We start from the raw sequence: 52,084 nt of genomic DNA on the forward strand, positions 1-52,084 counted from the left end.
ATCATCTTGAACAACCAGAAGAGTATGGTATTGGAGTTGCGTACAATATGGGTGCTATGACATATACTATGGATGTAAAAGAGATTAAATGGTCTGATGCAAAAGGGTATAAAGATTTTGGTTGGGATGATCAAACGGTGTACGCTCTGGGTGTGAAATACAGTGCAGATGATTTTTGGTTGGGTGCCGGTTTTAACTATGGGAAAAATCCTATTCCAAACAATACAAATGCTACTAATGTTACAGGAGGTTTTGCTCCAAATACAGATGGTGACACTATGAATCTTTTCAACTATGCAATGTTCCCTGCAACGGTTGAGTCTGCGTATACGATAGGTGGAGGATATTCATTGGATAAGACTATGTCGATTGACGCAGCATTTACATACACTCCGGAAGTAACTGATACTGTAAGTGCAGCAACTGTTGGAGCAGGTAATGTAACTACTAAACATTCTCAAAACGCGTTAACATTAGCGCTTAATTTCGATTTCTAGGAAATTATCTTTCTCTCCCCTCGGGAGAGGTTCACAATCCATTCACTTTTCCCAGCGATAATAAGAGTTCAAAAATCTTGTGCTGTTATTATCGTTTATTTGATGTCTTTGTGATAAAATATAACCCGAACAAAAAAGGGCGCATGGCTCAAAAGCGATTACTTAGAGGAGAATCATATGTTTAATAGACTATTAATGGGTGCAGCTGCACTTTCATTGGCCGCTTCAATGGCATTTGGTGCCCAAGGGGCTAAATTCTATATCGGCGATGGCGATAAAGAAAAAGTATTTATGAGTATGGTTAATGAAAAGATCAATACGATCGGTTTTGTTCTTTCTGACCCGCATGAGCGTATTAATGATGCCTATAAAACTAAATGGGGCACAGAGTTTAAGACGGAAAAAGGGGTAGAAGTTAAACACCCTGATTTTGATCCAACGTTTAAAGAGACATTGGATAACCTCGGATTTTTCTCAATCACTAATGATGCAGTTGTAGGACCGTTGTTGATGAAAGAACCTGCATTGGGTGGTTTTTCACCGTTTAACCTTCATGTATGGAAAACAAAGGGTGAAGATAAAACTTACGTAGGTCACGTTGATCCAGAAACTATGCTTAATATCACAGGCGTTAAAGATGCAGACGTTCGTGCCAAATTTATCGCTTCATTCGTTCCATTGGATAAGATGGTAGAACAAGAGATCGGCAGCAAAGTCAAAGTTGTTGATTATACAGCTCTTCCGGCTAAGCCGATGATGACGTTTGAAGTCCCGTTTGAGCGTGGAGAAAGTTTGGACAGTTTTATCGCTGATTTCCAAGGGAAATTTGAAGAAGCATTTGAAGCCAATAAATATATTATCGCCGGATACAAAGACATCAAAGCGTCAATGACGGATTCTAATATCGAATTCGGCCGTTATGATGCATACTGGGTCTATTCACTGTGTCATTTCCGCTTCTCTGAGGGAATTTTCAACAATGGCCGTCCTGATGCGGGTGCATTCGCACCATGTTCAATGTACATGTATGTTGAAAAAGGATCCAACAAGCTGATGATCGGTATGCCTCGCCTAGAAAACTGGAGTGCCGTTATGGGGATCACTGATCCGAAAATGGTTGACTCAATCCATAATCTTGACAAAGAGATTATCGGTATTATGACGGAACTTGGAGCAAAAGAACTATGAAGAAAATCTACACACTTATCGCTACGGCGTTTATGATCGCATTTTGCGGATGTGCCGGGACAACTCCTGCTGCAGAAGCAGGGATGAAAGTAGAAAAAGAAGTAGCGACCTATAAAATCGCCGCTTACAGTGATTTGGAAAGTACCAAATCAAAGCTGACCGGTGCTGGATTTGAGATTGTCGGGACTTATAAAACAGATTCCGGTACTTCCGTACTTTATACCAATGCGCAAATGAAAGCAATGGCTAATAAAGAGAACCGTGGTCTTGCGGCAGTAGGACGTTTGTTGGTTGATGATGAGCGTAAGCAAATCAGCATTGCAAACCCTATTTATTTCGGAAAAGCATTTATGCAAAAAGAGTACAACCACGCGACTTCTGCAGCTTCATTGTCTGCTTTAGAAAAAGCTTTTGGTCCGTCTAAAGATTCTGCTGATAAATGGGAATTTGATGGTTTGGCAGGGTATCACTTTATGGTTGGAATGCCATATTATGAAGATATGACTGTTGTAGGTGAAGGCGCAACTGCTGATTTGGTTGCAAAAGCAAAAGCCGCAAAAGGTACAACTGCCGTCGTCAAACTCTCAGATGACCGTTATGTGGCATTTGTAAGTTTGGATCGCCGTACAAATGGTTTTGTTAAGAAAATCGGAACTCAAAATGGGGAAATTCTTCCATGGGCAGTATTGATCGAAGGTGGCAAGGCTAAGGCACTAAGTGCTAAGTATTTCATCGCGATCAGCTATCCGTTGCTCACAATGTCAGAATTTATGACGATTGCAACTGTACCGGGTGCTGTCGAGAACGATCTCAAAAAGATTTTCAAATAATTTTGCATGCCGAGGGAGTTAAACTCCATTCGGTTGCTCTAATGCTGGGTTCTACCCATAAGAGGTACAATCCAGCAGAGGACAAAAACGCGGAAATCGCGTTATTTCCCCTTTTAGATTTTAAACTTCACCGCTTTTAGCATTTCTTCTACAATTTCTTTATAATAACTTTTCAGGGTATCTGATCCCAAGACAACCGGCGGTTCACCGTTATCTGAACCTTCTCGTATGTCCATATTAAGAGGGATTTGACCGAGCAGCGGAATATTGTAGCGCGCTGCAAGACGTGCTCCGCCGCCACTGCCGAAAATGTCGTAACGGGTTCCGGTATCGGGAGCGACAAAATAACTCATGTTTTCAACTAATCCAGCCATGGGAACATGGATGTCTTGAAACATACGGATAGCGCGACTGACATCATCAGAAGCGACCAATTGAGGCGTTGTGACGATAACACCCGCTGTAATCGGAAGTTCTTGAGCCATCGTTAATTGGATATCACCGGTTCCCGGAGGCATATCGATAACCATAAAATCCAGTTCTCCCCATGCAACATCTTCAAGGAACTGAATCAGCGCTGAAACCGCAACGGATGAACGCCATACTAGCGGAGTGTCGGAGGTCGGTGTTGTGAGAGCAACACTCATGATTTTAATCCCATAGTTTTCGCAGGGGATAATTTGATTATCATCATTCCATCGGATTTTTTCTAAATCGGTATTGGTAAGACGGGGAACATTCGGACCGTAAACATCGGCATCGAGAATTCCAACTTTGTACCCTTTTTGGGCAAGGGCTATCGCGAGGTTGACGCTTACAGTACTTTTGCCGACGCCCCCTTTACCGCTGGTTACGGCAATAACGTTTGCGGCATAAGGTGCACGATTATTTGGGGAGGCACTGTTGCCGTAGTTTGTGTCTTTTTGAACGGCTGCTTTTTTTGTGATGTTGAGGGAAGAGAAGTCATTACGAAAAGTGGCCTCAATGGCTGCTTTTACGGTAAGGTACGAATCATCGCTCACCGTGAGGAGTTCGATAAGAGCATTCCCGTCACTTACTTTAACATCAGAGATAAGTTTAAGATCCCCAAGTGTTCGGGAAAGCCCTGGATAGGAGAGCGCGGATAGAGCATCGTTTAATTCTTTAGTGTTCATAGGGATTTCCTCTTGCTTCACGGGCTAGTAGAGCTTTAGTACCATTGGCTTTTTGCGCTAATTTTGCGAGTGGAACACGGGCCGCAGGATATTCGAGACTGAGACGATGGCAGGTGCTGATTCGTTCGTCGATAAGCGCATTCAAAGAGGCGATGACACCGCTGATTGTATCGATTTTATTCGATTCATTCAGTAAATCCTTGATCAGCATTTCACGTGAATGCATTTTGAGATCGAGTCCGTTTGCGCGGCCGACGGAGATAAAATCACTTGCACTGAGATAAAGACCCGAAAAGAAGGTGTTAAGAAAGTGATTTTCCAGTGCAGCAAACTGGCTTCTCTCCTCATGGTGATGTTTTTTCATCCGCGTTCTCCCAAATTAGCCTTGGCAGCCTTGCTAACATCCGGATCGTTGTCATTTACCAGTTTATTGAGTATATCAGAAGGTGCGGCGCGATTTTCAGCCAATCGCATACGAACCATCTTGTCATTGTCATCGGTAAGAATTTTTAGCAGTTTTACCGGTGTATTTGGATTGCCGGAAAGGCCGTCGCGTACGATTTTTTCATCGCTGAAAAATTTTTCCAATACATCACTCGGAGTCGATGGATTGGCAGCAACAAGTGCACGTACAAGATTGATAGAATCATTTGAAAGGTGACGCAACACTTCTGTCGGAGTATGTGGATTTTTGGCAACTGCCCAACGGGCACCCATATCAATAGGGTTGCTGGCAATATCGATCAGAAGAGAGACCATAATTGGGCTATATTCTTTATCACGCTCATATACGGATGTACGCAATGAAAGATTCATCGCAACTTGGCCGACCAAGAGTTTATCAGATTTAAAAGCGTTGTATATGGATTGTACCTCTTCGATTGGAAGGGTTTTATCTTCTAATAGTTCAATCAGTGCGGAAGTATCAGATTGTGCAAGAGCATTTTGTATCATTTCGGCGCTCATAGGCTCCCTTTTTACTTTGTGATATTAATATTCGTCATACTAGCAAAAAGTGATTAAATTGTAAGAATTAATACACAATTGTAAGTGTAAAAAAAGGGTTGGCTGTATAAGAAAACGTAAAATAACGTCTAATCATGTTTTATTCCAATTTTGTGATAATAATGTAACATTTTGTAATCTTTAAGTGTATCAAAAAAAGTAATTTACCGTTTATTAAGAGACCTGCACCTATAATGGAAACGGTAATTCCATAAATAAACGCACCACTGTGTGCACATCTATAAATAAAAGGAGCACGGATGAACAGACTGCTAAAAACACTATGTGTTGTAGCATCACTTTCAGCATCAGCTGCTTTGGCAGCAGATGGGTATGTGAACAACAATATCCTTATTTCAGCTGACGAAGCAGTCAAGTTGATTGGTAATCCAAAAGTGATGTTCGTATCGGGTGATAGCGAAGACATTTATAAACTCGGTCATATTAAAGGGTCGGTAGAGATGTACGCTCACCACCTTCATCATTCAGAGATCACAGGAGAGATGCATTGTGCACCATTGTATCGCTGCCCGGATGATGCAGAAAAATACATCGGCGGCAAAGGTATCACTAATGATATGACAATCATCGCATATGATGATTTTAAAGGACCGAATGCTACCGGTGTTTATTCTTTTTTCAAAAGTTTCGGTCATAAAAATGTCAAAGTTTTAAATGGCGGACGTTCAGCTATGATGGCGGTTGACCCTGCTCAAAAAGAGTATGATGCTTTGAATAAAGAGTTCAAAGAGTTGAAAAAAACTCAAAAAGCAGATAAAGAAGCTCTGAAAAAAGAGGGAGCCGATACTGCTGCTCTTACGGCGTCTATTGCTAAAGCTGATGCCGGAATGAAAGATCTTAAAGCGAAGATGGATGCTGTTGAAAAACGACTCCTCGTTATAAAAGGTGATGAAGTAGATAGTCCTAAAAAGTATAAAATTGATCCTAAGAAAATCGATTATACGGCTATTGCTGACAAAATCGAAGTCAAACATGCGATGGACGATATTCTCAAAAAAGGTAAAGACTCCAAATATGTCATCATCGATTCTCGCGGTACTGCAGAAATTATTGGTGAACGTAAAATGGATAATGTCGCACGAGGCGGGCACATTCCAGGTTCAACATTTATCGAATGGAGCCATATTTCGGATGCAGACAACAAGCTCTCGTTTAAATCAGCGGATGAGTTGAAAAAAGTATATGCGTCTTATGGCGTAACTCCGGAAAAAACGATTTATGCGTACTGTCAAGTAGGTGCGGGTCGCGGATCTGAACACATCACAGCGCTTCAGCTTCTTGGTTACAAAAATGTCAAAGTCTTCACAGGAAGCTGGGATGTTTGGGGTAACGACATGAACCTTCCGATTAAACGATAAGGGAGAGGGGAAAATATGACAAAAGTAATGAATAATAATCGCCGTGACTTCCTGAAAGTATCAGGGATGACGGCAGCACTAGTGGCTTCACAAGGGTCACTTTTTGCTAAAACAAATGTAATGTCGGTTGAAAACGGTAAAGAGAATTATCCGAACACCAACTACAGTGAAGATATGTACCGCAATGAATTTGCGTTTACATACGGTAAAAAAGAAGAGCACGGTTTCGCATACCACTGTGTTAACTGTCAAGGTAACTGTGCTTGGGAAGTTTGGTCTCACAACGGTGTTGTAACCCGTGAAAATCAATCAGCCCGTTATCCGATCATCAATGCAAAAATCCCTGACTTTAATCCTCGCGGATGTAATAAAGGGGTTCAGCACTCTCAAGTAATGTACCAAAAAGACCGTATCCTTTATCCGATGCAGCGTGTCGGTGAACGCGGTGAAGGTAAATGGAAACGTATCAGTTGGGATGAAGCTGCTGAGCACGTATGTCAGCAAATTTTTGACTGTATGACGGATCCTGAACGCGGACCGGATAAATTGATGGTTCATGCGGGTACCGGTCTTCTTACTGAAGGTCGTCGTGGTGCACCTCTACGTTTCTCTACTCAGCTTGGCGCAATCCGTATTTATCCGTCATCTTATCTCGGAGATATGTTCTCGGGTGCGGCGATCGCATACGGTGAGGGTAACGTCGGCTGTACATGGGATTTCATGTATAACGTCGATACTGCCGTTATGTGGGGCGGAAATCCGTCAGTTTCACGTATCCCGGATGCTCACTTCGTATGGGAAGGTAAATATAACGGTGCAAAAATCATCGTTATTACTCCTGAATTCAATGCAACGGCAAAATCTGCTGACCTTTGGATCCCGGTAAAAGCAGGTTCGGACAATATTTTGGCGATGAGCGTCATCAATATCATTTTGAACGAAAAACTTTACAAACCTGAATTTATGAAAACATTTACCGATCTTCCGTTCCTGGTAGATACAAAAACTCAAAAAATGATTCGTCGTTCCGATATGGAGCACGCAGCGAATGAAGAAGAGCATATCAAGTTTGAAGAGCAATTCTATAGCATGAATAAAGCGACGGGCAAACCGGCGTTAATGCCGGCTACCGAAGGTAGTGCGATCAAATCTCTTCGTCTTGATGAACAAGGAATTGAGCCTGAGCTTGAAGGTACATGGACGATTACGGATATACATGGCGACAAGCGTGAAGTGACGACTGTATTCGAAATGCTTAAAAAGTCAGCGGCCAAATTCGCTCCTGAAGCGACTAAGGATATTACTGGAGTTCATCCGGATACCGTTCGTCAGCTTGCACGTGACATCGCATTGCCTAAAGTTGTTGAGATTACAACCGGCTTTTCGTTGAATAAATATTTCAATGGGGTTATGTCGATCTGGAATATCTCATCTATCTGCGGTCTTACTGGACGTATGGGACCATACGGCGGGCTCAATACTGAAAATGAGTTTACTCTCTCCGGTCTTGGCGCACTTTCTGGATTTTCTGGAAAATACAATGCCCGTTTCGGTTCAGGTTTTGTCGGTGAGTTCGTATTCGGTGACGGTATGAAAACATTTGATCAATACTTCGATGATGAAGATGTCAAACGTGCACAAAACGGAATGTCTAAAAAAGAATATATGGCAGTCGTCTCTGAGATGCTCGGACAAGGAAAAAACAATACGGTTAACCTGGACCAACACCACGGAAACGTGAATAAACCATGGTGGCAGCCTGATTGTGCATTGATCGTTGCTGACTCTAAGTTCCGTCGTAACAAAGGCACTGAATACCGTAAAGCGTTTTTGAGTAAAACTAAATTCTTCGGATATGTCGATTTCCGTATGTCTGAAGCGGCACAATATGCCGACATTTTGCTTCCGGCAAAATCACACTATGAAGTTTATGACCTTCGTACAAGTCCGGGTTACCACCGTTTTACAAATCTTGCACAACCGGTAGCTAATATTAAAAATGTCGGTGAAGCGATGGATGAGTGGTCAATGTTTACGTTCCTTGCCAAAAAAATGGAAGAGATCGCTAACCGACCGCAAAATATCGATAAAGCAAAAGTCAAAGATCATCCGAAATATGCGAAACCGGGTTTCCATGATTTGACGATTTTCCACAAAGAGTATACGAATACCGATGCCGAGTCTGAAGGTGCGGGTGAAGTGTATCTCGGTACTGACAAAATGGCGGTACAGGCTGCATTGGAAAAATGTGAGCAATATGAGCCGTGGACAATGGAAAAAATGTACAAAGTGGGCGGATTCTTGCTGATCAATGAAAAAGCGGCAAAATCTTCACCATTGTACTCTGACCGTCCGTACAGTTCTATGGAGTTCCATCTTTATAAATTTGAGCGTCTTGAGACACTATCCGGTCGTCAGACATTCTATGTCGACCATGATATGTATATCAAAATGGGTGCTGCGACGAATACAGGTATGGAAGGAATTCGCCCAAAAAGCAAAGACTATCCGTATGTGTTCATGACTCCGCATGCCCGCTGGTCAATTCACTCGAACTATAAAACATCTCGTACGTTGTTGAGACTTCAACGTGGTGTTCCGGCAATTCAAGTGAATCGCGTAGTTGCAGAAAGCAAAGGGATCAAAGACGGCGATAATATCCGTATTTTCAATGCCCTCGGTGAGTTCTATGCTATGGCGAAACTATCTTCTTCTGCACCGGCTGATGGCCTGGTTATGGAACACGGATGGGAGCCATATATGTACAAAATGAACAAAGGTCACAATGAAGTTGTACCAACTGCATTGAACCTTCTTGAAATGGCTGATGGCTGGGGTCACCTGAAATTTGGTGGTCTTTGGGACGGTAACCAATACGCATATGATGGTGCTGTTAACTACGAAAAAGCAAAGCTGTAAGGGGTATAGATGTCTAAACGACAATTAGCAATGGTAATGGACCTGAACAAATGTATCGGGTGCCAAACATGTACCGTAGCATGTAAAACACAATGGACGAACCGTAACGGTCGTGAATATATGTATTGGAATAACGTCGAAACCTATCCGGGTACGGGTTATCCAAAAAACTGGATGGAGCTTGGTGGCGGATTTGACGCTGCAGGAGATCTTCAGCCAGGTGTGATTCCTAATCTTGAAGCCGACTACGGAGTACCTTGGGATTATAACTATGAGTCACTAATGGGCGGAGCAAGTTTTCAGCCGAATGTAGAACCGACATGGGGACCGAACTGGGATGAAGACGAAGGTGCCGGTGTATTCCCACAAGACAACTATTTTTTCTATCTTCCGCGTATTTGTAACCACTGTACAAATCCGGGCTGTTTGAGCGCATGTCCTCGTGACGCGATCTTCAAACGTGAAGAAGACGGTGTTGTTTTGGTCGATTTGGATCGTTGTCAAGGGTACCGCTACTGTATCGCGGGATGTCCTTACAAAAAAATCTATTTCAATCCGAAAATCTCTAAATCAGAGAAATGTATCCTTTGTTTCCCACGTATTGAGCAGGGCTTGCCGCCGGCATGTGCGCAACAATGTGTCGGACGTATCCGTTTCGTTGGATTCTTGGATGATGAAGAATCACAAGTCTACAAATTGGTACATAAATATAAAGTAGCACTAGGACTTCGTAGCGACTACGGTACGATCCCGAATGTATACTATATCCCTCCGACCGAATCTCCTGCTAAATTTGATGCAGAAGGAAAAATCATTGAGGGTTCAACGCGTCTTCCGATCGAAGAGCTTGAAAAATTATTTGGACCGGAAGTACACAATTCAATCAAAACGCTAAAAGCTGAGATGAAAAAACGTAAAGAGACCGGTGAGAGCGAATTGATGGATTTACTCATTGCTTACCAACACTCTGATATGTTCCGTTTAGATAATAACTACTATCAGCAAGTAGCAAAAGATAACAAACGCAGTCCATTGGCTCCGGTCGATACGCGTTATGTTGCCGGTAAGTTTACAAAAGCTGGAGGACACCACTAATGAAAAAGCTATTGACTACTATTCTTTCATTGGGTATTGCCGCTTCTGCGGCACTTGCAGGTGATTTGAGTCTGACAGCCGCTAAAGTAAGCGATAAACTTGATGCTGTGAATGTTGATTCTGCAGTATGGAGCAAAGCTAAATTTGCAACGGTAGTGCTTTATCCTCAAACGGCGATTGAGTTCAATGACAAAGAGGCCATTGAAGCAAACAAAGATAACAAAGGGAAAAAAGCACAAGTAGCTGCGGTCCATAACGGTAAAGAGATCGCAATTCTCGTTAAATGGGCTGATGGAACAAAAAACGTTCAGGGGATCAAATGTACTGATACCTACAGCGACGGTTTTGCCGTACAGTTTGCCGGAGCAACTAAAAAAGCTCAGCCTCTTCCGTATATCGGAATGGGTTCTGATGGACGTCCTGTAGTGGTACATCTCCAAAAAGCGACCGAAAAAGTATATGAGCCAAACGGGAACAAAGATGTTTCAACTCAGATCAACCGCCAGCAGACGGGAGTATTCGAGAAAGAATTGGCTGATTTCGATGCAAAAGTAGCTTCTTTGGCGAATACCGATTTTGAGCGCGTATTTGTTGGAGAAGGATTTCGCTCTTTGACAGAGATTAAAGATAAATCGGTCAAATCAAATGCTTCAATGAAATACAATGACAAAGCGTGGAGTGGAGCGTTATCACGTTCTCTCAAAGATGATTACATGAACGCTTCAGGAACCGTACCGGTTGCTATCGCAGTATGGGATGGTACAAAACACGGACGTAACGGATTGAAACTCCTTTCTTCATGGGTTGCTATTAATCTTGAGGGGCAAAAAGCAAATGCTGCTATCGTAGCAGAAGCGACTGAAGCAACCAAAGGGGATGCCGCAAAAGGTAAAGAGGCTGCAGAAGCTAACGGATGTAACGGTTGTCACCAGTTGGATAAATCTGTACCTGCCGGAACAATGGCGCCATCACTTGTAAATATTGGTGGTTATTCAACTGCAGCGTATCTACGTGAATCACTCTTAAAACCGTCTGCGGTTGTTGTACCAGGTTTTAATCGTAATGCGCATTCAAACACACCGTGGTACAATTTAGAAAAAGGTAAGCGTATTTCTACAATGACGGATTACAGTTTCTTGGATAAGAAAACGGTTGAAGACATTGTTGCATACCTCAAAACCTTGAAAGCGGAGGTAGAATAATGAAAAAGATTGTAATGCTTTGTGCCGCACTGGTTTTCAGTGCGTTTGCATCTGAGCCTGAAGGACAAGAATATGAAGGTATTCTGACAACTCCTGAATGTGCCGCTCAAGGCGCATTTGCGGATTGTTATTTAGAAAACTATGCATGTGGTTCAGACGGTTGTTTTAAAAAAATTGATGCAGGAGAAAGAGGGAAACCGAATATTGCTCTTTTCCAACATGCAACGGGTAAAACCTATAAAGTGGATGTATCAAAACTCAAAGTCTCTGAACTTGGTGAAGGGATGAATAAAAACGGTGTTGTCATCATTGGTACACTCGATGACGCAACCAATACCATTCTTGCAAGCGAGTTCAAAGCTCCACCACCACCGAAAAAGTCATTTTTCAAAGGGTGTTTATAACATCCTTTTAACCCTTACGGGGGTTAAAACCATCTTAGTTCTCTTAGCTTTGCTGTCTCAAAGCCCTCATATGACACAATCCAATACTTTTTTTAGGAACAAATAATGAATAATGAATATCGACTTTATATCTATGCATTTTTATCCCGTGTGATGAGTAATATCCCGGATCGTCGTTTTATCCATGACCTCAAAAATAATCATGATTTACTTGAGATTATCGGTGAAGAGACGAAAAACTGGATGGAAAACAGCGATGAAGAGGAGTTGTATGAAGCTCTAAATATCGATTATTCTTCAATGTATATCCTTAATACACAACCGGTAGAGTCGTTTGTTTTGGATGCGAAAAATGAGACCCTTGTCGGATTGCAAAATCCGGTTATGGCATTTTATTTTATGCACGGATTTGAGCTGAACATGGATCAGACAGAATTAATGGCTCCGGATCATCTCTCCATCGAATTAGCCTTTATGCAGACACTGGTCTATCGCAATGAAATGAAAGGGCAATTAGAGTTTTTAGATCAGCATTTGATCCCATGGGTTGTCCCGTATATGATGGGGATGAAAAGTATGGCCGGAACGCCGTTTTACCGTGATATCAGTGATTTCATGATTGAGTTTTTATGTGCCGACTACGAATATTGTGTTGGGGGTCAAAAGAGTGAGTAATATCAATTTTATTCAAAAAAGCGATCTTTTTAGCTACACAGCGACACGCTGCCTTCGCAATGAATATTTCCATAACGATTGTCATATCTGTATCGATCTTTGCCCTAAAGGGGCTTTTCATATCGTACGCAACAAACTGACGTTGTTTGAGAACGAGTGTGTCGGGTGTGCCGGATGTATCGGAAGCTGTCCTACGGAAGCGTTCGAGATTGAAAGTTTTGATCCTAACGGTTTTGCAGCATCGTATCAACATCAGAACGAGAGTACCATTTCATGTAAGACATCAACTCCTTGTTTAGGTATTTTTGATGTCGAGCACTACACCGTGATGGCATTACGCGGTGAAAAAAGCGTTGTATGTGATTTGAGTCATTGCGAAGGTTGTGTTTTAAATGAAAACGGAAAACTAGGGGAGTCAATTCGTGAAAAAATCGATGCGACAAACCGATTTTTAGAGATGATACAAACGCCTCAGCGTATCGAAACGATTGATGTCAAAGTCGAAGAGAATGATCGTCGTGCCCTCTTTAGAAAAGGGTTTGAGAAAGTCAAAGAGTCTATCACAGAAGAGTCGGTTGCTCATATTTCTATGACAGCAGCTCATCACAAGCGTCCGGATGTGAAAATGCCGCTGAAGCGGATATTGCTCAAAAACTCTCTGAAAGAGATTATTCCGGGATTAGAAACGACGGAATTTACCCAAAGCAGCCCTCTGTTTTTTAACAAACAGATTGACTTTCAAAGCTGTACGAACTGTGGAGACTGTACCCAGTTTTGTCCGACTGATGCCCTTTTTACGACTTCGGATAAACAGGGGATCGTTTTTGCTCAGGGAAAATGTATTGGATGTGGTATTTGTGAAGATATCTGCAAGCCGAATGCGATCAGTAAGAAAGAGGGATTCAGTTTGGTGAGTGTTGCGTTTGAGAGGGCAGAACAGCTTGTTCACTATGAGATGGTGACCTGTCACGAATGCCGCTGCCCGTTCCCGTATAAAGGAGGCGATCCAATCTGTGACCGCTGTTCGAGCTATATTAAAGAGTTCAGCAACATGTTTACTCTGGCCAAAGATATGTAATCCCTCTTCATAGTGAGCTTGTCGAAGCATCAATGTCTTTCGACTAGCTCAGGGGAAAAGTTATTTTTTATCCATTGCCTCTTTAGCCCCTTTAATCGCACCTTCCATAGTCGATTTGGCGACACTCCATGCTCGTACACCCATTGCTTTAGCTTCTTGTGCTGATTTGAATTTAAGAAGCTTGCTCCCTTGCTCCGATACACCGCGTTTGAGTTGAGAGAGGCGACTGCGTAGAAGTTCTACCGTCTCTTTTGAAAGATCTTTGATCTCTTCGGTATCAAACCGAATCTCATGGCTGATTGACTCTAATCTTTGGATTAAAGAATGATTATTATGCGGTTGAAGCGATTGAACCACTTGTGTGAAAAGGGTGTCTACATGCTCTAATTCTTCTTCAATCGTTTTATACTCTTCTCGGTAGAGGGCTTTGACCTCTTCGGGGACATAGAGGAGGTATTGACGGAATTTTTCAATTGATTTGATTAGTGCGGTACGGATACCCAGCATCGTTCCCCGTAAAATAACTTCGGCTTGATTAGGGGTGGCTTCGGCGACATTCATGGCACTTTGGAGTATACTAGCCAAAATACGGCGAATACGTACGGCATTTAGAACGTTGGCATTCAAGGTCTCATAAGAGATATCTTTGATAATTTCATGAAGAGTATCTTCAACTTCTGAGCCTTTTTCCAGTGTTGTAATGATGGCACTTTCAATCATCTCTTCGAGGATATCGAGCAAATCGACCGACTGTACTTTAATCTGATGAAGTTTTTCCAAGGTGCTCTCTTCATCCCCCATTGTTTTTTCAAAAGTATCGAAAAGGGTGTATTTGAAATGCTGGAGCTCATCACTTTTTCGGGAAATCTGACGTTCGATACGCTCTTTTTGCGCTATTAAATCTTCAAGATCGTTGTGAAGTGACACGGTCTCTTCTTTTAAAATCGACGTCGTGAGAACCTTTAGTTCCGGCAAAGAGAGTTCTGACGGCTTTAGAGACCATTCTGTATGAACGGCATCGATCATGGCAACAATTTTGGATTCCAGATCGTTACCATCGAGGGATTTATAGCGAGTCTTAATGTCACGTTTAAAGGTTTCGAGATTCATGAAATTTCTCCTACAAGTTATTTTAGACGACATTTCTGCCTCGAAAGAGGCAAGCTTCAGTGCCTTAGCGGCTAGCGTAGCCAAAGGGATGTATTCCTTTGGCGTTCCAAAATTTATAGCACCATTTTAATGTGAGGGTGCGCTTTGAGCGTTTCGTAAAAATAGGTTCGTTCGTCTTCATTATGGACTAACAATTCTAAGTTCATGCTGATGTATTTTCCGCCTTTGCTGACATTGGAAGGGTTTAAAGAATATTCTCGTGCACTAAATATCTCCATAGCTGCGATTTCGATGCCCGCACGTTCGTAGGCAACTACTTTATAGCACCATTTGCAAGGATAGACGAGCTCTAGTTTTTGGGTTTCATCGTTGATAATTACCACTTTTTCCTCCTGATTTGGTTTCAAGCTGGATGGGACCGATGACCATCCCTTTATCAATCGCTTTGAGCATATCGTAAATGGTGAGCAACCCGATGCTGGTTCCTGTGAGGGCTTCCATCTCAACACCTGTCTGGCCGCTCAGTTTCGCGGTGACAGTGAGCCGGAACCCCGGTAATTCAGGGAGTTCATCAATATCGCAGTTGACTCCGCTGAGGTTGAGCGGATGGCACATCGGGATGAGGTCAGAGGTTTTTTTAGTCCCCATGATTGCGGCGATGACGGCAGTTTGGAGTACTGGCCCCTTTTTGGCCGTTTGGTTGACGACGGCATCATAGGCGTTTTGACTCATCGTTATAAGTCCGCTGGCGACGGCGACACGCGATGTGGTAGTTTTATCGGACACATCGACCATTTTAGGCCGGTCACGTTCATCTAAATGGGTTAGGTTCATAAGTTATCTCTTTAGTCTATTTTCATTATTATAGCAAGCGGGGGTAAATTCTCAGGTGGTTAAAAAATAATCATACTTGAAATAAAAAATGAGCTATAGTTTTGCCATGAGACTTTGGGGCCGCTAAAGAGCGGGTAAGTCCAAGGTGCTCGTGTTTTGTTTCGTCAATGCCCGCGAAAGCGGGATATTCAATAAAAAATAAAAAGAGGGGGAAAATATGCAAGATTTAGTACGCAGTTACAATGCGAATGCCCCGCTAATTCAAAAATTTATTCTAACTACTTTGGGAAATGTGAGTCTAAAAACCCTCAACGTTCAGTTGGTCGAGCGTCTGTATAAGACTTTTCCGAGTCTCGAACTTCTTTATAAATGCGATGCGGGATTTGTCCAAAATTCGCCCAATATCTATATCAATCGGGAAGAGCAGCATCATATCGGAGTGGACCGATCGTATCTGATCGATGAAATCGCGATTGAGAAAGGGTATTACATCAGTGATCCCTACATTTCAACCGCAACGCGTTATCTGTGCATTACCGTGGTTTATGCCGTCGGAGACGGATATCTCTTTTTGGATTTTCGCCTTCGTAAACTACTGGAGCGGTTTGATCTGATCGAAAAAAATAATTTATTCAAATATATGAACCGATCTTCGTATGCGATTATAGGCGGCGGGTTGCTTTTTTTCGGTGTTTTTGTCGTTTTGTACGGATTTTACACCTTTGCAGGATATTTGGTTGCGGAAGAGCCTCTGAATATCGATGCGGTCTTTAAGCCGATCATCGCGCTGACACTCGGGCTTTCCGTCTATGATTTGGGTAAAACGATTTTTGAGCAGGAAGTTCTTCCGCGTACGCAGCATGTAAGTGATACCTTCAACGCGAAGACATTGCTCAATTTCTCCGTATCGATCATTATCGCATTGCTCATCGAAGCGTTGCTGGTCGTCTTTAAAATTTCGATTCACAACTACAAAGATTTGCCTTATGCATCGACATTGATCGCCGCATTGGCCTTTTTGTTGCTGGTATTTGCGGTCTTTATTTATCTTGTCCGTAAAAGCGAGAAAGAGCCTCTTGATATTCGTGTGGATGATTGAGATTGGTAAAAAGCTCTTCGTCCTCAAATTCGATGTATCGGGTTTTACTTGATCCGAGGAGTTTGCCGAGCCGGTGATCTCCCTCGCGCAACATCCTCTCGAACTCTTCCAGTAGCGACCGGTGATAGATTCCGCATAAGGGATGTGAACCTGTTGCCGTTCGGGCAATGACCGCATCCAGTCCTTTTTCATCCGCATCAATTAAGGATTGAAAAACCGTATCATTGACAAATGGGGTATCCACACTGAGTACGATGATCCGCTCTGCGCCAATACTTCTAAAAGCACTCACGAACCCTGCCGTAGGGGCATAATCGACCTCTTTTGGATCCAGCAGAAAATCAGCCTCGAAATCAAATTTTTCGGCAGATTTGGTTGAGACGGATACATGGGTGAAAAGTTTAGTCAGGCGGTTGTATTGGAACTGTGCGAGGGTTGAACAGCCGCCGAAAGGGAGGAGGGACTTATCCTCTCCCATCCGTGAACTTTTGCCTCCGGCAAAGATAACACAGTGCATATCAAACAAAATCAACTCCTAAAATAAAATAGTATTGTATCATGACCATGTGATGCAGGTGATTTCGGCGTGTGAGCCGAGCCGCATCGGAGGCCCCCAAAAACCGATACCGCTGTTGACATAAATATGGCGGTCGTTGCCCAATGAATGGAGCCCTTTGACATAAGGCTGTGCCAGAGAGACCAGATACCCAAAAGGCCAAATCTGTCCGCCGTGGGTATGACCGCTGAGGATGAGCGAGGGGGTGTAGTCTTGAAGGTATTGAATATACTTGGGCTGATGGGCCAGCAGAAGGGTCGGTGCATCGGATGGAATATCGCGCATGGCTTGATCAATATCGGGAATATGGGTTTTGGCACGGTATCCGAAGAGGTCATAGACTCCGGCGATATAAAAATCGTCGATTTTTATCGAACTGTTTTCCAACACATGGACGCCGATTTTTTTCATATAGGCGATGGTATCTTCTATCGAGTGAAAATATTCATGGTTCCCCACAATATAATAGGTCCCGTAACGGCTTTTAAGATGCTGCAGCTCATCGATCGCTTCTTTGAGACTATCAACATGGGCATCGGACAAATCACCTGTAATGACAATCAGGTCAGGGTTGAGACGGTTGATCGCCGCCACACTTTCGGTGACAAACTCTTTATCGATCAATCCTCCGATATGAATATCGCTGATTTGGGCGATCGTGTAATGATTCCCGTTAAACCGGTTTTGTTTGACATCAATATAGTTGACGACAGGTTTTTTCGCCCCCTCAACCACTCCAGCCCCCACAAAAGCACTGCCCAGCGCTAAAAATCCCAGATCGCTAGAGCGTTTAAAAAAGATCCGTTTCTCCTCTTTAAACGGAGCAATCCGCTGCAGGAGATGAAGCAGCTCATAGAGGATGATTCCCATAAACAGGACAAAGCCGATGCCGATACTGAGCGAGAGGAAGAAATAGAGAAGTTTGGGGGTATTGAGAAAATAGCGGCTTGCGAGGTAGCCCAAAACGGCGGCCATATTGGCGATTAAGAGATATTTTAAAAATTGGCGGGTTGAGGATTTGATGTGTAAATGTTTGACTACTCGGGTGTAGGCCAGAAAATGAATCATCCCAAAAAGTGTTGTCAGGATTAACGGAAATAAAATTATCGTACTCATAAAACTATTGTAACGAAATATGGCCAATAGTGTAGGCTGGAAGGGCTAAGACAATCTCCTCTTGGGTAGAAGAGGGAGATCAAAAATCGACAGAATTATTGGGCGAATGCCGCAGAGAGAATTTGGTCCATTCCCGGCGTGGCACCGTCTTGGAGATACTGAAGGACCAGAGGTGAAAATTTATCAACCATTGAAGCATCCATCCCTAAAAATGAAAACTGCGATCCGACACTTCCCAGTCCGAGCATACCGGCAGGGGCAGCATTAAGAAGCGTTCCCGCCTGAGGAACCTGCTTGGTAAGTTCGGTGAAGTCGGTCGGTTTCATATTGCTTTTGGCATCATTGATGATTGCCGCCGTTCCGCCGATCGCTTGGGTCGGGGTGACACCGAGTGCAGTCGTGAGGTTTTTGATGAGCGGGTTAGAGGTCAGAGCGCTGTCGGCTATCGGAGCCGCCGTTTGTGCCACCGGAGCGACGGTTTGCATTAACGAACCGAAATCAAATGCATTGGCGTTGGAAACCAACAGTAATAAAGCCGCAAGGGTAAATGAACGCATAGTCATCTCCAAAAAAGAATTCCCTTATTATAACGGACGGAAAGTATAATATGGAAGTTTTTCGAATAATGAAAGAATATAGAGGGACAGCGATATGAAATGGGAAGATTTAAAGCGGAGCACGAATGTCGAGGATCTGCGTTCTCAAGGCTCCGGGGGCAGGTTCGGCGGCGGACGGGGGGTGAATCTTCTGATTCCGATCATCCGGATACTGATGGGGACAACGATCGGACGAATCATTTTGGCTGTGGGAGTTGTGGCGTATTTTATGGGATTTAATCCTCTCACCCTGCTGGATCAAGGGGGATCCTCTGCGGGAACAAGCCGTGCGGTCAATAGTGTGGAGGAGGATAGATCGGTACAGTTTGTTTCAGCGGTATTAGGCCAAACCGAAGAGGTTTGGAACCGTATCTATGCCCAAAACGGGGAGACGTATCGCGAGCCGAAGTTGGTACTGTTTCGGGGAAGTGTCCGAAGCGGCTGCGGGTATGCGGATGCTCAGGTGGGACCGTTTTACTGTCCTGCGGATCAAAAAGTGTATTTGGATCTGAGCTTTTTCGATGAACTCTCCCGACGTCATAACGCACCCGGAGATTTTGCCCAGGCGTATGTAATCGCCCATGAGATCGGGCACCATGTCCAAAATCAGCTCGGGACACTGGATAAGGCGCACAGCGTCCAAGAGAGATCAAACAAGACCAAAGGGAATGCCGTACAGGTGAAAGTGGAGCTTCAAGCCGATTGCTACGCCGGAGTCTGGGCATACCACACCCAAAAAGAGAGGGCGGTACTCGAAGAGGGGGATATCGAAGAGGCCCTTAACGCCGCCAGCCAGATCGGCGATGATACGCTGCAAAAACAGGCGCAAGGGTATGTCGTTCCCGATGCATTTACCCACGGAACATCGGCGATGCGGATGGAGTGGTTTAAAAGAGGGTTTGATAAAGGGACGTTGGAAGCGTGTAATACGGGGGTGTAACCCCAAAAGAGAGGTTACTTTATCGTTGCGGGATCGGTGATATAGCCGGTGATTGCCGAAGCGGCCGCGACGGCAGAGTTTGCCAAATAGACTTTGGATGAGCGTGATCCCATACGTCCGACGAAGTTACGGTTGGTGGTTGCAATAGCAACTTCGTTATCGCCCAAGATTCCCATGTATCCGCCCAAACATGCACCGCAGGTCGGATTAGAGACGACACCGCCCGCATCGATGATGATATCCATGTAACCCGCTCTTGTCGCTTCACGAGCGATTCGCTGTGTTGCCGGAGTGACGATGAGACGGACGTCCGGATGAACACGTTTGCCTTTGAGGATTTCAGCGGCAATTTTAAGATCGCCCAAACGGCCGTTCGTACAGCTTCCGATGAATGCCTGATCGATTTTGATCTTGTCGCTGACGGCTTGGCTGAGGCTGTGTCCGTTGGACGGCAAGAACGGATAGGCGATAACCGGCTCGAGTTTGGCGACATCGATTTCCAATACTTGGACATACGTTGCATCTTCATCCGAATAGAAAATCTTCGGTTCGCGTGCAAGAGGTTTATCGGCGAGGAATTCGGCTGTGATCTCATCGTACGCTACGATACCGCTTTTAGCACCCGCTTCGATGGCCATGTTACACATACTGAAACGGTCATCCATGTTGAGGTGCGCAATTGTACTGCCGGTGAATTCGAGGGTGCGGTAAAGAGCGCCGTCAACACCGATCATCCGGATGACTTCAAGAATGATGTCTTTTCCGGTCGTGTATTTACCCGGTTTTCCGCTGAGAACCACTTTGATGCTCTCCGGGACTTTGAACCAGTTTCCTCCGGTGATCATCGCAAACGCGAGGTCGGTTGAACCCATTCCGGTAGAGAAGGCACCGAGCGCTCCGTGGGTACAGGTATGAGAGTCTGCGCCGATAATGACGTCACCCGGTACGACAAGCCCTTTTTCAGGAAGCAATGCGTGCTCGATCCCCATGTCTTTTTCATCGAAAAAGTGTTTCATTTGATATTTTTTGGCGAAATCGCGGCTGACACGGGCTTGGTTCGCCGATGCGATATCTTTGGCCGGGATGAAGTGGTCGAGGACGATCGAGAAACCATCAGGGTTGGCAAGCTTCGTCGCACCCGAATCTTCGAATGCTTTGATCGAGATAGGGGTCGTAATATCGTTCCCGATAACCATGTCGATCGGTGAGCGGACAATCTCTCCCGCATAGACGGTACGACCGACATGAGCGGAGAATATTTTTTCAGTAATGGTTTGGCGCATAAGAGTTACCTTGTAGAGGGTCTAATTAATGGCGCGATTATACCACACCGAGTCTTAGCGTTTTTGGGTGCGCTTTATCTCTTTAAGTTTGGCGTCGCAACTTTGAGAACCGCAGGATGAGTTTTTATAATTCTCATAGGCTCTCAGATCGCCGGCACACATTTTTTGGGTATTGATAAATTTCATATGGTGCTGATACATCCCCATCAGGGTAGGAAACTCTTTTTTCTGCTCGTCATTCAAAATGAGGTAAATGGTTTCAAAGAGATCGATTTGCGCTTTGAGCACTTTTGCGTCGGAAGAGTTCAGTGCGTAGGCCCCCGGACTAAAATTTCCTCCTTGAAATGCTTCGACAGGAACAATAGGAGAGAGTGACCGAACCTCTTTTTTATAGAGATGGAGTGCGGTCCGGATATCAGAGTTTTCTCCCATTCCCATCTCTTGGAGAGCATAGGTGATCGTCTCTACCAGAGGTGTCTGCCCCTGGCGGCAGCAGCCGATCTGCGTATTATTACAAGTATTGGAAGGGTTGCCGCAGGCCAATGCCGCAGCGGTAAAAAAACTAAGGGCGATAAGTAATGATTTCATAAAGAGTTCCTTGTCCGAGATAGGTTAATGATACCCTTATGTATTATAAGAAAAACTAAATCAATATAGATAATTTCAAGGATTAATTATGAATCATTGTTTAACGTAAATTCAAGGGTTAACTCGATCTCCATCGGAAGAGAACCTGATAAAGCGGCGGGGACTTTGATCCCGGATGCGGAAGCCACGGCGCGTTTTGCCGCTTCGTGAAAGATGCTCTCACCCTGACGAACGGTGACATCTCGTATCATTCCGGAATCTGTGAGGGTAAAACGTACGTTCACATCCCCCTCCATTCCTCGGCGGCGGGCTGCCGAAGGGTAGCGTAAGTGACGCTGAATATTGGAACGCAAAGAGGCAAAAAAGGAGTTTCTCTCAGCACTGGTGTCGACTTTCGGAATCGATTTGATCGGACTTTGTGCGGGTGATTGCACCGCAGCGGTCGAGATAACCGGTTTGGATTCGACTGCCGGTTGGGCGGTCACTTCCGGCAGCGGAGCTGCGACGCTCTGGACTACAGGGGCAGTGAGGAGAGGTTTTACGGTAACCGGAGTCGGCTTCAGAGGCTCTGCCATTTTCGGTTTGGGTACTTCACTCAGCGGTGTATGTTTGGGCGGCTGCGCCGCCTCGGCGGGAGGGGATACGATTTTAGAGGGTTGAGCCAGAGAAACGATCGTGATGTGTTTGATCGGCAGTGCGAAGGTTTGGACAGTTGGCGTGTGAAAGGTACTGAGGATCAAGAGAGCAAAAAGTGCCATCAATGAGTGAAATGCCAATGAAACCCCGAAGGCTTTAGAAGTAGTGTTCATAATCGTATCCATCCTTCAAATATTGCGATGCCGACACCTGCGAGGAACAGGGGGGCGAGGTGCTGTAAAACATTCCGGTACTGTGAGAGATGTTTCAAACTCTCTTGGAGTACCCGAGTGAGTACCACGGAGAAAAAGAGAAACCACAACAGTGTCGCTCCCAGACCAAAGGCTGCGCCGTAGGCGATGGCCCAAGCAAATGATGTGGACGTTGCACTGAGCGTCATCATGGTGACGACCGGGGCGCATACCGACATCGATAACAGCATTCCGGTTAGAAACAGGGCTATATTGCCTTGGGGGGTATCGGGTGATGAGGTGCAGCATGACGCCGAAGCTCTTAGAGAAAACCATAAACGCCCGGAGAGGATCAGGGTAACGCCGCCGAGAAGATACCCCATCAACGTCGTATCGCTGATGAGTGCTTTTATCATTGCTGCCCCGAGATAGGCGATGAGGGAAAGAAATATATAGCCGCTGATACGCCCGAGACTGATCGGGAGGAGAACTTTCAAACTTTGCCGGCGTGTTGCGCTGTTCGCCAATAAAATAGGCGATAGCAACGGCATGCAGGTGAGCATACAGGCAGTCGCTCCATAGGAGAGAGCGACGAGAAAGAGTGAAAAGAGTGTCATAGCCTCCATCGACTCAGCCTTTCCACCATTTGTCGATTTTTGTCCGTTTTTTAAACGATTCTTTGGACGAAGAGAGGATCGTAACGGGACCGTATTTGAAGTTCATGACCCCATCATGCGGACAGAATTCAATGCATCGGCCGCACAAGGTACAATCGCTGTGGGTAATGTTCTCATTGACAGCAGAATCTTGGATCTCATAAATGTCCATCGGGCATGCTTTGACACAGTTTCCGCACGACTCGCAACTGGAGGCTCCGTTTTTGACGAGACGGAGCAGACCGATTTTTTTGAACAGAGTCTGCAATGGAAGTATCGGGCAGATACGGCAGAACGGCTGACGGACAAACAGTGCTAAAGCGATCATCAGTCCGAACATCAGATCTGCAATCAATGAGAGAGCAAAATAGCCCCAAGAAGCCTGAGAGATATAGATCTGAGACATATCTCCCCCCATGGCAGTTGTCATGATACGGCTGGGACAGATAGAACAAAATGGATTGCCCCATTCGTGCCCGAGGAAGCCGATACCGGTCAAAAGAGGGAGAATTAACACCAAAAAGAGAAAAATAAACCATTTGATCGGGCGGATCTTATTGACGGTTTCTCGCGAAAGGCTCCCCAGCTGAGTGAGCCCGAGTTTGGTTCCGATCATCGTGATTGTCTCTTGGAAAAAGCCGAGCGGACAGAGCCAGCCGCAAAAGGCTTTGTTGAGAATCAAGATGAGCCCAGCTACGGTAGCGATCGTGATAAGGGTACCCATCAATGCCGGCAATACTTTTTCACCCTGGGTGAAGATGCTCGATACCCGGTGATCCATCTGATGCTGGAGCGGAATCAGGGCACAGAAGTCACCTCCCTTCATGTCATAAGCGCACGAGAGGGCGGGAAGATTTTGGGTCAGCTTGTCTCCTGTATAAAAAGTGGTGAAGATCGTTGCCCCGTAGACGAAGAAAACAAAGGCGGTGAGCTGAATAACCCGTCGAAGGGCGGTAAGCGTTAACAATTTATCCACGGGAAGCTCCTTGTTTTTTGTTGCGGCGGTAGAGAAATATACCCCCTAAGAACCCGATAAAAATGGCTCCGGCTCCGTAGGTCTGAGATTGCCAGTAATCATTCGGATTGAGGCTGTAGGGCATGGAGAGGGTGCTTTGATAGAGGGTTTCACCTTCGCGGTATTGGGTGGTAAGGAGAAATTCGGAGGGTTTGTTTTCGTTTCTGCCGATCCGTACGTTTTTAAAGTCATTGGGGAGGGTAATCGTGAATTTCCCCTCGCTATCCGTCATCACGGTTTGGGCCGGGGTGTTATGGGTTTCCAATGAGACAGCCGTATCGGGCAGTGCCTGATCGTGAAAGCGGAGTAGAAACTGATAGGATTTGGATGCGGTGTAGCGGTCGTGTTCGCGGTGTAGAGGATTCGGTACGATCTCCAAAGCTGTTTTAGGAAGTGCGGTCAGCTTCGTCGGAGATATTTTAGAAGGGCGCCCCTGGAGCGGGAGATAGCGTACGGCACTGTATACGCCGTTTGTACCATTGCCCTCTGCTACCATCGCATAGTACCCACCCATAGGAGGTTTTGGGAGCATGATCGTATTCAATTTAAAGGATAATGGCTGAGATGTGAGATCGGGAAGGACGAGATGAGCGGAAGTGTTTCCTTCGCTGTTCATCAAAGCGAACATGGCGCTCTCCCCCTTGCCGTGACCTCCGTGTTTGGACGCGACCGCTTTGCCTTCGTCACATCCGTGCGGAGTCCAATAAACTGTCCCTTCGCCGTAACCCCAAAGCGAGGAAGCGATAAAGAGTGCTGCAAGTCCTTTGTTCATAGTGTCTCCTTAAAATTTGATGGATAAGCCTGCCGTATAGACACGCCCCGGATTGACGGTCAAAGAGAGATCTTCTTGGTTGTATATTTTGTTATAGTCCCGATCTCCGCTGCTTCGAGCGGTATTAAAATAGAATTTGTCAAAGACGTTATCGATCCGTACAAACATATCAAAGGTGAACCCTTTCCATTTTTCGGAATGTTTCGCCAAGAGATTGACGACTTCGTATCCGGGCATTTCGAGTTGGTTGAGCTCATCGGCGTAGTAGCTCGATTTCGCCGTCAGTTCGGCGGAGAGGGTCGTAGCGTCGCTGACGTTATAATTTCCGATAAGGTTTAACGTATGGCGAGACGTTCTAGGAACAGTGTTTCCGGTCAGGTCATAATGGATTTGGGTATAGGCATTGGGACCGCTGGTGACATAGGGGCTCCCCAGACCTAAATAGAAATTGTCGTACTGTGTGAAATAAGCGTCGAGATAGGTATAGGCTAGATCAAACGAGAAGGTTTTTTTCGAATCGCTTTGGAGAGAGAGTTCAAACCCTTTGCTGCGCATTCCCCCGATATTTTCATATTTTTGCGGATTAGCCGCCGTTGCGGCGGTATATTGGCCGATGGAAGACATAATATAATCTTTTCGATCGAGCAAAAAGAGGGTTGCTTCATAGCTCAGAGTATTCTCTAATGCCGGAATGGTGCCTCGGAGCCCGAGATCGTAATTGACGGCCTCTTCCGGCTTAAGATCGGGGTTGTTGAGTACTTTCGAATCAAGAGAAATCGTTCCGTTAAAGAGCTGATCGATAGAGGGGGCGCGAAAACCGGTTGAGCGGCTTACGAACAGGGTGGCCGAATCACTGAGATCATGGGTTAGCCCTACGCGGTGGGAGTAAACGTTAAAATCTTTTTGAAGCGATAACGTATGCAATTGGTCTTCATAATCGAGGCGAATATTGTCGTAGCGCCCATTCAGTGTGAGTGTCGTAGCTTCGCTCAAAGGGACTTTGACCTCGAGATACGGAGCGTAGACCTCCTCGGTCGTTTTATTGTCTCCGGTCACGGTTCCGGCATGGTAGACGGTAGGGGAAAATGCGCTCGTTTTAAAATCGACGAGATAAACCGTCTTGTTTTCATAGATATTGTTGCGGATATCGGCACCGACCATATAGGCGAGAGATTCTCCGCTGCTGCGGTATTCGCTTTTGAGCCCCCGTTGAATCTGATGATAATCATTCCCGGTGGTGTAGGCGTCATCCGCGGTAACGACCGTTCCGGTAGAGCTGTATTTTTGGGGTGAACTGACAAATTTGGTATCATCTCCGTATTGATAAAGATTGAGAAGAAGGTTGGAGTTATTGCCGAAATCTTTACTGTAGGTCAGGAAGAGTTTGAGGAGATCGACATCATACATCCGCGTGTAATCCCGTCCCTCCTGGCTTGTCGGATCGGTAAGCGCCTGCGTCATCCCCTCGACCGTTCCGTGAGAATCTTTTTCGCGGTGGGAGGCTTCGATGCCGAAAGTGAGGTCACTGGTATCATCGATGTAGTACTGAAGTTTGCCGTTGGCATAGCGTGCCAGATAGTCCGAATCTTTCCAGTAGCCGTCCCCTTTGCGTTCGCTGACTTGAATGCGGCCGTTAAAAGAGTCTTTGGCAAAAGAAGTCTCCGCCAGCAGTTTTCGGTAGCCGAAACTGCCGAATTCTGAGGCAAGCATCGATTTGTTGACGGCCCCTTTTTTCGTCGTAATGATGACGGCTCCGGCGAGAGCGTCATCCCCGAACAGATACGATGCCCCTCCCTTGATGACTTTGATCGATTCGATGTTATCCAAATCGATGTTGACGGCCCCGGTGCGCTCAAATACAGGAACCCCGTCGATGACGACAGCAACACCCGGTTTTTCACCCATATAGCGCTGATTCTCAACTCCCCGAATATGGATTTTCAAGGTATCACCTGTTTTGATTTCGGTCGTGATGCCCGGTATGGTTTGAAGCACCTGCTGGAGATTTTCGATATGGGCTTCATCCACTGTTTGTCCGTCGATCGTGGCGGTCGAGGAGACTTCGGTTTTGCCGGAGTGGAAACGGTCATCGATCGTCGTTGAATCAATATTGATAATTCCAAGATTTTCAGTTGCAAAGCATCCGGTTGCAAGGAAGGCAGATAGGAAGATACTGTGAGAGATCCGACGGGTTTTTGACATCGCTTTTCCTTAAAATTATGAATTAAGAGTGCGATTATGAAGAACAAGTGTTACATTTGTGTTAAGTTATCAAAGTAAGTTAAGATTAATATTATGAAATTGACAAAAGAAACGGGATTTTTCGTGATCGCTAGAAGCGTTATAATGTCGGCAAAAAATGGAGATGATCATGATAACGATCTGGCACAACCCGAAATGTTCGAAATCGCGCGAAGCACTTAAACTTCTTGAAGAGAAGGGAACGCCTTATGAAGTATTCAAATATCTGGAAACAACACCATCGCGTCAAGCCATCGCGGATCTTTTGCAAAAGCTGGGGATTTCGGCACGGGAATTGATGCGTACGAAAGAAGATGTGTATAAAGAATTGGGACTTGCGGCGGTAACGGAAGAAGCAAAACTGATCGATGCGTTGGCAGAATATCCCAAACTGATCGAGCGCCCGATCCTCATTGAGGAGAATCGGGCACTTATCGGCCGTCCGGTCGAAAAAGTGATTGAATTTTTGGATTAAGTCCGAAATTTCTGGAGCTGGTGGTTTAGATCCGCTGTGCTTTGATCGAGACTGACGGTGACTCCTGCGATCTCTTGAATACTTGCTTCATTGGATGAAGTGATAAGGTTGAGAGCATTGATTTTGGAGCCGATAAAATCCATGCCGTTCATCAGTTCGTGCAGCCGTTCGTTGGAATGGTGGACACTTGATGCGGCCAATGAGATGAGGGAAGAGGACGCTTCGATGATTTTTTGGATGAGATTGGAATCACGGGAAACGCCTAAGATAGAGGTCGTTGATTTATCCATTTTTTGACTGGTATCGGTAACCCCGTCTACAATGGTATTAATGGTTTTATTGATTAAAGAGAGGCTCTCTTGGGTCCGTTCAGCGAGTTTTCGGACTTCATCGGCAACGACGGCAAACCCCCGACCATGCTCCCCGGCGCGTGCGGCTTCGATTGCGGCATTGAGTGCGAGCAGATTGGTCTGATCGGCAATGTCGCCGATAATATCGAGAACTCCTTTGACTTTTTGTGCTTCGGAAGCCAGAATATTGAGTTCTTGCGAGAGGGTCTGCTGTGTTGAAGCGACAGACTGGATACTGCCGTTGATATTGGAAATCTGAGAATTAGCGGTAGTGAGGTTCGTGTTGGCCTCATTGATTTTATTATTGGTATCGCGTGCGGCGGTGGTGGAGTTAACGACGATTTCCTGTAAGGAGACGATATGGGTGTGTGTCTCGGAAACATGGGAAGTGCTTGTTTGGAGCTTTTCTTTGATCGCGGCCGAAACCATGTTCATTTTTTCGGCGGAGGCCATGTTATGGGAGGAAGCAGATTTGATATTCGAGATCATTTTTTGAAGTTCTTCCATGGAGCCGTTCATATCATTGGCCGCGACAGAGAGTTCATCCTGTCCTTTTGCGTCGATTCTATGGAGTAGATTGCCGGAGCGGAGATGTTGTGCGATTTGGGTGAGATTGGCAATTTTCCCCAGCAGATCTTTCGTGATGAAATGTAAAACAATATGGACGCTTATCATCCCTGCCGGAAAAATCAAAAGGATCAGCATCAGGGTTTGTTTGAACTCTTTCTGCGCGCTAAGATAAAGCGTTTGGGTATTGGCAATCTGGAGTTCGATGAGCTTATCCAGCTGTTCATCGGCCGGCGACAAACTGTAGGGAAAATCGCTTTGGACGAGATCAAGAATACTCATAAGCTGCTTTTCATCGATTGCTTTTTCCAATAGGATGATAGAACGTTCCGCACGCTCCATAGCCTCTTTGGCTTCCGGGACGGATTGGGCTTCTTGCCCGGTCATTTTGCCTTTAAGATAGATATTCCATTTGTCCATGAGATTCTTATGGGAAGTTTTAACGACTTTGGAAGCTGTATCGAAGTCTCCCACCCCTTCAGAAAGGTCGATAGCCGTACGACGAATCTCATTGTCAATCGCATTTTTGCATGAACGGAGATTTTGGAGAGGGAGAAGGCTTTGGGTGTGAATGGTATTCAGCGATTCGTTGGATAAAAACATTCCGAGAATACCGACGGCGACTGCAATAACTGCGAAAAGCTGCGTTAGGACGACAATCAAAGTGATTTTTTTTCGGATGGAAAGTCGAGAAAGTAGAGACAGAGATTTTTGGGTAGACATTTATGCCCTTTAAAAAAAGTGCAAAAGTGTAAAGTTTTATGGTTACGTTACGGTCACAGAAAATATCAGTACAGAATACGGTCGCTTTTTTCCAGCCATTGATCGAAGAGCGTCCGTGTCTTTTCCAGATCGAGAGGGCGAAGATCGAAGGCATCTTGGGGATTGCGGATATGGGCATGAAAGTTCTCATCATTGAAGCCTCCCTTGGTCGCATCGGCTTCAGTGGCACCGTAATAGACGATCGGAATCTTCGCCCATAAAATGGCACCCATGCACATCGGACACGGGTAGCAGGTGGTGTATAGGGTACAATCGGAGAGATCGAACCGTCCCAGTTTTTGGGATGCGGCACGGATGGCATTGATTTCGGCATGGGCGGTAGGATCATTGGTTCGGAGAACTTCATTGTGGGTTTGGGAGATGATTTGATCATTTTGCACGATGACGGCACCGAATGGGCCTCCGTCGTTTACCCTCATTCCCGACAGGGCTTCCTCGTAGGCAATTTGCATCCACCGGTTCATGATATTATCGTTGTGCTGTACACAAGGGGGCTAGAAGCTCGGGACGGTATTCGAAATGCATCGTATCGTAGTGGTACCATCGTCCTCCCCAGATAAATCCGTGCTTTTCGAAGATTTTGACAATCGACATCGGCATCGTGTTTTTATAACCGATATGGGCGGTTTCGCTTGAGGCTTCATCTTTCCAGTATTGGGTTTTGGTGGGGGCAAGATCAACTGCAATGCCGTAACTGTGCATCGAGAGGCGATCGGTATCTTGGATGACGCGGTAGCAGTAGGTGGTTGCCCCCTCCGCCCAGATGCGGTCAGCTTTGGGGAGTTTGGCAATCTCCTGTCCAATGAGCAGAAGTTTTTTATCCACACCGCCTACTTTATTGACAGGCAGTTTGACCGATCCTTTCAGGGTCGGCCATAGGATCGTTACGAGATTTTTTTCAATCTCTTTTTTGTCTTTACCGTACAAGGCTTGGAAGAAAGGCTGATAGCGCAAACGTCCCGGATCAAAGAGGTACGGAGGCGGGGTTTCTTGTCCTCCTGCATCATAACGCTGTTCTACTTGAGTTGCGAGGTCGGCATGGTTGATTTTGTCATCCCATGAAGCTTTGGCGTCAGCGGTACGGTAGGGGAGTACGGTGCCGTTTTTCAGGATAAGAGACGTCTCATCGGCAGAGCGGATGAGGTCCCCGTATCCTTGGAGAAAACATTGGGGGTTAGCCCATGAAAAGGTCGCTAGAAGGGTTAAAATACTCGAAATTTTAATCAATTGCATTAATATCTCCTGATAGGACAGTATTTTAGCGAATAATGCACAAAATATTGTTTTATAGTTCACAATCGGTTCACACAGAGATGTCATGATTACGTTACCTAAAATCTAGGAGTTCCCTATGAAAACATTTCATCCGATCAATGCTTTATTAAGTGCCGTTTTACTTTTCTCCGTGTCGGCGAATGCAGATTATAGACATGACCGCAACGGCCGATATGAAGCGCCTCGACATGTCAAGATTTCCAATTATAACCGTTATGACGGCCATCATAGCGGCAATTGGGTCGTTCCTTTGGTCATCGGCGGATTTTTGGGGTATGCCCTATCCGGTCCGAGACAGGAGACGGTCACCTATGTTCGGAGTGCTCCGGTAGTCTATTCCCCGCAACCTGTGTATGAAGAGCAATGGGTCTATTTTAGCGATTGTGACTGTCAGCGCAGAGTATTGGTACCGGTTCGTTAATTTTTTTCTCTTTTTTGACGAGATACATCGCCGTATCGGCTGCTTTGATCAGGCTTTGCGCATCGGCGGCATGGTCAGGATAAAGGGCTACGCCGATACTGGCATGGGGACGTAAAACGATATTGGAATCCAGCCGTATCGGTTCGTTGATAGCTGCATTGATGGCATAATGGATCGTTTGCAGATGCTCTTCGCTTTTAACGTCTTCAATAAGGATGATAAACTCATCCCCTCCGTATCGGCACACCGTATCACTGTTTCGCAGACATGCCAAAATATTTTTCGCTACATCTTTTAATAATCTGTCTCCCGCTTCATGTCCATGACGGTCATTGACCAGTTTAAAATCATTCAAGTCGATAAAAAAGAGGGCGATTTGCTGTTCATTCCGCTTCGATCGATTGATCGCATGGGTGAGCCGGTCGTTCATGGTCGCACGGTTGATAGCACCGGTCAGGGGATCGTGCTGAGCACGATGCGTCAATGCATCAACATGGCACGTGATTTGGGTGATGTCATGGAGATTGGCGACATAGCTGACCAGGCGGTTGCGATGATAGATCGCGGTGATGGTGACACTGAGAATCTTTTCTTCTGAAAGGGAAGATTTTTTAATCGTTCCTCTCCAGGTATGCTCAGTATCAAATTTGGGGAGAAGGGCATTGAACGTAAGCCGATCTTTAAAAAGATATTTACCGATGTGCATCCCGTAGAGTTCATTTTGATCTTTGAGGGCGAGGAGAAAAAAGCTTCGATTCGCAAATTCGATCAACCCTTTTTCGTCAGTATAAAAAATAGCATCACCGGCACTTTCGAGGGCGGCGGAACGTTTATTGAGCTCATCCAGATTCTTTTTGGAGACGGTAATATCTTGCGCCATACACAAAATTTCCCCTTCCTTTCCTTCCAGCCGCCTATTGCGCCATTCGCAAAAAATTTCGTTTGCATGTTTCGTGACATTGTAATTTTTGGAGTAACTGATCCCTTCGGCGGAAGCTTTTTGCAGTATGGAGGTTACGTGTGCTTTATCGAAGTTGGGGACGATGAACTCAATAATATCTTCCCCTTCCGCTTCATCACTTTCCCATCCGAAAATCGCTTCGGCGGCTTGGTTCCATTCGATGATACGGTAGTGCCGATCGATAACGATGAGCGCTACGGGAGAGTCGTTGAAAAATTGGTGATAGCGTTTTTGATTGTCGATGATACGGCGGTTTAGAAAGATCGAGTGGGCAACCCAGAGGGCTAAAATGATCGCGAGTAAAGGGATTGCAAAAAATTCCATTAAAGATTCAGGAAGAAATAAAAACCGATAAGGTTCAGCGGGACAGTGCGACTGATACAATACGGATAGAACATACGAGAACTCATGGGAACAGGTGATATCCTTCGGTGATTTTGGAGATTATATTGCGTTATATATTATTTTAACATTAAGTGATTTTTATGATTTTGCTCTAATTTGATATTTCTAGCGATATAATAAAGAGAAGAAGAAGGAGGCAAGTCTATGTTTTTCCCTACCCTTGGGTTGATTGCGACAACGAATGTCATAACCGCAGATATCCATCATACGATTCAAGATGCCCTCAATAAGATGCATCAGCATAATCATCGCAGTATTATCGTAATCAACAAAACATTGCATTATGTTATTACGACAAAAGATATTATACGTCTTAAGCTCGAGGGGGTACCTTTTTCAACCCCCTTTTCTCAAATATCGCTCCGTTCCCCTCCGATGCTCGATAAAGAGAGCAATATTATTAATGCCCTGAATCTTACGAATGATGATGATGAGTATATCTGTGTCTGCAATGCCGACGGGAGCCTCTATGGACTGGTGACCAACAGTGATATCGTAGCGAGTGTTGATCCGCAGGTGATTTTGGATTCGCTCCAGATTTCGACGATTTTTGAAAAAAAATACGGGTATAAGAGCTTTTCGCCCGAGACATTGATGTCGGAAGTTTTAGAATTTATGAAGGACTCCTTGAGTGACTGCGTGATTATCCAAGAAGGGGGGGAAGCCGTCGGTATCCTCACCTCTAAAGATATATTGGGGTTTATCGGTGATGATATTCATAATACGATGCCGGTTTCTAAACTCATGTCTTTTCCGGTCGAGACGCTGAACCATAAAGCATCGATCAATGAAGGGCTTGAGTATCTCCGTTCCCGTCCGTTTAAACGCATCGTGGTGACCGATGATGATGATCATGTCATCGGAATCGTAACGCAGCAGGATTTGATAGCACGGACGTATCTTAAATGGTCGCAATTGATGCAGGACCATTTTAAGCAATTTGAAGAGATAACCCAAATTTTGCAACAAAAAAACCAGCATTTGACACAGCTGGCGACCAAAGATTCGCTCACCGAGATCCATAACCGCCATATGTTTACCGAATTGTTTTCCAAAGAGCTGTCGCAGTTTAAACGTCATGCAACCAAGCTGGCGCTGGTGATGATTGATTTGGACCATTTTAAGCAGATCAATGACACCTATGGGCATAACATCGGTGATTATGTCCTCAAGCAGTTTGCCTCTTTGGTTACGTCTTCGGTACGGGAGGGAGACCTCTTTGCCCGCTGGGGAGGGGAAGAATTTATTTTGCTGCTGCGAAATGCCGGGTGTGATGAAGCATACGGGGTCGGCGAAAAAATTCGTGTACTTCTTGAACTGGAATCGTTTGAAGGTGCCGGGCAAGTGACATGCAGCATCGGAATCACTGAAATATTAGCGGATGATACCCTTCATAGTGCAATCGAACGGGCGGACAGTGCGATGTATGCGGCCAAAGACAGCGGCCGTAATCGTACCGTGGCATGTGAGGCACGCTCATGAAAGAGATGATGCTTAAATCCATTGTTTCGGAGCACACATTTACATTGAACGCTACGCAAACGATTGCGAAGGCTTTGGCAATGATGGCGGAGCGTTCAATCAGCTCTATTATTATTGTCAATGATGACAATCGCCCTATCGGAATATTTACCGAACATGATGCTCTTCGTGCGGTAGCGGATGCTATCAACATCGAAAATCCTTTAAGCGAAGTGATGACACGCGATCCTTTTTGTGTTGCGGAGACCCTTTATCTGCATGATGCGTATGCGCTGATGGAAGAGAAAGGGTACCGCCATTTGGTTGTTGTTGATGAGATAGGAGCGTTTGTCGGAGTCATGAGCGAGGGGGACTTTCTCCGTCATATCGGATTTGAAGAATTGGGAAAATTCAAAATCGTCTCGGAAGCGATGAGCCGCTCTCCGCTTATCGTTTCATTGAATACCCCGCTGTCTGAAGCGGCATCCCTGATGCGTGAACGCAAAGTTGATTATGCGGTCGTTCTTGATGGAAGTCATCCCGCAGGCGTCATTACCGAACGGGACATTGCCCATCGGTATGCCCAGAAAAAGGGGATCAGTGATACGAGTGTCGAACCGTTGCTTCATAGAGATTTTCGTATTATCCCCAAAAATATTCCGTTGCAAGATGCGGCAAAAATGATGGAAGAACACGGGATCCATCAGCTGATCGTTGTGGATGAGAGCGAAAATCTTGTAGGATTGCTGAGCCGTCATGATGTACTGCATGCCATTCATGGTGCCTATTTTGAGTTTTTGATCCGGGTAATTAATCAAAAAAATGCGACGATTACCAAGATAGCGGAGCGTAAAAAAGAGCTTAAAATCGAAAAAGCCTCTATTGAAAAAAATGAATTAAAGCTCCGAAAACTTTTTGAAGCCCTTCCGGACAGTGTTATTTTGATTGATAGCGTCACCATGCTCCCTATCGAATATAATATAGCGGCTTATATTACCTTGGGCTACACCTCCGAAGAGTTCTCCCGACTAAAAATTCCCGATTATGAAGTGATAGAGTCTCCCGAAGAGATCAGAGCGCGGATGAAGAATATTATGGAAAGAGGAAGCGACAGCTTTGAGACGCGTCATCGGACAAAAAACGGAGAGATCCTTGATGTATGGGTGAATGTGGTTTCTCTCGAACTGGACGGTTATCCCTATGTACTTGCTCTTTATCGCGACATTACGGAGACAAAACAGACCGAACGCCGTCTGTATGAACGCCAGCTTGAACTGGTCCAAAAAACGTCGCTGCTCGATACTCTCGTCAACACCCTCCCCAATCTGATATGGTTGAAAGACCCTGATGGGGTATATGTGGCGTGCAATAAGATGTTTGAAGGTTTTTTTGGGGCGAAAGAGTCTGAAATAATCGGAAAATCCGATTCTGATTTTGTGAGTTCCGAGCAGGCAGAATTTTTTCGGGAGAATGACCGTTTGGCGATAGAAGGGGATAAGCCTCGAATTAATGAAGAATATTTGGTTTTTGCCGATGGGAGCAGAGAAGGATATTTTGAAACGATCAAAACGCCGATGAAAGACTATGCGGGAAAAGTTATAGGTGTCCTGGGGATCGCGCAGGATATTACCGACCACAAACACTATGAAGAGCGGCTGGAAATATTGGCCAATTATGATCCGCTGACGGGATTGGCAAACCGTGCCCTTCTTTCCTCGCATCTTCACCGTACGATTGAGAACGCAAAGCGGCTTAAAACGCAGATAGCCCTTCTTATGTTTGATTTAGACCGATTTAAAGACGTTAATGACAGTTTTGGCCACGGTGCGGGGGATGAACTGTTAAAACAGATCGCGCAGCGGCTTGGAGGACGATTGCGCGATGGGGATATGATCAGCCGTTTGGGAGGTGATGAATTTGCCGTCGTTCTCGAACAGCTCGCCCATCCCGAGGATGCAGGCCGGATAGCACAAGAGATGATCGCTGCTTTAAGCAACCCTTACAAGCTCACCGGAGGCGCAGAAATACATATCGGTATGAGTGTGGGCATCGTCCTGTTCCCCGGTCATGGGGACAATGCCTCTGAGCTTCTTCAGCATGCGGATGCGGCACTGTATAAGGCAAAATCGGAGGGGCGTGCAACATATCGCTACTATACGGATGAATTGACCGATCTGGCACGCAAGCGGATCGATGGCGAAACACGTCTGCGACGCGCTATTGCCAACAGCGAATTCGAAGTATATTATCAGCCTCAGGTTCATATCGCGACGGGACGGATTGTGGGGGCTGAAGCCTTGATCCGCTGGAATGATCCTCAGCTGGGGATTATATCGCCGCTGGATTTTATTCCGATCGCGGAGAATACCGGACTTATCGGACCGATCGGCGAATGGGTGCTGAATGAGACTTGTCGACAGGGGAGGGTTTGGTTGGACAGAGGGCACCGGCTGACGCTGGCGGTAAATCTCTCCGCCCATCAGGTCCGGCATCAAAATATTCCTGAAATGGTTGAAAATGCCCTTAAACGATCAGGGTACCCGGCCGATAAACTCGAACTTGAACTGACAGAAAGTGCCCTGATGCAGCGTCAGGAGGATACGGTGATCATGCTTCACACGCTGCGTGCTATGGGGATACGATTGGCGATTGATGATTTTGGGACCGGGTACTCATCCCTATCCTATCTCAAACGGTTTCCGATCGATGTGCTGAAAATCGATAAAAGTTTTGTCGATGATCTTCCGTTTGACAATGATGATATGGCGATTGTAACGGCGATTATCGCGATGGGGCAGGCTTTAGGGTTTCAAGTCCTCGCGGAGGGGACGGAACGTATTGAACAGATCGAGTTTTTAGAAGCACGCGGCTGTACCATGTATCAAGGATATTTTAAAAGCCCGCCGCTGAGAGCGTCAGAATTTGAGGCACTGCTGTCTTAATGTAAAGGTTCAGAATAGAAGGCGAAGGGCTTTCGCCCCGCCGGCGAAAAGGGAGTTTCCTTTTTCGTTCTTATTTGAGAGTGTCTACGAATTCAGAAACGGCTTTCATATCAGCATCGCTGAGAGTCGCAACGTTGCCTTCCATGACCGCTTTCTGATCCCCGCCGTAGGTGCCGTTTTTGTATCCGGTAAGCTTGGCGAGTGCTCCGCTGCTTCCTGCGATCGCTTTTCCTGCGATTGAGACCTCTTTACCGTCAGCGCCGTGGCATTCGACACATGTTTGACCGTAAATTTTCATTCCCGCCGAAGCACCGTAGACGAGAGGAACGGACACCATAAAACTCAAGAGGTATTTTGTCATAGCAAGGCTCCTTTGTGTTGTGTTTAATTGTAGCACATTTATTTGAGCATCTCCATAATCCCCATGATGATTTCAACGAAGATGAGGATGATGATGATCCATTCCAAAAATTCGCTTTTTTTGTGATTGATGAGATCCATCACCAGCATTACATCTTCTTTGATTTGAGAGAGTTTCGAGAGAGCGGTTTCGTGGCGGTCGTAAAGTTCGAGGATAAATGCCAGACGGTTGTAGAGCGCTTCGGCTTCCGCATCGTCCCAAAGGATATTGGGTTTGTCCAACAACAACAGATTGCTTACCATATCGTGACGGGTGAGGGCGAGACGTTTGGCAAACTGCATCAGGTGCCCACGGCGTGTAATCGAATACGATTGGATCGATTCGACGATACGACGGCTTTGGAGAAAGAGGGTGTTCAGCCGTTTCTCATAGTGTTCCAAGCCTACGCTTTGGGAGATTGCCAGAGCAATAATATTGAGATTGTGGGTCGAAGCCGATTTGAGAATAATGGTCTCGTTGGTAACATTAAAAGCAGAAACGAGTGCCGGATCGATTCGAATGGGATAATCTTGGGTGATAAGTGCATTTTCTTCCTCTGAACCGAGGGTTATTCCGAGGGTTGAGAGGGCGTTGAGAATCTCTTTTTTTTCTTTGGCAATCAGTGTCAACACACCAAAGGGAGCCAAAACGGCATGGAGCGTCTGATTATGCCCGTAATAGCCGTTTTCGACCCCTCTTACGAGGGTAAGATCGAGGGAGTACTCTATGGTTGATTTACTGACAGGTTTGTCGAGATACAGGGACAATAGATTCATTGGACCTTCCTGTTAATCGAAGATTTGTATGTGATAGTGTATCATTCCTTTATTACAGTGAGGTGATTATGCAAAAAAAAATAGTAATCGGGCTACTAACATTAGGGTTGACCTGGGCTGAGTCAGCCGCAGATGTATCGGAGATGATTTTTTATCCGCAAGCCGATTTTTCGGAAGCTATTCTCCATTTTAATTATCAAGGCACCAAAAATAAAAATTACGGTTTTATGTTTGATCGAGGATTCGATCCCAGCCGCATTGTGTATGTCCGTCCCGAGAACAACACCATTGAAAAGTTAAAAGACGGAAGTGTAAAGCTCTCCTTCGCCAATACCGACCGTTATTCGTATATACAGCGTGCGTATAAAGACGATTTCTTGGTTTCCGAAGAGAACGGTGTTTATAAAATTCTCCTCAGCGGAGGCGATTGCAAAGAGAGCCCTGCGTGTGTTACCGCAGAAAATATTCTGACGGTAAACGTCCCTAAAGGGTATGGCGTTCGCAAATACCAGGGGCTCGACCAAGATTTAAAGCCGCTCAAGAATCCAAAATGGCAGATAAAAGGGAATATATTCAGTTTGATCGCACGCGATGTCAAAGGCGCATGTGTCATGATGGAGATTGAAAAATTGAAATCGGGTCAAATAATAACGCCGATCGCTGTAGTCAATCCGGCAGAGCCGATCAAAGTCGCAGAAGCTGCACCCTTATCCAAAGCCCAGGAAGTTTCACGTCCGGTCGTCGACCCCAAGCCGGCCGCAGTTGCCGCAGCAGTGACAAAAATTAATGCGCCGGCAATTGTCCCTACAGCTAAAGCAGAGAAAATCGAACCGGTATCTCCTGCTATCGTTTCAAAACCGGCCATCGACAAACCGATAGCCTTCTCTTCTGCTCCGGCAGCTTATTTTCGCAATTTTCAGCTGTTTGACAATCGTGTCGTCGAGCTCAATGATGCGGGAAAAGAGCGCTTGCGCGAGTGGGCTAAAGAGTTTATCGCCAGCGGCAAAAAAACAATTATTATCAACTCCTACACGGATAATATTCCGCCGCAGCGTCTCAAAGCTCAGTACGCAACGAATGAAATACTTTCTGAAGCACGGGGAAAATTGGTTGCGGAATATTTATCAACCCAAGGGATTGATCCGAGTGTCATTACCGTCAACGGAATGGGGGATGCTAATCCGGTTGCTTCCAATGATACACAAGAAGGACGATCGAAAAACCGTCGGGTTGAGTTTATTTTAAACTAGTTACATCTGCTCATAAAGGTCGAACAAATCGACTCCGTCCGGAAGACGGGGCTTGCCGTCGCGGAATGAGCGGGTATGAGCAATAAGCCGTTTGAAGTGCTTGCGCAGGTGATAGGCATCGGGGACATTGGGGCGGAACCAGTCCCCTTTGGCGCTGAAGAGCCAGTCAATGGCCGATTTGATATCGAGAAGGCTATAGCCTCCGGTCTCGATGAGGAGACGGATCTGTTTGGCCCAGCTGATGACATCAAACGGTTCCTCGAATTGAGGGTCGATCGAGGAAAGATGGCGGATGAAATATTGTGCCATTTCGAACTCTTCGGTGGTCGGTTTGGATTCGGCGAGGGCTTGTTCTGAAGCGACAACGGGAACATTCGCAGAAATCTCTTTGCGTACCCACCGTTCAAACTCGGCACACCAGTCGAAGGATCGGCGATTTTGGCTCCGCTGATAAAGATTGAAATCCTCAAAAATATCCTGCCGCAATCCCTCCCGATCACATAATTCCAGAGCAAACGCATGCAGCTCCGCATGGGCGTCGTTAGAGAGATTCAGATAATAGTTGCTGTCACTGTATTGGACCGCAGCCGTCGAAACGGCTATCGCGGTTATTGTCTCTACCGGGGCAAAGGTGTACCGGATCATGACCCCCTGATCGGTTTTCCGGCGGATTGTTTTGAGAAGACCTTTTTTAACCATGGCATCCAGTGCTTCAACCACCTCTCGAGGACTGTGGCGGAGTGCTTGGGCCAGTGTCGATGCATCGATGTCGCCCGGTTTGTCTCCCCACTGCTGGGTATGGCGGGCGATGAGAGGAATGAGAGAACGCTCCATAAGGCTGAGATCTTCGCGATCGATCAAAGAGGCGGGAAGGGTTATCATGAGGGTTTAACCGATCGGAGAAGTTTCGCTTTCATCGGAGCCGATAAAACTTCATTCTTATCCCGTTCGCGGCGGAGAATTTCATTACGGTATTCGTGTGTGACCCGTGCCGTAAAGAGGCTTCGATCGAGTGAAACATAGTCGTAAATCCACCGCTTAGTAAGTGTTTTGACGACATTGATATCGGTTTCATCCAGCAGCGGAGTCTCTTCGCCGACACGTTTGATCGAGGTAAAGCGGATCTCTTCAAACCGCTCCAGTGCACTTTTTTCGCCGTCGCGTTTCAGACTAATGTCGCGGTGAAGATCGTACATCAGACGGTAGAGTGTTTCGGCACGTTCGGAGGCTTCGCGATCGATCGGAGTGAGTGCCTGTGTCTCAAACTCTTCGGCGATCAGGGCAATTTTTTCAAAACCGCTTTTATACGGCATCTCGCGCGATGAGAGACGTCGAAAGAACTCACGATACTGGGAGGGGTGGATAGAACGTACCAAATCGGCGACGTGCGCGCGCAGGTTAATATCCTCTTCGATTTTGAAATATTCCATCAGCGAAGTGACGAATTGGGCCCGGATCTGTTCTTCGGTCGGTCTGTTGTGTTGCATATTTTATTGTATCAAAAAATGACTTTAAAAAGTGTGCTTTGTAGGTGGCAGGCTTTTGCCCTGAGTCTGTTTTCTAGCACCCTTGAGGATAAAATAGAGGGTTTGAGACCGGATATAGAGCATTGCTGAGTGTTCGTACCAAAAATAGACCAAAAATAAGGTAAAATAATGACGGGTATTTTGCAAAGTACCCTAAATTTGCACACAAAAGAGTTTTATGCTCACAATAAATGAAACGGTTATCCCCGATGGGGATGCCGAACTCGGCGATAACCTTTTATACTACGATTATAATATTGACCATCTGTTATCGCTCGAAGCGAAGGGCCTCACGATGGAGGACGAGGGATATATCAGTGCATTCCGCTCATTTGAGGGGGAAGTGTATGAAAACTATATTTATGAAAAACTTCTCCGATTCGCAGCCAATGAACCGCAAATCAAAAGCTTTATTATTAAAGGTCCCCATAAACATCGTACCCGCGCACAGAGTGATGCCTTGTCGGTAAGCTGGAAAGGGCAGATTATCTATCGCGCCCGCCACAAAGAGATCGGAGAATTTGACGGTCTCCTATTTACCGATAAAGAGCTCTATTTTGTCGAGATGACTCTGGTCAAATCGGTCAGCAATCTTAAAAAAAGGCTCCGTAAGAAGCGGGCACTGCTTGAAGTTCTTTTCCCCCGCTACAACGTCAAAGCGCTTTTGGTACTGAACGAAGGGGCGACGGGAACCTCGGATCTTCCGCCGTATGCATCGGTTTGGCTGACGAAACCCTACAGCGCACGCCATATTTTAGACCGTCTCAGCACGAAATCTTCGCGTGCGCCGATGATACGTGTCGAGAGTGCTAAGATCGCGCATGCCGAAGAGCTGAAAATCGCGGCATTTAAATACTATGCGACTCTTTCGTGGGTGTTGCGCTCATTACGGGAAAAAAATCCGATCGACGTAGATTTTTTCCGTCGCGGGGCGACGCAGCGCTACCATGATATCTATACAAAGGTTTACGTCGGTTACCTCTTGGTAGAAGATTTTAAAACGCTGGCGCCGGATCTCAGCTGGAACGGAAGCAATGCAACCCGTGTCGTTGTCGCAATTGAAAAAGACCACTCCGGCGGCTATTTTTTGACCTATTTTATCCGTCATGCGTCTAAAAAGCTCGATAATGTGACCATTAGTGCCGGGTCGAGCAAGGTGGCCAAAAAAGATCCGTTCGGAATCACTCTGACGGAAATGAACCATCTTGAAAAAGTGATGGATGAAAACTTTGCATACACCCTCGCACAGCATGCAGAGCTTCAAAAATTAGTCGATCAACTAACCCATTAACAGAGAGTTTTTGCCTCTCTGTCTTTGCTGACATGTTTCTTGCCCCCGCTTCTATCGAAACTTTCTAAATAATTGTAACCCATACACATAAAAAAAGATTATTCATTTACGCATGTTAGGCTACACTTTTACAGTACAAAAAAAGGGTTATGATGAAAAAAATTATAGGTGCACTTTTGGTTGCATTGAGTGTTTTTGCCGCTCCGTATAAAATTGGGCAGTCGGTTATGCCGTTGGATCTCAAAGATCAGTTCGATAAGCATATTGTCCTAAAATCAATGCCGAAGACCCTCGTCATGGCCTTTGAAAAAGGGACCTCCGCGACGGTCAATGATTGTCTCGGCAAACAAAACGGTACGTATCTCACTGAGCATAAAGCGGCGTATATCGCAGATATCTCCCCTATGCCGTCGTTTATAGCGGAAGCTTTTGCATTGCCGAAAATGCGAAAGTATCCTTATACTGTTTTGTTGATCCGCGATGAAGAGATCGGATTAAAGTTCCCGGCACAAGAGGGAAAAATCACCATACTTCGGATGGAGGGAAATATGATTAAATCCATCGAGTATGTTGCTACCGCAGATGAACTCAAAACAGCGATTGAAAAGTGATCACTCCGCTCAAAGCACTTCGTAAAAACCGGTTTAAAACCGCACTGATCTTTATCAGTATGACGGTGTCGATTGCCGCTATTTTTTTGATCAGCGCAATCGCCGGGGGAGTGGTGAGCATGTATAGCGCGATGCTCAAAACCGACGGCGATATTATCGTCACTCAAAAGGGGATCGCCGATACCTTTTTCAGTGATATTAACCGTTCTTTGAGTATCCCCATTGCAAAGATTGAAGGGGTGAAAGAATCAACCGCACTCATTTTAGGGGCTGCTCCCGTTGATCCTCTCCCTATCGTCGGGATATACGGGGTCAGTGAAAACCGTTACAAAAGTTATTCCCTCAAACAAGGCGCTTACCCTAAACCCGGGGAGGTGATGTTGGGGTCTAAAATATATGAAACCCTCAAACACCCTTCCGTGATTGTCCTCTCCAAAAAACCTTTTGCCGTGAGCGGCGTGTTTAAAAGCCGTATCGGTTTTGAAGATGGCGGAGTGGTGATGAATCTGAATGATGCGGGGGAGCTGTTTCATAAAAGCGCTTCTATCTTTTTAATCAGTCTGAAAGATTTGAGTAAAAGTGAGGAGATCGTTGCGAAAATCAATCATTTAAGCGGTGATATTGAAGCCAAAACAACCGAGAATTTTATCGATTCCTACAATCAGTTCAAGATTATTAAAACGAGCTCGGACGTGATCGGCGCGATGGCGTTTTTGATGGGGATTTTGGGGATTGTGAGTATGATGAGCATGGTCGTAAATGACCGTAAAGGGGAGTTTGGGATCATGCGTTCGATCGGGCTCTCTTCCGGAACGATTATTTTCAAGCTGTTAAGTGAGACCTTGGTGATCGCGGTTGCGGCATATGCGGTGGCTCTTGCAACATCGCTTGGGGTACTGGAACTGATCAAGCACGCCGATAAATTTCAAGGCTACATCAATGGGGAGATTACCCTGACGCTGATGTTCAATGTGTTGATCGTCTCGGTCTCGATGGCATTGATTGGAACACTTCTTCCTGCCGTGTATGCTTCCCGTATTGATCCGATGAGTTTGATTCAGCGAGGCGGCACATGAAAATCGAAGCGCATGCACTGGAACACTACTACGGACACGAAAAGGTTCTGAACGGGGTGAATATAACGATCGAACCCCGTAGTTTTACGGCGATCATCGGTGAGAGCGGAAGCGGAAAAACGACCCTTCTCTCCATTCTCTCAACTCTTATGCAACCCTCATTCGGAAGTGTCCGGTACGATGGAAAAACATTTCAAGAATTGGGCAACATTGATTTGTTTCGACGGCACAATATCGGATTCGTGTTTCAGTTTCACTATCTTATCTCGTATCTTACCTTGCGCGAAAATGTTGCTTTGGCGGCATTGGATGAAGCAAAAATCGACCCGCTACTGGGGAATTTGGGCATCGAGCGTTTGAGCGGACGCTACAGCGATGAGGTCTCCGGAGGAGAGCGTCAGCGTGCCGCGATCGCCCGCGCTCTTATCAACAGCCCCTCTGTTGTATTTGCCGATGAGCCGACAGGAAATCTCGATACGAAAAATGCTCTCGGGGTCTATGAGCTGTTCCGTCGTTTCGCTCATGAGGGGACGGGGTTTGTGGTGGCTTCGCACGATAAGAAAATAGCGGATTACGCCGATGTAATTATCGAAATGGAGGATGGAATTGTTAAAAAAATTCATCAATAATGAACTTCCCCTCGCATTTGTCTGGTTGACGCTGGGGCTGATTGCAGGGCTGATCTATGCGCTGGAAATATTGGGATTGGACGGTTCAATGACCCTTTTTTCGCCGGAGAGGGCCCGATCGCTCCATATTTCGCAGATGCTGTACGGTTTTTTCCCGCTGATGCTATCTCTGTTGCCTTTTGCCCTTTTTGAGAAAGAGGGGGTTTTGTCGCAAACGGCGATTGACCATCTACGCCGTTATTTCATCGTGTGGAATTTCTTTTTACTCTTTATGAGTATGGCCTTGCTGTTCGGAAACATTCGCGGACTGCCGTTTTATGATTTTCCGTATCAGCTCAACTTTCTCCTTGCGTTTAGCGGCATTTTTTATCTCCTCGCACTCATCGATGCCCTGAGACGTTATGAAAAACGTCCTTTATGGGTCAATGTTTCACTGATCGCCGCAGTTGCCGCTCCGATAGCCCTCGTGGTACTGATGAATCCCGATTACGGGCAGGTAGAGCAGACCCTTGTCGGACCGCACGGCGATAATACGTTAGGGATGAGTTTTGCCCTGATCCCGATCTATTATCTGTTGATCAAGCTCTCCGCGCCAGCTGAATTCAAACCCCGTTGGCACTGGCTGTGGATCGTCCCGTTGGCCGGGTATGTCGTCTCTTTGATTATCCGTAATTTTTTTCACAGTCTAAGCTACAACGAAGAGTGGTTCTTTCAATATCTCACCTTGCTGTATTTGCCGTTGTTGTGGATATGGGTGCGTGATGCAGGGGTGAGATGGCATACCAATCCGTATCTGCTTCTCTCGATCGGAGCCTTTGCCTTGGTCGATCTGGAAGGCAACTTTTTGTTTATTCCCGAAATAAGGGCGTTGATCCACCGCAATGATCTGGTCGTCGGGCATGCCCATATCGCGATGGGGATCGGGGTCGCATTTATGGCCCTTTCCATCGTTCATCACCTCTTGCCTCAGCTGTTTCGGCGCATTTATGCGGTGATATGGACAGCCTTGATGATTCTTATGGCGTTGGTTTTGAGTATCGCCGGGCTGATGGAAGCGGGTGTTTTTGACGGATCGGCAGATCTCTTTTTGGTGCTTCGTGCTCTTATTGGAATATTTTTGGTTGCAATGGTGCTTCGTATCGCTTATGAGCGGCTCCGTTTTCCGCTCGATTCGCCATTAAAACTCTATCACCTAGCTGGTTTTTTAAGCGATGCGGGTGGAGGGGCAATGCTTTTGATCGCCGGAGCGGCACTTTTTCCATTATTGGGATTTAGTTTCAGCGGAACCTATGAGTACACCGTTTTCGCTTTTATGATCGGGACCGGGATGGTTCATTGGATGGGCCTTCATGCAGATAGCGAGCGTCTCGCAGCCCTGAGTGCGACGATACGCACACTTGTCGCTTCGGTGTTTGCCGCACTGTATATGGCCGGGACATTAGACACCCTTGCCCTTTTGGTTGCGTTGTATGACGGTACATTCGCCCTTTTGTATTGGCTGGTGCTGCGGGGTAAACATTGAATCTGCTCGTCTTCGTTTTATCCTCACAGCTTCTTTACTATCTTTTGATAGCACAGACCGGAGTTGTCGGGGTATTTCATTCCCATATTCATGATCTGTTTACCCTGCCCATCGGCGGTGTGCTTGGCAGTATCATCAGTGCGTTATGGCGCCATCATTCCCTGAAGCAGGAGCTTTACTTTTTATTCGGAATTCAGATGATGATTTCGTGGTTTTATCCGAATTATTCGCTTGGAATCTTGCTGGTTCTCGGTTTTGTCGTAGGCTATACGACCCCGTTGCTGCTGTACCTTTTTCGGTCTCAGAGCAAACTGCAGCTTTCCCTCGGATTGGCGATCGCGTATGCGGTAGGAACGACGCTGTATACTTATCCGTTTGAACAGCGGGGAAATATTGCCATAGTGCTTCCTCTGATTTCGCTTGCCGCCTTGCGCTTCTCTAAGCTCTCCAATACGCTTGAGAGTGCAAAAAAACCGTTTTCATGGGCGATTCTTGGGGTAATGATGCTCTGGATTTTTGCCGACTCTGCCCTTTTTGAGACCCTTGCGCGTTCGGGTGATATGGATATTTGGAGTGAGTATACGCTGCTGATCATCACCTCTCATTTAGCGGGAGTCTTTTTAGCGTATCGCTATGGCGGAGAATTGATGCGCCAAACGCGCCATATCTGGGTGCTTTTTGCGTTAAGTTACCTGCTCTACTGGATACAAAAACCCATTGTGTTGGCGGTTGTCTATCCCATTGTAATTTCATATTATAATGTCCTGTTATTTCAAGCATTGATACGTCTGGCAGATATACGGCTGATCGGGTTATCGATGGTCGGTGTCGGATGGATCGCGGCATCCGCGGCCAACGGTATTGCGCTGGGGCATCAGCTTTGGATAGCAGCAATCGTTTTAGGGCTTTTTGCCCTGTTGTATCCATTTTATTTTAGGAGGACTTTATGATAGGGAAATTAAGTATAACGGCATTGTTGTTGGCCGCTTCGCTGATGGCGGGGAACTTGTCCTTTGAGTCGGGAGTGATTAAAGGGCATACCGAAGTATTCGGTGACAGTACGATCGATCCGATGTTTAAAAAAGCCACATCGCATTTGATGCTGGATGATACTCTGATGTCACTGCGCGGATCCATCGATGTCAGCATGAGCGATTTTTTCAGTGATAACAAAAAACGTGATGAACATATGCAGGAAGTATTGGAATCTTCACTGTTTCCCAAAGCGGTTTTTGACGTCAAAGAGGTTGTCGCCAAGGGATCGGATACGTATCTTATAAAAGGGATGATGACACTGCACGGTGTCACGAAGCCGCTCAGTTTTGAGGGGACGATGAATGAAGAGGGGAACAAGCTGCACATTAAAGCCCAAAGCAGCCTCAAAATGACCGATTATGGGATCAAACCGATTAAAATGATGTTTTTGACAGTACGGGATCAAGTCGATTTAAGTGTTGACGTTACGCTCAAACGCTAATCAAAAAAAGCTTATGAAAGGGGTTCGGGTTTTCCCGTGTAGTACCCCTGTGAATAGTCGATACCGTATGTTTTGATGGCGTTAAATATTCGCTCATCGCTGACAAATTCGGCAATCGTTTTTGCCCCCATTTTTTTGGCGAAATCGATGATGGTCTCGACGATGATTTGATGGCGGGGATTGTCGGCGATTTCGCGGATCAGAGAGCCGTCGATTTTAATGTAGTCCACGTTCAGTTTGAGAATATGCTCAAAGTTTGAATACCCGGTTCCAAAATCGTCGATGGCGATCTTGGCTCCCAATTGTTTGACCTGATCAATAAATCGGGCAACCTCGCCGTAGTTCTCGATGCCATCGGATTCTAAAATCTCGAAAACGATACGTGACGCCGTATGGGTTCGTTCAATGGTAGAAAGAATCTCCCGGACGGTTGAGGGGTCATGGATATCATCAATAGAGAGATTGATCGAAAACTCTTCATTGCGGGAGCTGAAGAGGCGGCATGCCTGATGAAGAACTTCCAGTGTGATCCGAGGGTAAAGTTTTGTTTTTTTAGCGATGGGTAAAAATTGCATCGGCGCGATGATACTGCCTTCTTCGTCGATCATTCGAACCAGCGTCTCGTATTTATCAATTTTTCCCGTCACAGTATTGAGTATTGGCTGATAATGGCAAAAAATACGACCGTTTGCCAATGCTTTACGTATGCTGCTCGCCATCGCAATATTTTTCTGGTACTGTTGTTCGACATTTTCGGATTCTTCATAAAAAGCAATCGGTATTTTTCGCTCTTTTGCACGATGCAATGCAATATCCGCACGGGTGATCAGTTTGTCGCTGCCTGTTGCCGCCCCTACATTCATCCGGATATCCAGTGTTTCATGTTCGATGATGAAGCGCTCATCATCCAGCGCGGAGAGGAGTGCGGCAATACGATTATTCAGCTGCTCGTGCGTCAGTGTTTCATAAAATAAAATGGCAAATTCATCCCCTCCGATTCTGTAGGCAAAACATCCCATTTCTTTAAACCACTGACCTACGCTATACAGCAGTGAATCCCCGGCATTGATACCGAAAAAATCGTTTATTTCCTTGAAATTGTCAACATTAAATATTGCACATGATGTGGGTTGATGCTCTTCTAAATCAATCAGCAGTTTTTGACGGTTCGGCAGTCCGGTAAGAGGATCGAAGTTAGTGAGAAGATGGATATGTTCTTCCGCTTTTTTGCGCTCAGTAATTTCTTGTGCAAAAATAGCCACGGAAATGACCATATTGTTTTCGTCAAATACCGGGTAATAGTTCAGAGCAAAATACATGTCATCGCGGCGGTCTTCCACACTGAGCATTTTTCCGGTAGCAAAAATATTTTCGATATTGCTTTTACGCCGATAGGCCACTTCCGGAGGGAAAAAATCGTAAATACGGCGGCCGATCAGCTCTGAGGGTTCTTTATGAAGCCTGCTCGCGGCAGTCTTGTTGATGCTTATAACAATGCCGTTTTTATCCAATAAGAAAATACTTTCCAGCGTTGCGTCAAGAATGGCTTGAATCTCCAGATGGCTTTGTTTGAGATTTTTTTCTCCTTTTTCAAGTTCATTTTGCAGATTACGATTTATTTCCCGCAGACGCCAGGTCAGGAAAGGGAGACTTAGTCCAATAAGAATCAAAAGACGGATGAAGAGTGCGATGGCTTCTTCTTTGAGGATGTGGTTTATTGTATCGATTTTGATATCGGCTCCAGCCACATAGACGTTGCCGCCCGGACTTTTCATCGGAATCATAACACTTCTAAAAGAGCCCCACCGGTCGGTACTGTTTTCGAAGATCGGTTTATTGGTTTGGAAAACTTTTTTCACGTTGCCACTGAAATCATCTTCATAGATATCAAAATAACGGGTTAGATTGATTCCGCTTTTGCGTTCTTCATCGGTAGCGCTGGAGGCAGTAAAATGGATTATTCCGTCTTTTAGGATCATCGTATAAAGATAAACGACATGCATATTTTTAGCGAACCGGCTCAAACGGTCAATATTGATATCATCATCGGCTTGGGAAATAGAAGAAGCATCAACCGCACGGTCATGAAACCCATAGGGGAGAATCAACGCGGCACCTTGCGCTGACGTTATAAGTTTTTCGTCGATTTGTTGATAAAGTTTAGTTTTGTTCTGATTGTATTCGTAGTAGCTAAATAAGACGACAGCAAGTAAAAAGAGGAAAAATGTCCCAATCGGTATCAGTCGATTTGATTTTATTTGCATAGGATCCTCAATCTGGCACTCGAAATTTTAGAGATAAAGTATGTAAAAAAAAGGTATTTTACTATAGACGGCTGCGTTAATTGCCATGCATAATAAAATTAATATGATTTAGGCGGTTTTTCCGGTATTAAAACGGTAAATTTCACCGATATGGAGTATTTTGGTATCAAAGGGGTGGGGCTTTTGCCCTATCAACTGAGAAAACCAGATGAGCGGCTCATCAAGCGGTTCATCGGAGAGTTGAAACGTGCCGTAGTGAATCGGAATCAGTGTTTTTGCACCGAGATCGCGACATGCTTGGATTGCTTCGCTGGGGTCTGTGTGGACATGGCGCATGATCTCTTCGGGACGGTAGGCTCCTATCGGGAGAAACGCTTCATCAATATCGAAACGTTCACCGATCTCTTTAAAATGATCTCCCATCGCCGTATCGCCTGAGTGATAGATCGTATGGTCGCTGTTTTGGATGATATATCCGCCCCAAAGTGCTTTATTGATATCAAATTGGATTCGATTGCTCCAATGTTTTGCAGGGACGAACGTGATAAAAAGTCCTCCGACCATGACCGATTCCCACCATTCCAGCTCAAAGCATCGCTCACGGTCAATTTTCCCTTTTAGATAACGCCAAAAGCCTGCTGGGGCAACGATAATCACTTCAGGGTTTTGTTTCAGGAGGTATGCAACAGAAGCTTTGTCATAGTGATCGTAATGGGCATGGGTTATGAGCAGCACATCGGCCGATAGCACCTCTTTGGGGATCGGCAGCGGGGTTTGACGACGGTAAAACGGAATGTTGGCAAATATAGGGTCGATGATAAGGGTCGTTGAACCGATACGGGCCCAGAGCGATGCATGCCCGAGCCATAGAATACATTCGCCTTCGGGAAGGCTGTTGTGATGATCGATCACCATCGGTAGGACCTCTGAGGATTTGCGCCGTCTAAAACGTTTGGAGAGCTGCCACTTGAAAATACTCAGAAGCGAAAGTCGGGGAGAAGTATACCGATGTGCCATGCCGCTCCCTCTTTTTTTGTCTTCAATTGTACCTCAGGAGGATTAAATCTCAGAAACGATTGCGTCAACCTGCTCTTTTTTTATCCATAAAACCGCCGTAATATAGAGAAAAAAGGGGATAATCCCCGTCTTTTCTGGTATACAATAGCGTAAATGGCAGGAAAGGAAGAATATGGACAGCACGAATGCGAACGTTGACCGATATGTCTCTTTTATGAATATCGACTGTTATCAGCATGCCTCCGACGTCATCGGATGCATATTGGAAGTAACCGCAGACAAGCAGTATACCAATCTATTTTGGGAAGCGTTTAAAGCGAAAATACCGCAATGCTATTACGAGCATCAATCGGATGAAAAAGTTCTTTATCACGTATGTGCTTCTGTTTTCTATATCGAAGAACTGTTTGAAGAGAGCGCGCATGAAGCGGGGTTGGAGTTAATGAAAAACTGCGAATATCAGTGTTGTTGAGAAGAACTTTTTCTTTAGAGGATTACAAGGGGGAGTAGAATAGTATTACCATTTTATTTTGCACGCAACCGAAGCAAGCTCCGATTGCTACGCTTGCCGCTAAGGCACTGAAGCTTGCCTCTTTGAGGCAGAAATGAGGGAATAGTTTTGGAGCAGTTTGCTTTTATTATCGTATTGATGTTGATCGGTATGATCTTACAAAAAGCCGATGCGCCAGCCGATTTTTCGAAAAGTCTTAATTTTTTCGTTATCTACGTCTCCCTTCCCGCCACGGTGCTGATTCAATTGCCGAAAATCCATTTGGACCTTTCCGCACTCAGCGTGATACTCATCCCGTGGATTTTGCTTCCGATCGTTGTTGCTATCGTGATCGCGATGACAAAAAATCACCCGCCTCATGTCCGTGCGGCATTATTGCTTGTTTTACCGCTGGGGAATACGTCCTTTGTCGGGATACCGATTATCCATACTCTTTTGGGTGAAGCGGCAATTCCTTATGTTTTGATGTATGATCAATTCGGAACGTTTTTGATGCTCTCACTGTACGGGGCAGCCGTGATTGCACGCTATGAAACGGGAGCGTTTCATAAACGGCTGATCCTGAAAAAGCTGCTCTTTTTCCCGCCGTTTGTCACCCTTATCATTGCCCTTTGCTTCGGAGAGATGCCTTTGTCTGCACAGCCTTATCTACAGCTGCTCTCGTCTACATTGGTACCGTTGGCGCTGGTCTCGGTGGGTGCTTCGATGCGGTTGGGGGGAGAGGTCGATTATCCGTTATTTACTAAAGCGTTGACTCTAAAACTGATCGTGATGCCGCTGCTGGCCTTTGGGTTATTGTTTGCGGCCGGGATTGAACCGCTTGCGCTGAAAACGGCGGTTTTGGAATCGGGGATGCCTTCGATGATTACCGCCGGTGCTTTGGCTATCGCCTCGGGGTTCGCCCCCGCACTCAGTGCGGCATTGGTCGGTTACGGAATTATTGCCGCTTTGGTAACGCTGCCGTTGATTGCGTATGTGCTGGAGCGGCTGCTTTAGCCGCCTTGCTGATGGGATCCGTCACAGTAGGGTTTGCGT

The 52,084-nt window shown here is 45.8% G+C and carries 51 protein-coding genes and 1 pseudogene; 26 read left to right on the forward strand and 26 right to left on the reverse strand.

Features of this window, described 5'->3' with window-relative positions:
• The 3 genes from WAO38_RS02865 to WAO38_RS02875 form a co-directional block, all read left to right on the forward strand.
• Nucleotides 1-497, forward strand: a 497-nt coding sequence (locus WAO38_RS02865) for an OmpP1/FadL family transporter (RefSeq protein WP_422234166.1), incomplete at its 5' end; no start/stop codon positions are given.
• 177 nt (nt 498-674) lie between these two features.
• The gene (locus tag WAO38_RS02870; RefSeq protein ID WP_422234168.1) at nt 675-1,685 is read left to right on the forward strand and encodes a hypothetical protein; all 1,011 of its coding nucleotides are present in this window, start codon (nt 675-677) and stop codon (nt 1,683-1,685) included.
• On the forward strand, nt 1,682-2,515 hold the full coding sequence (locus tag WAO38_RS02875) for a hypothetical protein (RefSeq protein ID WP_422234170.1): 834 nt from the start codon (nt 1,682-1,684) through the stop codon (nt 2,513-2,515). The genes WAO38_RS02870 and WAO38_RS02875 overlap by 4 nt, the downstream gene beginning before the upstream one ends.
• A 113-nt stretch (nt 2,516-2,628) precedes the next feature.
• Here WAO38_RS02875 and WAO38_RS02880 read toward each other — a convergent pair whose 3' ends face one another.
• Genes WAO38_RS02880 through WAO38_RS02890 form a run of 3 tightly spaced genes read right to left on the reverse strand, consistent with a single transcriptional unit; the run spans nt 2,629 to nt 4,635 of the window.
• Complete coding sequence (locus WAO38_RS02880; RefSeq protein ID WP_422234172.1) at nt 2,629-3,669, reverse strand: P-loop NTPase; 1,041 nt, start codon at nt 3,667-3,669, stop codon at nt 2,629-2,631.
• Complete coding sequence (locus WAO38_RS02885; protein WP_422234174.1) at nt 3,659-4,033, reverse strand: hypothetical protein; 375 nt, start codon at nt 4,031-4,033, stop codon at nt 3,659-3,661. Before WAO38_RS02885 ends, WAO38_RS02880 begins: the two co-directional genes overlap by 11 nt.
• Complete coding sequence (locus tag WAO38_RS02890; RefSeq protein WP_422234176.1) at nt 4,030-4,635, reverse strand: hypothetical protein; 606 nt, start codon at nt 4,633-4,635, stop codon at nt 4,030-4,032. Before WAO38_RS02890 ends, WAO38_RS02885 begins: the two co-directional genes overlap by 4 nt.
• 299 nt (nt 4,636-4,934) lie before the next feature.
• Here WAO38_RS02890 and WAO38_RS02895 point away from each other — a divergent pair, with 299 nt between their 5' ends.
• The 7 genes from WAO38_RS02895 (at nt 4,935) to WAO38_RS02925 (ending at nt 13,426) form a co-directional block, all read left to right on the forward strand.
• Nucleotides 4,935-6,053, forward strand: coding sequence for a sulfurtransferase (locus WAO38_RS02895; RefSeq protein ID WP_422234178.1), 1,119 nt, complete (start codon nt 4,935-4,937; stop codon nt 6,051-6,053).
• 15 nt (nt 6,054-6,068) lie between these two features.
• Nucleotides 6,069-8,972, forward strand: a complete 2,904-nt coding sequence (locus tag WAO38_RS02900) for a molybdopterin-dependent oxidoreductase (protein ID WP_422234180.1) — start codon at nt 6,069-6,071, stop codon at nt 8,970-8,972.
• A 9-nt stretch (nt 8,973-8,981) separates the two neighbouring features.
• A complete protein-coding gene (locus WAO38_RS02905; RefSeq protein ID WP_422234182.1) occupies nt 8,982-10,067 on the forward strand; it encodes a 4Fe-4S dicluster domain-containing protein in 1,086 nt (361 codons plus the stop codon).
• The gene (locus WAO38_RS02910; RefSeq protein WP_422234184.1) at nt 10,067-11,269 is read left to right on the forward strand and encodes an ethylbenzene dehydrogenase-related protein; all 1,203 of its coding nucleotides are present in this window, start codon (nt 10,067-10,069) and stop codon (nt 11,267-11,269) included. Before WAO38_RS02905 ends, WAO38_RS02910 begins: the two co-directional genes overlap by 1 nt.
• Nucleotides 11,269-11,673: a hypothetical protein gene (locus WAO38_RS02915; RefSeq protein WP_422234186.1), complete on the forward strand. Its 405-nt coding sequence runs from the start codon at nt 11,269-11,271 to the stop codon at nt 11,671-11,673. The genes WAO38_RS02910 and WAO38_RS02915 overlap by 1 nt, the downstream gene beginning before the upstream one ends.
• A 105-nt stretch (nt 11,674-11,778) precedes the next feature.
• On the forward strand, nt 11,779-12,348 hold the full coding sequence (locus WAO38_RS02920) for a TorD/DmsD family molecular chaperone (RefSeq protein WP_422234188.1): 570 nt from the start codon (nt 11,779-11,781) through the stop codon (nt 12,346-12,348).
• Nucleotides 12,341-13,426: a 4Fe-4S binding protein gene (locus tag WAO38_RS02925; RefSeq protein WP_422234190.1), complete on the forward strand. Its 1,086-nt coding sequence runs from the start codon at nt 12,341-12,343 to the stop codon at nt 13,424-13,426. The genes WAO38_RS02920 and WAO38_RS02925 overlap by 8 nt, the downstream gene beginning before the upstream one ends.
• A gap of 60 nt (nt 13,427-13,486) precedes the next feature.
• Here WAO38_RS02925 and WAO38_RS02930 read toward each other — a convergent pair whose 3' ends face one another.
• The 3 genes from WAO38_RS02930 to moaC form a co-directional block, all read right to left on the reverse strand.
• A complete protein-coding gene (locus WAO38_RS02930) occupies nt 13,487-14,536 on the reverse strand; it encodes a DUF6781 family protein (protein ID WP_422234192.1) in 1,050 nt (349 codons plus the stop codon).
• 113 nt (nt 14,537-14,649) lie between these two features.
• Nucleotides 14,650-14,919 (reverse strand): YbeD family protein, encoded by a 270-nt coding sequence (locus tag WAO38_RS02935; RefSeq protein ID WP_422234194.1) that lies wholly within the window; start codon nt 14,917-14,919, stop codon nt 14,650-14,652.
• Nucleotides 14,900-15,370, reverse strand: a complete 471-nt coding sequence (gene moaC, locus WAO38_RS02940) for a cyclic pyranopterin monophosphate synthase MoaC (protein WP_422234196.1) — start codon at nt 15,368-15,370, stop codon at nt 14,900-14,902. Before moaC ends, WAO38_RS02935 begins: the two co-directional genes overlap by 20 nt.
• Nucleotides 15,371-15,587: 217 nt before the next feature.
• Here moaC and WAO38_RS02945 point away from each other — a divergent pair, with 217 nt between their 5' ends.
• Nucleotides 15,588-16,469: a hypothetical protein gene (locus WAO38_RS02945; RefSeq protein WP_422234198.1), complete on the forward strand. Its 882-nt coding sequence runs from the start codon at nt 15,588-15,590 to the stop codon at nt 16,467-16,469.
• Here the strand turns inward: WAO38_RS02945 and mobA are convergent.
• The 3 genes from mobA to WAO38_RS02960 form a co-directional block, all read right to left on the reverse strand.
• Entirely contained in the window at nt 16,411-16,986 is a 576-nt protein-coding gene (gene mobA, locus WAO38_RS02950; RefSeq protein WP_422234261.1) for a molybdenum cofactor guanylyltransferase MobA, read from the reverse strand. The two genes, WAO38_RS02945 and mobA, sit on opposite strands and share 59 nt — an antisense overlap.
• A 39-nt stretch (nt 16,987-17,025) precedes the next feature.
• On the reverse strand, nt 17,026-18,141 hold the full coding sequence (locus WAO38_RS02955; protein WP_422234200.1) for a metallophosphoesterase: 1,116 nt from the start codon (nt 18,139-18,141) through the stop codon (nt 17,026-17,028).
• 95 nt (nt 18,142-18,236) lie between these two features.
• Nucleotides 18,237-18,698, reverse strand: coding sequence for a DUF2780 domain-containing protein (locus WAO38_RS02960; RefSeq protein WP_422234202.1), 462 nt, complete (start codon nt 18,696-18,698; stop codon nt 18,237-18,239).
• Nucleotides 18,699-18,792: 94 nt separating this feature from the next.
• On the opposite strand from WAO38_RS02960, the gene WAO38_RS02965 reads away from it, so the two are divergent.
• On the forward strand, nt 18,793-19,677 hold the full coding sequence (locus WAO38_RS02965) for a neutral zinc metallopeptidase (protein ID WP_422234204.1): 885 nt from the start codon (nt 18,793-18,795) through the stop codon (nt 19,675-19,677).
• 14 nt (nt 19,678-19,691) lie between these two features.
• Here the strand turns inward: WAO38_RS02965 and WAO38_RS02970 are convergent, their stop codons facing one another.
• The 7 genes from WAO38_RS02970 to WAO38_RS03000 form a co-directional block, all read right to left on the reverse strand.
• Nucleotides 19,692-20,960 carry a 3-isopropylmalate dehydratase large subunit gene (locus tag WAO38_RS02970; RefSeq protein ID WP_422234205.1) on the reverse strand — a complete coding sequence of 423 codons (1,269 nt, stop codon included), beginning with the start codon at nt 20,958-20,960 and terminating at the stop codon, nt 19,692-19,694.
• 54 nt (nt 20,961-21,014) lie between these two features.
• A complete protein-coding gene (locus tag WAO38_RS02975) occupies nt 21,015-21,548 on the reverse strand; it encodes a hypothetical protein (protein WP_422234207.1) in 534 nt (177 codons plus the stop codon).
• Between the two features lie 86 nt (nt 21,549-21,634).
• Nucleotides 21,635-22,357 carry a TonB family protein gene (locus tag WAO38_RS02980; protein ID WP_422234209.1) on the reverse strand — a complete coding sequence of 241 codons (723 nt, stop codon included), beginning with the start codon at nt 22,355-22,357 and terminating at the stop codon, nt 21,635-21,637.
• Nucleotides 22,354-22,992, reverse strand: coding sequence for a sulfite exporter TauE/SafE family protein (locus WAO38_RS02985; RefSeq protein WP_422234211.1), 639 nt, complete (start codon nt 22,990-22,992; stop codon nt 22,354-22,356). Before WAO38_RS02985 ends, WAO38_RS02980 begins: the two co-directional genes overlap by 4 nt.
• A 13-nt stretch (nt 22,993-23,005) precedes the next feature.
• Nucleotides 23,006-24,007: a 4Fe-4S binding protein gene (locus WAO38_RS02990; protein WP_422234213.1), complete on the reverse strand. Its 1,002-nt coding sequence runs from the start codon at nt 24,005-24,007 to the stop codon at nt 23,006-23,008.
• Nucleotides 24,000-24,818, reverse strand: coding sequence for a hypothetical protein (locus tag WAO38_RS02995; RefSeq protein ID WP_422234215.1), 819 nt, complete (start codon nt 24,816-24,818; stop codon nt 24,000-24,002). Before WAO38_RS02995 ends, WAO38_RS02990 begins: the two co-directional genes overlap by 8 nt.
• Before the next feature lie 9 nt (nt 24,819-24,827).
• Nucleotides 24,828-27,020 (reverse strand): TonB-dependent receptor, encoded by a 2,193-nt coding sequence (locus WAO38_RS03000; protein ID WP_422234217.1) that lies wholly within the window; start codon nt 27,018-27,020, stop codon nt 24,828-24,830.
• 169 nt (nt 27,021-27,189) lie between these two features.
• Between WAO38_RS03000 and arsC the strand changes: the two genes are divergently transcribed.
• Nucleotides 27,190-27,534: an arsenate reductase (glutaredoxin) gene (gene arsC / locus WAO38_RS03005; protein WP_422234219.1), complete on the forward strand. Its 345-nt coding sequence runs from the start codon at nt 27,190-27,192 to the stop codon at nt 27,532-27,534.
• Here the strand turns inward: arsC and WAO38_RS03010 are convergent.
• The 3 genes and pseudogenes from WAO38_RS03010 to WAO38_RS03020 form a co-directional block, all read right to left on the reverse strand.
• Nucleotides 27,531-29,135, reverse strand: a pseudogene (locus WAO38_RS03010) (methyl-accepting chemotaxis protein); the annotation flags it as partial. The gene arsC and the pseudogene WAO38_RS03010 overlap by 4 nt on opposite strands.
• Nucleotides 29,136-29,239: 104 nt before the next feature.
• Complete coding sequence (locus WAO38_RS03015) at nt 29,240-29,698, reverse strand: nucleoside deaminase (protein ID WP_422234221.1); 459 nt, start codon at nt 29,696-29,698, stop codon at nt 29,240-29,242.
• A 4-nt stretch (nt 29,699-29,702) separates the two neighbouring features.
• Nucleotides 29,703-30,467, reverse strand: coding sequence for a M15 family metallopeptidase (locus WAO38_RS03020; RefSeq protein ID WP_422234223.1), 765 nt, complete (start codon nt 30,465-30,467; stop codon nt 29,703-29,705).
• A gap of 118 nt (nt 30,468-30,585) precedes the next feature.
• Between WAO38_RS03020 and WAO38_RS03025 the strand changes: the two genes are divergently transcribed.
• Entirely contained in the window at nt 30,586-30,930 is a 345-nt protein-coding gene (locus tag WAO38_RS03025; protein WP_422234225.1) for a hypothetical protein, read from the forward strand.
• On the opposite strand, the gene WAO38_RS03030 is transcribed toward WAO38_RS03025, so the two are convergent.
• Nucleotides 30,884-32,215, reverse strand: a complete 1,332-nt coding sequence (locus WAO38_RS03030; protein ID WP_422234227.1) for a diguanylate cyclase domain-containing protein — start codon at nt 32,213-32,215, stop codon at nt 30,884-30,886. The two genes, WAO38_RS03025 and WAO38_RS03030, sit on opposite strands and share 47 nt — an antisense overlap.
• A 225-nt stretch (nt 32,216-32,440) precedes the next feature.
• On the opposite strand from WAO38_RS03030, the gene WAO38_RS03035 reads away from it, so the two are divergent.
• Together WAO38_RS03035 and WAO38_RS03040 are read left to right on the forward strand one after the other, a co-directional pair.
• The gene (locus WAO38_RS03035; RefSeq protein WP_422234229.1) at nt 32,441-33,778 is read left to right on the forward strand and encodes a diguanylate cyclase; all 1,338 of its coding nucleotides are present in this window, start codon (nt 32,441-32,443) and stop codon (nt 33,776-33,778) included.
• Nucleotides 33,775-36,699: an EAL domain-containing protein gene (locus WAO38_RS03040; protein WP_422234230.1), complete on the forward strand. Its 2,925-nt coding sequence runs from the start codon at nt 33,775-33,777 to the stop codon at nt 36,697-36,699. The genes WAO38_RS03035 and WAO38_RS03040 overlap by 4 nt, the downstream gene beginning before the upstream one ends.
• A 70-nt stretch (nt 36,700-36,769) precedes the next feature.
• Here the strand turns inward: WAO38_RS03040 and WAO38_RS03045 are convergent, their stop codons facing one another.
• Nucleotides 36,770-37,060 (reverse strand): c-type cytochrome, encoded by a 291-nt coding sequence (locus tag WAO38_RS03045; protein ID WP_422234232.1) that lies wholly within the window; start codon nt 37,058-37,060, stop codon nt 36,770-36,772.
• A gap of 38 nt (nt 37,061-37,098) precedes the next feature.
• The gene (locus WAO38_RS03050; RefSeq protein ID WP_422234234.1) at nt 37,099-37,875 is read right to left on the reverse strand and encodes an RMD1 family protein; all 777 of its coding nucleotides are present in this window, start codon (nt 37,873-37,875) and stop codon (nt 37,099-37,101) included.
• A 68-nt stretch (nt 37,876-37,943) separates the two neighbouring features.
• On the opposite strand from WAO38_RS03050, the gene WAO38_RS03055 reads away from it, so the two are divergent.
• Nucleotides 37,944-39,125, forward strand: coding sequence for an OmpA family protein (locus tag WAO38_RS03055; protein ID WP_422234236.1), 1,182 nt, complete (start codon nt 37,944-37,946; stop codon nt 39,123-39,125).
• Here WAO38_RS03055 and WAO38_RS03060 read toward each other — a convergent pair whose 3' ends face one another.
• Nucleotides 39,126-40,007, reverse strand: a complete 882-nt coding sequence (locus tag WAO38_RS03060) for a hypothetical protein (RefSeq protein WP_422234238.1) — start codon at nt 40,005-40,007, stop codon at nt 39,126-39,128. It abuts the gene before it with no gap.
• Nucleotides 40,004-40,612 (reverse strand): hypothetical protein, encoded by a 609-nt coding sequence (locus WAO38_RS03065; RefSeq protein WP_422234239.1) that lies wholly within the window; start codon nt 40,610-40,612, stop codon nt 40,004-40,006. Before WAO38_RS03065 ends, WAO38_RS03060 begins: the two co-directional genes overlap by 4 nt.
• Before the next feature lie 217 nt (nt 40,613-40,829).
• Here WAO38_RS03065 and WAO38_RS03070 point away from each other — a divergent pair, with 217 nt between their 5' ends.
• The 7 genes from WAO38_RS03070 to WAO38_RS03100 all read left to right on the forward strand — a co-directional run bounded on the left by WAO38_RS03070 (nt 40,830) and on the right by WAO38_RS03100 (nt 47,257).
• Nucleotides 40,830-41,942 (forward strand): hypothetical protein, encoded by a 1,113-nt coding sequence (locus WAO38_RS03070; protein ID WP_422234241.1) that lies wholly within the window; start codon nt 40,830-40,832, stop codon nt 41,940-41,942.
• Between the two features lie 152 nt (nt 41,943-42,094).
• Nucleotides 42,095-42,553, forward strand: a complete 459-nt coding sequence (locus tag WAO38_RS03075; RefSeq protein WP_422234243.1) for a hypothetical protein — start codon at nt 42,095-42,097, stop codon at nt 42,551-42,553.
• A complete protein-coding gene (locus tag WAO38_RS03080; protein ID WP_422234245.1) occupies nt 42,550-43,629 on the forward strand; it encodes an ABC transporter permease in 1,080 nt (359 codons plus the stop codon). Before WAO38_RS03075 ends, WAO38_RS03080 begins: the two co-directional genes overlap by 4 nt.
• Complete coding sequence (locus WAO38_RS03085; protein ID WP_422234247.1) at nt 43,626-44,258, forward strand: ABC transporter ATP-binding protein; 633 nt, start codon at nt 43,626-43,628, stop codon at nt 44,256-44,258. The genes WAO38_RS03080 and WAO38_RS03085 overlap by 4 nt, the downstream gene beginning before the upstream one ends.
• Nucleotides 44,236-45,780 carry a hypothetical protein gene (locus WAO38_RS03090; protein ID WP_422234249.1) on the forward strand — a complete coding sequence of 515 codons (1,545 nt, stop codon included), beginning with the start codon at nt 44,236-44,238 and terminating at the stop codon, nt 45,778-45,780. Before WAO38_RS03085 ends, WAO38_RS03090 begins: the two co-directional genes overlap by 23 nt.
• Nucleotides 45,777-46,730, forward strand: a complete 954-nt coding sequence (locus WAO38_RS03095) for a hypothetical protein (RefSeq protein WP_422234250.1) — start codon at nt 45,777-45,779, stop codon at nt 46,728-46,730. Before WAO38_RS03090 ends, WAO38_RS03095 begins: the two co-directional genes overlap by 4 nt.
• A complete protein-coding gene (locus WAO38_RS03100; RefSeq protein WP_422234252.1) occupies nt 46,727-47,257 on the forward strand; it encodes a YceI family protein in 531 nt (176 codons plus the stop codon). The genes WAO38_RS03095 and WAO38_RS03100 overlap by 4 nt, the downstream gene beginning before the upstream one ends.
• A gap of 11 nt (nt 47,258-47,268) precedes the next feature.
• On the opposite strand, the gene WAO38_RS03105 is transcribed toward WAO38_RS03100, so the two are convergent.
• Together WAO38_RS03105 and WAO38_RS03110 are read right to left on the reverse strand one after the other, a co-directional pair.
• Nucleotides 47,269-49,521, reverse strand: a complete 2,253-nt coding sequence (locus tag WAO38_RS03105) for a putative bifunctional diguanylate cyclase/phosphodiesterase (protein WP_422234254.1) — start codon at nt 49,519-49,521, stop codon at nt 47,269-47,271.
• A gap of 108 nt (nt 49,522-49,629) precedes the next feature.
• Nucleotides 49,630-50,538, reverse strand: a complete 909-nt coding sequence (locus WAO38_RS03110; RefSeq protein WP_422234256.1) for an MBL fold metallo-hydrolase — start codon at nt 50,536-50,538, stop codon at nt 49,630-49,632.
• 172 nt (nt 50,539-50,710) lie between these two features.
• Between WAO38_RS03110 and cowN the strand changes: the two genes are divergently transcribed.
• Both cowN and WAO38_RS03120 read left to right on the forward strand, forming a co-directional pair.
• Nucleotides 50,711-51,010, forward strand: a complete 300-nt coding sequence (gene cowN, locus WAO38_RS03115; RefSeq protein ID WP_422234258.1) for a N(2)-fixation sustaining protein CowN — start codon at nt 50,711-50,713, stop codon at nt 51,008-51,010.
• A 147-nt stretch (nt 51,011-51,157) separates the two neighbouring features.
• On the forward strand, nt 51,158-52,045 hold the full coding sequence (locus tag WAO38_RS03120) for an AEC family transporter (RefSeq protein ID WP_422234259.1): 888 nt from the start codon (nt 51,158-51,160) through the stop codon (nt 52,043-52,045).
• Nucleotides 52,046-52,084 lie beyond the last annotated feature (39 nt).

The organism is Sulfuricurvum sp. (genome assembly GCF_049277495.1).
Lineage (GTDB): Bacteria > Campylobacterota > Campylobacteria > Campylobacterales > Sulfurimonadaceae > Sulfuricurvum.

Excerpts from the sequence above, each read along its gene's own strand:
- WAO38_RS02870 (WP_422234168.1), top strand. The coding sequence starts at position 675 with ATGTTTAATAGACTATTAATGGGTGCAGCTGCACTTTCATTGGCCGCT.
- WAO38_RS02875 (WP_422234170.1), top strand. The coding sequence starts at position 1,682 with ATGAAGAAAATCTACACACTTATCGCTACGGCGTTTATGATCGCATTT.
- WAO38_RS02880 (WP_422234172.1), bottom strand. The coding sequence starts at position 3,669 with ATGAACACTAAAGAATTAAACGATGCTCTATCCGCGCTCTCCTATCCA.
- WAO38_RS02885 (WP_422234174.1), bottom strand. The coding sequence starts at position 4,033 with ATGAAAAAACATCACCATGAGGAGAGAAGCCAGTTTGCTGCACTGGAA.
- WAO38_RS02890 (WP_422234176.1), bottom strand. The coding sequence starts at position 4,635 with ATGAGCGCCGAAATGATACAAAATGCTCTTGCACAATCTGATACTTCC.
- WAO38_RS02895 (WP_422234178.1), top strand. The coding sequence starts at position 4,935 with ATGAACAGACTGCTAAAAACACTATGTGTTGTAGCATCACTTTCAGCA.
- WAO38_RS02900 (WP_422234180.1), top strand. The coding sequence starts at position 6,069 with ATGACAAAAGTAATGAATAATAATCGCCGTGACTTCCTGAAAGTATCA.
- WAO38_RS02905 (WP_422234182.1), top strand. The coding sequence starts at position 8,982 with ATGTCTAAACGACAATTAGCAATGGTAATGGACCTGAACAAATGTATC.
- WAO38_RS02910 (WP_422234184.1), top strand. The coding sequence starts at position 10,067 with ATGAAAAAGCTATTGACTACTATTCTTTCATTGGGTATTGCCGCTTCT.
- WAO38_RS02915 (WP_422234186.1), top strand. The coding sequence starts at position 11,269 with ATGAAAAAGATTGTAATGCTTTGTGCCGCACTGGTTTTCAGTGCGTTT.
- WAO38_RS02920 (WP_422234188.1), top strand. The coding sequence starts at position 11,779 with ATGAATAATGAATATCGACTTTATATCTATGCATTTTTATCCCGTGTG.
- WAO38_RS02930 (WP_422234192.1), bottom strand. The coding sequence starts at position 14,536 with ATGAATCTCGAAACCTTTAAACGTGACATTAAGACTCGCTATAAATCC.
- moaC (WP_422234196.1), bottom strand. The coding sequence starts at position 15,370 with ATGAACCTAACCCATTTAGATGAACGTGACCGGCCTAAAATGGTCGAT.
- WAO38_RS02945 (WP_422234198.1), top strand. The coding sequence starts at position 15,588 with ATGCAAGATTTAGTACGCAGTTACAATGCGAATGCCCCGCTAATTCAA.
- mobA (WP_422234261.1), bottom strand. The coding sequence starts at position 16,986 with ATGCACTGTGTTATCTTTGCCGGAGGCAAAAGTTCACGGATGGGAGAG.
- WAO38_RS02955 (WP_422234200.1), bottom strand. The coding sequence starts at position 18,141 with ATGAGTACGATAATTTTATTTCCGTTAATCCTGACAACACTTTTTGGG.
- WAO38_RS02960 (WP_422234202.1), bottom strand. The coding sequence starts at position 18,698 with ATGCGTTCATTTACCCTTGCGGCTTTATTACTGTTGGTTTCCAACGCC.
- WAO38_RS02965 (WP_422234204.1), top strand. The coding sequence starts at position 18,793 with ATGAAATGGGAAGATTTAAAGCGGAGCACGAATGTCGAGGATCTGCGT.
- WAO38_RS02970 (WP_422234205.1), bottom strand. The coding sequence starts at position 20,960 with ATGCGCCAAACCATTACTGAAAAAATATTCTCCGCTCATGTCGGTCGT.
- WAO38_RS02975 (WP_422234207.1), bottom strand. The coding sequence starts at position 21,548 with ATGAAATCATTACTTATCGCCCTTAGTTTTTTTACCGCTGCGGCATTG.
- WAO38_RS02980 (WP_422234209.1), bottom strand. The coding sequence starts at position 22,357 with ATGAACACTACTTCTAAAGCCTTCGGGGTTTCATTGGCATTTCACTCA.
- WAO38_RS02985 (WP_422234211.1), bottom strand. The coding sequence starts at position 22,992 with ATGACACTCTTTTCACTCTTTCTCGTCGCTCTCTCCTATGGAGCGACT.
- WAO38_RS02995 (WP_422234215.1), bottom strand. The coding sequence starts at position 24,818 with ATGAACAAAGGACTTGCAGCACTCTTTATCGCTTCCTCGCTTTGGGGT.
- WAO38_RS03000 (WP_422234217.1), bottom strand. The coding sequence starts at position 27,020 with ATGTCAAAAACCCGTCGGATCTCTCACAGTATCTTCCTATCTGCCTTC.
- arsC (WP_422234219.1), top strand. The coding sequence starts at position 27,190 with ATGATAACGATCTGGCACAACCCGAAATGTTCGAAATCGCGCGAAGCA.
- WAO38_RS03015 (WP_422234221.1), bottom strand. The coding sequence starts at position 29,698 with ATGAACCGGTGGATGCAAATTGCCTACGAGGAAGCCCTGTCGGGAATG.
- WAO38_RS03020 (WP_422234223.1), bottom strand. The coding sequence starts at position 30,467 with ATGCAATTGATTAAAATTTCGAGTATTTTAACCCTTCTAGCGACCTTT.
- WAO38_RS03025 (WP_422234225.1), top strand. The coding sequence starts at position 30,586 with ATGAAAACATTTCATCCGATCAATGCTTTATTAAGTGCCGTTTTACTT.
- WAO38_RS03030 (WP_422234227.1), bottom strand. The coding sequence starts at position 32,215 with ATGGAATTTTTTGCAATCCCTTTACTCGCGATCATTTTAGCCCTCTGG.
- WAO38_RS03035 (WP_422234229.1), top strand. The coding sequence starts at position 32,441 with ATGTTTTTCCCTACCCTTGGGTTGATTGCGACAACGAATGTCATAACC.
- WAO38_RS03040 (WP_422234230.1), top strand. The coding sequence starts at position 33,775 with ATGAAAGAGATGATGCTTAAATCCATTGTTTCGGAGCACACATTTACA.
- WAO38_RS03045 (WP_422234232.1), bottom strand. The coding sequence starts at position 37,060 with ATGACAAAATACCTCTTGAGTTTTATGGTGTCCGTTCCTCTCGTCTAC.
- WAO38_RS03050 (WP_422234234.1), bottom strand. The coding sequence starts at position 37,875 with ATGAATCTATTGTCCCTGTATCTCGACAAACCTGTCAGTAAATCAACC.
- WAO38_RS03055 (WP_422234236.1), top strand. The coding sequence starts at position 37,944 with ATGCAAAAAAAAATAGTAATCGGGCTACTAACATTAGGGTTGACCTGG.
- WAO38_RS03060 (WP_422234238.1), bottom strand. The coding sequence starts at position 40,007 with ATGATAACCCTTCCCGCCTCTTTGATCGATCGCGAAGATCTCAGCCTT.
- WAO38_RS03065 (WP_422234239.1), bottom strand. The coding sequence starts at position 40,612 with ATGCAACACAACAGACCGACCGAAGAACAGATCCGGGCCCAATTCGTC.
- WAO38_RS03070 (WP_422234241.1), top strand. The coding sequence starts at position 40,830 with ATGCTCACAATAAATGAAACGGTTATCCCCGATGGGGATGCCGAACTC.
- WAO38_RS03075 (WP_422234243.1), top strand. The coding sequence starts at position 42,095 with ATGAAAAAAATTATAGGTGCACTTTTGGTTGCATTGAGTGTTTTTGCC.
- WAO38_RS03085 (WP_422234247.1), top strand. The coding sequence starts at position 43,626 with ATGAAAATCGAAGCGCATGCACTGGAACACTACTACGGACACGAAAAG.
- WAO38_RS03100 (WP_422234252.1), top strand. The coding sequence starts at position 46,727 with ATGATAGGGAAATTAAGTATAACGGCATTGTTGTTGGCCGCTTCGCTG.
- WAO38_RS03105 (WP_422234254.1), bottom strand. The coding sequence starts at position 49,521 with ATGCAAATAAAATCAAATCGACTGATACCGATTGGGACATTTTTCCTC.
- WAO38_RS03110 (WP_422234256.1), bottom strand. The coding sequence starts at position 50,538 with ATGGCACATCGGTATACTTCTCCCCGACTTTCGCTTCTGAGTATTTTC.
- cowN (WP_422234258.1), top strand. The coding sequence starts at position 50,711 with ATGGACAGCACGAATGCGAACGTTGACCGATATGTCTCTTTTATGAAT.